Source organism: Mycobacterium sp. E1747 (assembly GCF_001667775.1).
Lineage (GTDB): Bacteria > Actinomycetota > Actinomycetes > Mycobacteriales > Mycobacteriaceae > Mycobacterium.
The window spans coordinates 55,590-113,260 of record NZ_LZJI01000197.1 but is presented as its reverse complement, the minus strand read 5'-3'; the positions used below and the strand labels follow the sequence as shown (position 1 = coordinate 113,260).

Sequence of the window (57,671 nt, the reverse complement as noted above, 5' to 3'; positions counted from 1 at the left end):
GCGCCGCGGCGGTCGGGGTGGGGGCGGTGGTCACGATCGCCGACGACCTGGCTTCGGCGGACTGGGTGACCCGCGCCGCCGACTGGGATCCGCGGGTGTACGCCGCGGTGGCGCTGCACCCCACCCGCGCCGACGCGCTGGACGATGCCGCCCGCGGCGAAATCGAGCGGCTGGTCGCACATTCCCGGGTCGTGGCCGTCGGCGAGACCGGCCTGGACCTGTACTGGCCCGGGCGCTTGGACGGGTGCGCGCAGCCGGACACCCAGCGGGAAGCCTTCGCCTGGCACATCGACCTGGCCAAGCGGTGCGGCAAGCCGTTGATGATCCACAACCGGGAGGCCGACGCCGAGGTGCTCGACGTGCTGGCGGCCGAAGGCGCACCGGACACGGTGATCTTCCACTGCTTCTCGTCGGATGCCGCGATGGCCCGTCGTTGCGTGGACGCCGGGTGGCTGCTCAGCCTGTCGGGCACGGCGAGCTTTCGTAACGCCCGCGAGCTGCGGGAAGCAGTCCCGCTGATCCCGCTGGAACAACTGCTGGTGGAAACCGATGCGCCTTTCTTGACGCCGCATCCGTACCGCGGGGCGCCGAACGAGCCGTATTGCCTTCCTTATACTGTCCGGGCGGTCGCCGAACTGGTGGGCCGTCCCGCCGAAGAGCTGGCGCAGGCCACGACGAGCAACGCTCGGCGGGTCTACGGGCTGGCTCCCGGTTAACTCGCCGCACGGGACGATTCCGTTAACGAATTCGCGCCGGAGTTGCTCAACTTTGGCCGGTTCGTTACCGTCTTGTGATCGAAAGGGTGGGGCCTACGGGCCCTTATTTGTCGCTTGGTGCTGATTAGGTCGTTGGAGTAATTGCTGTGGTCGGGATACACGCGCGTTGACAGTATTAACAAAACTTCATCAGACACCGTCGCCGATGTTGCGGCTCGTCGTCGGAGCCCTGCTCCTAGTTCTGGCGTTCGCAGGTGGATTCGCGGTCTCTGCGTGCAAGACGGTGACGCTGACCGTCGACGGCATCGCGATGCGGGTCACGACCATGAAGTCACGGGTCATCGACATCGTGCAGGAGAACGGCTTCGCCGTCGACGAGCGTGACGACCTGTACCCCACCGGGGACGTCAAGGTGCACGACGCCGCCAACATCGTGTTGCGCCGCAGCCGGCCGCTGCAGATCTCGCTGGACGGCCACGACACCAAGCAGGTGTGGACGACGGCGTCGACCGTCGACGAGGCCCTGGCCCAACTCGCCCTGACCGACACGGCCCCGGCCGCGGCCTCTCGTGGTAGCCGGGTTCCGCTGGCCGGGATGGCGCTGCCCGTCGTGAGCGCGAAGACGGTCCGCATCACCGATGGCGGGACGACCCGCACGGTGCACCTGCCGGCCCCCAACGTCGCGGGGCTGCTGAGCGCCGCAGGCACCCCACTCCTCGAGGGCGACCAGGCGATGCCGAGCGCGTCGTCCCCGATCGTCGACGGCATGGAGATCCAGGTGACCCGCAACCGGATCGAGCGGGTGACCGAGCGAATGCCGTTGCAGCCGAACGCCCGTCGGGTCGAGGACCCGGACATGAACATGAGCCGCCAGGTGGTGGAGGACCCGGGCAGCCCCGGCACCCAGGACGTCACGTTCGCGGTGGCCACCGTCAACGGTGTGGAGACCGGCCGGCTGCCGATCGCCAACACGGTGATCACCCCGGCCCGCGAGGCCGTGGTGCGGGTGGGCACCAAGCCCGGCACCGACGTGCCACCGGTCACCAACGGCTCCATCTGGGATGCCATCGCGGGCTGCGAGGCGGGCGGAAACTGGGCGATCAACTCCGGCAACGGCTACTACGGCGGTGTCCAGTTCGACCAGGGCACCTGGGAGCGCAACGGCGGGCTGCGGTTCGCCTCCCGCGCCGATCTGGCGACCCGCGAAGAGCAGATCGCAGTCGCCGAGGTGACGCGCGAGCGTCAGGGTTGGGGCGCGTGGCCCGTGTGCAGCGGAAGAGCTGGTGCGAGCTGACCATCCGGCTGCTCGGTCGCACCGAGATCAGGCGGCTTGCCAAAGAACTTGACCTTCGACCACGGAAATCCCTCGGTCAGAATTTCGTCCACGATGCCAATACGGTCCGCCGGATCGTCTCGACCTCCGGGGTCGGCCGGTCCGACCACGTCCTCGAAGTCGGACCCGGCCTGGGCTCGCTGACGCTGGCGTTGCTGGACCGCGGCGCCACCGTCACCGCCGTCGAAATCGACCCGCTGCTGGCCGACCGGTTGCCGCAGACCGTCGCCGAGCATTCGAACAGCGAAGTACAGCGGTGCGCCGTGCTCAACCGCGACATCTTGACCCTGCGCTCCGACGAGTTGGCCGCGCAGCCCAACGCGGTCGTGGCCAACCTGCCCTACAACGTCGCGGTGCCCGCGCTGCTGCATCTGCTCGCCGAATTCCCCTCGATTCAGACGGTTACCGTCATGGTGCAGGCGGAGGTGGCCGAACGCCTTGCCGCCGAGCCGGGCGGCAAGGACTACGGCGTGCCCAGCGTGAAGGTCCGCTACTTCGGGTCGGTTCGGCGGTGCGGCATGGTGTCACCGACGGTCTTCTGGCCGATTCCCCGCGTGTATTCCGGACTGGTGCGCATCGACCGCTACGCCACCCCGCAGTGGCCGATCGACGAGGCCTTCCGCCGCCAGGTGTTCGAGCTGGTGGACATCGCGTTCGCGCAGCGGCGCAAGACGGCGCGCAACGCGTTCGTCGCGTGGGCCGGCTCGGGCAACGAGTCGGCGAGTCGGCTGTTGGCCGCCAGCATCGATCCGGCGCGCCGCGGTGAGACGCTGTCCATCGACGATTTCGTCAGGCTGTTACGGCGATCGAGCGAGCCGGCCGACACCGCGACCCAACAGCAGGCGTCGCCGAGCTGACAGCGGCGCCGTCGGCGCCGCTGCGTGTGGGTTGGCCGTGGCAGCGATAGTCTGCTGCGGTGGCTGACAATGTCTGACGGCAATACCGCCGCGCAGTGGGTGCCCACCGGGTCGGTCACCGTTCGGGTGCCCGGGAAGGTCAACCTCTACCTGGAGGTGGGCGACCGGCGCGAGGACGGCTATCACGAGCTGACGACCGTCTTCCAGGCCGTCTCCCTGCTCGACGAGGTGACCGTCCGCAACGCCGACGTGCTGTCGCTCGAGCTGGTCGGCGAGGGCGCCGACAAACTGCCCACCGACGAACGCAACCTCGCCTGGCAGGCCGCCGAGCTGATGGCCGAACACGTCGGCCGGGCGCCCGACGTCTCGATCATGATTGACAAATCCATCCCCGTGGCCGGCGGCATGGCCGGCGGCAGCGCGGACGCCGCGGCGGTCCTGGTCGCCATGAACTCGCTGTGGGAACTCAACGTGCCGCGCCGCGACCTGCGCATGCTGGCCGCGCGATTGGGCAGCGACGTCCCCTTCGCGCTGCACGGCGGCACCGCGCTGGGCACCGGCCGCGGCGAGGAACTGGCCACCGTGTTGTCCCGCAACACCTTCCACTGGGTGCTGGCGTTCGCCGACGGCGAGTTGCTCACCCCGGCGGTGTTCGCCGAGCTCGACCGCCTTCGCGGGGTGGGCGACCCGCCCCGGCTCGCCGGGCCGGGCCCGGTGCTGGCGGCCTTGGCCGCGGGCGACCCGGAACAGCTGGCGTCGCTACTGGGTAACGAGATGCAGGCCGCCGCGGTGAGCCTGAACCCGAGGCTGCGTCGCACACTGCGCGCGGGTGTTCAGGCCGGTGCCCTGGCGGGCATCGTGTCCGGCTCGGGCCCCACGTGCGCCTTCCTGTGCTCCTCGGCGGCCTCGGCCGTCGATGTGGGCACCGAAGTGTCCGGAGCGGGTGTGTGCCGCACGGTGCGGGTCGCCAGCGGGCCGGTGGCCGGGGCGCGGGTGGTTCCGGCCCCGACCGAAGTGTGAAAATCGCCCCAAAACGCGCATTTGTTTGGCTGTTCCCTAAGAGGAGTTTAAGATAATCCGCGGTGACGGGTAGCGCTGAGCAAGATCACATATTTTCGTCGTCCGCCGGAGCCTCCGGCGGACGACTGATGAGTCGGGCCCACCAGCGATTTTCGGGCCCGGTCCGCGCGTATCGGGTGACCAGACGCGGGGTAGCCGGCTCATCGCCGATTCGAGACCTAACCGCTGCCCGACTGTGTTTGCGAGCCTGCTGCGAAGTCCTACCCGGTGGGCGGAATATGAAAACTCGGGCGTTGGGGCAAGCGCCGGAACCGAGGAGGTTTGTGTGAGCAGGTTTACCGAGAAGATGTACCGCAATGCCCGCACCGTGACGACGGGCATGGTCACCGGTGAACCCCACGAACCGGTCCGCCACACGTGGGGCGAGGTGCACGAACGCGCCCGCCGCATCGCGGGGGGTCTCGCGGCCGCCGGCATCGGCCTTGGCGACGCCGTCGGCGTCCTCGCCGGTTTCCCCGTGGAGATCGCCCCGACCGCGCAGGGCCTGTGGATGCGCGGGGCCAGCCTGACGATGCTGCACCAGCCCACCCCGCGCACCGACCTGGCCGTGTGGGCCGAAGACACAATGAACGTCATCGGGATGATCGAGGCCAAGGCCGTCATCGTCTCCGAGCCCTTCCTGGTGGCCACCCCCGTGCTCGAGGAGAAGGGCATCAAGGTCCTCGCCGTCGCCGACCTGCTCGCGTCGGATCCGATCGACCCCGTCGACGTCGGCGAGGACGACCTGGCGCTGATGCAGCTGACATCGGGGTCCACCGGTTCCCCCAAGGCCGTCCAGATCACCCATCGCAACATCTACTCCAACGCCGAGGCGATGTTCATCGGCGCTCAGTACGACGTCAACAAGGACGTCATGGTCAGCTGGCTGCCCTGCTTCCACGACATGGGCATGGTCGGCTTCCTGACCATCCCCATGTACTTCGGCGCCGAGCTCGTCAAGGTCACGCCGATGGACTTCCTGCGCGACACGCTGCTGTGGGCCAAGCTCATCGACAAGTACAAGGGCACCATGACCGCGGCGCCCAACTTCGCCTACGCACTGCTGGCCAAGCGGCTGCGCCGCAACGCCAAGCCGGGCGACTTCGACTTGTCGACCCTGCGGTTCGCGTTGTCCGGTGCCGAGCCGGTCGAACCCGCCGACGTGGAGGACCTGCTGGACGCGGGCAAACCGTTCGGCCTGCGCCCGTCGGCGATTCTGCCCGCCTATGGCATGGCCGAGACCACGCTGGCGGTGTCGTTCTCGGAGTGCAACGCCGGCCTGGTCGTCGACGAGGTCGACGCCGACCTGCTGGCCGCGCTGCGCCGCGCGGTGCCGGCCACCAAGGGCAACACCCGCCGGCTGGCCACGCTCGGTCCGCTGCTGCAGGACCTCGAGGCGCGCATCATCGACGAGAACGGTGACGTGATGCCCGCCCGCGGTGTCGGCGTCATTGAGCTGCGCGGCGAGTCGCTGACGCCGGGCTACCTGACGATGGGCGGTTTCATCCCGGCGCAGGACGAGAACGGTTGGTACGACACCGGTGACCTCGGCTACATCACCGAGGAGGGTCACATCGTGGTGTGCGGCCGCGTCAAGGACGTCATCATCATGGCGGGCCGCAACATCTATCCGACCGACATCGAGCGGGCCGCCTGCCGCGTCGAGGGGGTGCGGCCCGGTTGCGCCGTCGCGGTGCGCCTGGACGCCGGCCACTCCCGCGAGACGTTCGCCGTCGCCGTCGAGTCCAACGCCTGGCAGGACCCGGCCGAGGTGCGCCGCATCGAGCACCAGGTCGCCCGCGAGGTGGTGTCCGAGGTCGACATGCGGCCGCGCAACGTGGTGGTGCTCGGGCCGGGCACCATCCCGAAGACACCGTCGGGCAAGCTGCGCCGATCCCACTCCGCGACGCTCGTCACCTAGCGTTGCCCGCGCCGAGCGTGGGGATCAATACGTTTGCGCGCCAAAATCCGTTGCTGAGGTCCACATTCGCCGGCCTGGGCACCTACCAGGCGTGGACGCGGTTCTGCGCCGGCTCCAGCCCGAGTTCGACGAGCAACTCGGTGGCGTCCGCGGCCTGCTCGCAAATGGTGGGCACCTCGCCGCGCTCGGCGGCGGAGAAGTTCTCCAACACGAAGGCCGCCGGGTCTTTGCGTCCCGGCGGTCGGCCGATCCCGATGCGGACGCGCTGAAACTCCTTGGTGCCCAGCGCGGCCGCGACCGAGCGCAGCCCGTTGTGGCCGCCCTCGCCGCCGCCGATCTTCAGCCGGATGCGGCCGAAGTCCAAGTCGAGGTCGTCGTGCACGACGATGATGTCGGCCGGCGTCACCGAATAGAACTTCGCCAGCGGGCCGACCTGGCGGCCGGACTCGTTCATGTAGCAGCGCGGCTTGGCGATCAGGACCGAGTGCCCGGCCAACCGGCCGGTGACCACCTCGGCGCCGGAACGCTTGTGCACCTTGAACATTGAGCCCACTCGGCCGGCGAGTAGGTCGGCGACCATGAAGCCGACGTTGTGCCGGGTGCGGGCGTAGTTGTCTCCGGGGTTGCCCAGGCCGACCACCAGCAACGGCTCGGCCACCTTGCGACCCGCCTACTCGGACTCGTCCGCGGGAGCCTCGGCCGCGCCGGGGACTTCTTCGACGGGGGCTGCTCCGCCCTCGGTGACCTCGCCCGCGCCCTCTTCCTCGAGGTCCTCGGCGGTCGGCGCGACCACCACGTTGACCACCAGCATCTCCGGGTCGGAGATCAGGTTGACGCCCGGCGGCAGGGCGATCTGTCCGGCGGTGAATTGCGTGCCCGGTTCGGCGTCCTCCACCGACACGGTGACGTGCTCGGGAATCGAAAGGGCCTCGGCCTCGATTTCGATGGTGTTGGTGTCCTGGGTGACCAGGGTGCCCGGTACGGCGTCGCCCTCGATGAGGACGGTGACCTCCACGACGACCTTTTCGCCGCGGCGAACGACCAGCAGGTCGGCGTGCTGGATGGTGCGGCGGATCGGGTGGATGTCGAGCGCCTTGGTCAGCGCCAGCTGTTCCTTGCCGTCGATGTCCAGGCTCAGCACGGCGTTGGTGCCCGCGTGGCGCAGCACGGCCGCGAAGTCGTGGCCGGGCAGCTCCAGGTGCTGCGGGTCGGTGCCGTGGCCGTAGAGCACGGCGGGGATTTTGCCTTCGCGGCGGGCCCGGCGCGACGCGCCCTTCCCGGTCTCGGTTCGTACCGTGGCGGTGAGCTGGTTGCCTGCGGATTTGGCCATAGTGTCGCTCCTGTGTGCTCTTCAGTGTGAGGGCACGGCCAGGGTCGCGACAGTTCGTCGGTCTCCGTCGATAACGGTGCTGGCTGACCAGCCACCCTCGCCGTGACGCCCGGTCAGGTTAACGCATGCGCGCCTCAGAGCGGAAATTCGGTGCCGGTGAGCTGCGCGGACAGCTCCCAGAGCGCCCGGGCCATCGCGGGGTCCTGCGCCCGCCGGCTGCGCGCCACCGGTTGGGTGCGGCCCAGCTGCCCGAACCGCGGCCCGACGAACGTGTCGCCGGGCAGGTCCTGCGATGCCGCGTACAGCGTCTGCCGGGCGCCGAAGTCGGCGTCGGTGGCCACCACCCGGGTGACCGCCGACATCATGGTGTCGCCCAGCCTGCGGCCCGAGGCCCCCTGCAGGTTGGTGTGCGAATAGCCGGGGTGGGCGGCCAGCGCGCGCAGCGTCGAACCGGCCGAAGCCAGCCGCCGCTGCAGTTCGCTGGTGAACAGCAGGTTCGCGAGCTTGGATTGACTGTAGGCCAGCCAGGGCGAGTATCGCCGCTTCGTCCAATTCAGGTCGTCGAGGCTGATCCGGCCCGCCCAGTGCGCCATCGACGACACCGTGACGACCCGATCGGTGAGCTTGGGCAGCAACAGGTTGGTGAGCGCGAAATGCCCGAGGTGGTTGGTGCCGATCTGGCTCTCGAAGCCGTCGATGGTCTGGGCATAGGGGGCGGCCATGATGCCCGCGTTGTTGATCAGCACGTCGATCTTGTCGACGCCGTCGGCGAATTCGCGCACCGACGCCAGGTTCTGCAGGTCGAGTGGGCGCACCTCGACCGGACCGGTCTGGGTGCCCCTGATCTGCAGCGCGGCCTGCTCGCCCTTGCGAACGTCGCGGACCGCCATGACGAGCGTGGCGCCCCGGCGCGCCAGCTCGCGGGCCGTGACCGCGCCCAGTCCGCTGTTGGCGCCCGTGACGATGACGGTGCGCCCGGCGAAGGAGGGCAGGTCTGCGGCGGTCCAGTTCGTCATGGTTGACGAGCCTAGTGAACCGCCGCTACTTCGCGGCGACGACGAACCCTCGCATGATCGCCTCGATGTCGGTGGACTGCGCCACCGCCTCGTTGGCCAGCCCGGTGATGGTGAGCTGAACCAGGTATCGCTGCTTGGCGGGCGGCGACCCGGTGGCGATGACGATCCGGTTGAAGCTGTGTAACCGTGTGCCATCCAGGTCGTAGCTGCCCTGGATCATCGACGAGGGAAAACCGTTGTAGGGCGTCGTCGAGGCGTCGAGCTGCTTGAAGTTTTCGAACAGCTGGGCGTCGTCGTTGCCGTGCTGGATCACCTGCGCCGGATCGAAATCGCCGTTCAGCTTGAACACCACAAGCCTGGCGGTCGGATACTTGTTGCCCTTGGAGATCATCAGCGTCTCCGGCGCGATGTGCGGATTGCTCGCCACCGACCAGCCCGGGGGTGTGGGGATCGACACCGTCAGGTCGGGCAGGTTGCCCGGCGCCACCTGCTGGCCGGTGACGCCGATGTTCTGCAGGTATTGCGACAGGGGCACCGGCTTTTCGACCCGCGTGGTAGTAGTCGTCGTGGTCGGAGTCGTCGACCAGATCGATTGATAGTCAGGCGTTTTCGGGCCACACGCAACCGCGGACAGTGTCAGCGCAATGGCCGCGCCCGCGTACCCACGTCTCACAGAATTTCGCGCACCGCGTCGACCGGCCGGGCCAGCCGGGTGCCCTTCGGTGTGACGACGAACGGCCGCTCGATCAGGATCGGGTGTTCGACCATGGCGTCGAGCAACTGGTCGTCGGTCGCATCGGCGAGATTCAATTCGGCGTAAAGCGATTCACGCTTGCGCACCGCGCTTCGCACCTCGATCCCGGCATCGTCGATCATCTTCACCAGTTCGCCGCGCGACGGCGGGTTCTTCAGGTACTCGACTATTTTTGGCTCAATGCCGTTGTCGCGCAACAGGTCCAGCGTCTTTCGGGACGTGCTGCACCGGGGGTTGTGGTAGATGACGGTACCGGCCATCTAGGCGTCTCCGTCGAACAGCCCCGTGACGGAGCCGTTTTCGAAGACGGCGCGAATGGTGCTGGCCAACAGTGGTGCGATTGACAAGACCGTGAGCTGGGGGAAACGCTTCTCCTCGCCGATCGGCAGCGTGTTGGTGACGATCACCTCGCGGGCGCCGGAAGCCACCAACCGCTCGGCGGCCGGGTCGGACAGCACGCCGTGCGTGGCCGCGATGATCACGTCGCCGGCGCCCTCGTCACGCAGCAACTTGACCGCGCCGGCGATGGTGCCGCCGGTGTCGATCATGTCGTCGATCAGCACGCAGGTTCTGCCCTGCACCTCGCCGACGACACGGTTGGACACCACCTGGTTGGGCACCCGCGGGTCGCGGGTCTTGTGAATGAAAGCGAGGGGAACGCCACCCAATGCGTCGGCCCACTTCTCGGCGATCCGCACCCGACCCGAATCGGGGGAGACCACGACCATGTTTCCGTCCGGATAGTTGTCGCCGATGTAGCCCGTCAGCAGGTTCTGAGCGCGCATGTGATCGACCGGCCCGTCGAAGAACCCCTGGATCTGGTCGGTGTGCAGGTCGACCGTCACGATCCGGTCGGCGCCCGCGGTCTTGAGCAGGTCGGCGACCAGGCGCGCCGAGATCGGCTCGCGGCCGCGATGCTTCTTGTCCTGCCGCGCGTAGGGGTAGAACGGCATGACGGCGGTGATCCGCTTGGCGCTGCCCCGCTTGAGTGCGTCGATCATGATCAGCTGTTCCATCAGCCAGTCGTTCACCGGCGCCGGGGCTGACTGCAGGACGAATGCGTCGCACCCGCGGACCGACTCATGGAACCGGACGAAGATCTCACCGTTGGCGAACTCCCGCGCCGTCTGAGCGGTGACGTGGACGTCGAGTTCCTTTGCGACCTGCTCGGCCAACTCCGGGTGCGCACGGCCGGAGAAGAGCATCAGGTTTTTGCGGTTGTCGGTCCAGTCGTGGCTCAACGCACTGCCCTCGCCGTTCGGATCAAAAGTGGATGGCCAATCGTACGTAGCGAATGGTACGGAAATGTGGCCGGGTTACCAGATAGCAAAATCACGATGTCTATTCGGGCCCGGGCGTCTCGGGGTCGGTCTTCGCCGCCTTTTCGGCCGCTTCCGCCGCCGCGCTGCCGGGCCGTTTGCGCTGCACCCAGCCCTCGATGTTGCGTTGCGGGCCGGCGGACACCGCGAGCGCGCCGGGCGGAACGTCGTCGCGAATCACGGTCCCCGCGCCGGTGTACGCCCCGTCGCCGACCGTCACCGGGGCGACGAACATGGTGTCCGATCCGGTGCGCACGTGCGAGCCGATGGTGGTGCGGGCCTTGGACGTGCCGTCGTAGTTGACGAAGACGCTGGACGCTCCGATGTTGCTGTGTTCGCCGATGTCGGCGTCTCCGACGTAGGTCAGGTGCGGAACCTTGGTGCCGGTGCCGATCGTGGAGTTCTTGGTCTCGACGAACGCGCCGAGTTTGCCGTCGTCGCCGAGCACCGTGCCGGGCCGCAGGTAGGCGAAGGGCCCGACCGTGGCGCCGGCACCGATGGACGACGACGTGCCATGGGTCCGTACCACCGACGCGCCGTCACCGACGGTGACGTCGGTGAGTGTGGTGTCCGGGCCGACGATGCAGTGGCCGCCCAGTTGGGTGCGGCCAAGGAGCTGGGTGCCGGGGTGGATGACGGTGTCGCGACCGATCGCGACGTCGACGTCGATCCAGGTGGTCGCCGGGTCGACCACCGTCACCCCGGCCATCTGGTGGGCGGCGACGATCCGGCGGTTGAGTTCGGCGGCCAATTGCGCCAGCTGCACGCGGTTGTTCACGCCCGCCACCAGTGCGCTGTCGCCGACGTGCTGGGCGTGGATGGCCCGCCCGTCGCCGCGCAGGATGGAGATGACGTCGGTCAGGTACAGCTCCTGCTGGGCGTTGTTCGAGCTCAGCCGGCTCAGCGCCGAGCGCAACGCGGGAACGTCGAAGGCGTAGACGCCGGCGTTGACCTCCCGGATCTCGCGCTGGAAGGGCGTCGCGTCGGCGTGTTCAACGATCGCGGTGACCTCGTTGTCCTGGGTGCGCAGGATGCGGCCGTAGCCGGTGGGGTCGTCGAGCGTCGTAGTGAGCACGGTCGCGGCCGCCGATCCGGCGTTGTGCGTCGCGATCAGGTCGGCCAGCGTGTCGGAGTCGAGCAGCGGCGTGTCCCCGGAGGTGACCACGACGACGCCGGCGTAGTCCTCGGGCAGCGCGGACAGGCCGCACCCGACGGCGTGGCCGGTGCCCAGCGGGCGGTCCTGCAGGGCCACCTCGACCGCGCGCCCCAGGCCGTCGGCCCACTCGGCGACCAGCGGCGCGATCCGCTGGTGGTCGTGTCCGAGGACCACGACCAGGTGCTGGGGGGCGACCTTGGTGATCGCGTGCAAAAGGTGGGACAACATGGGGCGCCCGGCGATCGTGTGCAGCACCTTCGGGGTATCCGACCGCATCCGGGTGCCGGGCCCGGCCGCGAGCACCACGACCGCGGTATCACCACGAGACGCCATCAACTCTCCTCAACCCCGTCATCCGTGTTGGCACGACGACACGCCGTCAAGGGTGTCATTACACCTGGTGTCGACGCAAAGACTCGCTCGCCGACTGTGGGCGCTAAGTAGGGAAATGCCGCCGATTCGTGCACAGGCCCCACACTCGACGAGCCAAGCTCCGTCGCCAGGACTCGAACCTGAACTATCTGAACCAAAATCAGAGGTGCTGCCGATTACACCACGACGGATTGCAAGCCCCAGGGGCCCGCGCCATCAAGAGACTTTAGACGGTCCGCGGGCCGATCGCGGCGCCGAGGGAAAGACGGGCGGTTTGGCCCCGCCGAAGCTATACGCTGATTGACGTGGCTGTTCTCGACAAGGAGCCGGATAAGGAGGCACGCGCCCCGCGTGCCCGGATGACCGGTACCGAACGCCGACAACAACTCATCGGCATCGCGCGCTCGCTGTTCGCCGAACGCGGCTACGAGGGCACCTCGATTGAGGAGATCGCGTTGCGCGCCAACGTGTCCAAGCCGGTCGTCTACGAACACTTCGGCGGCAAGGAGGGGCTCTACGCGGTGGTCGTCGACCGTGAGATGTCGGCGCTGCTGGACGGGATCACCTCGTCGCTGACCAACAACCGGTCCCGGGTCCGGGTCGAGCGCGTCGCGCTGGCGTTGCTCACGTATGTCGAGGAGCGCACCGACGGCTTCCGCATCATGCTCCGCGACTCGCCCGCCGCGATCAGCTCGGGCACCTACTCCAGCCTGCTCAACGACGCCGTAAACCAGGTCAGCTCCATCCTGGCCGGCGACTTCGCCCGCCGCGGCCTGGATCCGGACCTGGCGCCGCTGTACGCGCAGGCGCTGGTGGGCTCGGTGTCGATGACGGCGCAGTGGTGGCTCGACATCCGGGAGCCCAAGAAGGAAGTGGTCGCCGCGCACCTGGTCAACCTGATGTGGAACGGGCTGACCCATCTGGAGGCCGACCCCCGGCTGCAAGACAGCTGATCCCGATGGTGGCGAGCTGCAGCGCCCCGCTTCGCGGCGCTCGCACTCGCACTGATCCCGATGGTGGCGAGCTGCAGCGCCCCGCTTCGCGGCGCTCGCACTCGCCACTAACCGCGGTCGCGGGCGAGCAGGTCAGCAACCGTCTCGCGGCGGACCAGCTCGCGGGCGCGACCGTCCCTGACGCCGACGACGGCCGGGCGGCCGACCATGTTGTAGTTCGACGCCATGCTGTGGTGATAGGCGCCGGTGCAGGCCACGGCCAGCAGGTCCCCGGGGCGCACGTCGGCCGGTAGCTCGATGTCGCGGGCGATTTCGTCGCCCGCTTCGCAGTGCCGGCCGGCAATGGTGACGAGCTGCTTGAGGCCCAGCGGTTGCCGGTTCGCCAGCGCAACGGTGTAGCGGGCGCCGTACAGCGACACCCGGGGGTTGTCGCTCATGCCGCCGTCGACGGCCACGAAGGTGCGGCCGCTCGCCTGCGTCTTGACCGAGCACACCCGGTACAGGGTGACGCCGGCGCGGCCGCTGATGGCCCGGCCGGGCTCTACCACCACGCTCGGGCGGGGAAAGTGCTCGGCGGCGCAGGCCTCGTCGAGCGCGTCCTCGATGACGCGGGCCAGCGCGTCGAGATCGAGTTCGCGGTCGCCGGGAACGTAGGGGATGGCGTGCCCCCCGCCGAGGTTGAGTTCGGTCAGGATGACGCCATGCCGGGCCCGGATGTCGGCCATCGCCGCGATCAGCCGGTGAATCGCTTCGCCGTAGAGCGCCGGGTCGGTGACCTGCGAACCGATGTGGCAGTGCAGGCCGACAAGGTCGAGAATCGGGTGCGCCAGCACTCGCTTGACGGCCTCGGCGGTGTGGTCATCGGCGAGGGTGAAGCCGAACTTCTGGTCGCTGACACCGGTCGTCACCGCGCGGTGTCCGTGAATGTCGATGTCCGGGGTCACCCGGATGAGGACCGGCTGGCGCCTGCGCGCCAGGCCGGCCAGGTAGGCGATGTCCATGCAGGAATCCAGCACGATCCGCCCGACCCCGGCGCGCACCGCCTCGCGTAACTCGTCGGGGGACTTGGCGTTGCCGTGCATGATGATCCGGGCCGGGTCCAGCCCACCGGCCAGGGCGACGGCCAGCTCACCGGCCGAACAGACGTCGATGCCGAGGCCCTCGTCGCGGGCCCAGCGGGCCACGGCGGTGGTCAGCAGCGATTTCCCGGCGTAGACGACCTGGACGCCGCGCAGCGACTTGCGGTAGCGGCGGGCGCGGCGCCGGAAGTCGGTCTCGTCGATGACGTAGGCCGGTGTTCCGAACTCGTCGGCGATCTCCGCCAGGGGCAAACCGCCGACGCACAGCCTTCCCTGCTCGTCGGGGTGCGCGGTGACGGGCCAGATCGCGGGATCGAACCGCGGCGGGGCCGCGTGACCAAGCGACGGCAAGATGTCCAGCAATGTCATGAATCCAACGTGCGCCCGCGCGGGGCCGAGGGCCGTCTTCCTTACGAACCCTTGACGGCGCCGGGCTCAATATTGACGAATCCTGGCGCCCCTAGAATGGATTCATCATGACCGCACCGGGGCCTGCTCGCCCAGAACCCCCGATCGCGGGGCTCGTTGAATTGGCGCTCACCGCGCCGACCTTCCAGCAACTGATTGAAAGCGCGGCCGAGCGACCGGCCGACCTTCGCCTGGTGGGTCCAGCCAGCGCACGGCTTTTCGTGGCCAGCGCGCTGGCGCGGTTGGGGCCTTTGCTCGTGGTCACCGCGACGGGGCGCGAAGCCGACGACCTGACCGCCGAATTACGCGGCGTCTTCGGCGATGCCGTCGCGGCTTTTCCGTCGTGGGAGACGCTGCCGCACGAGCGATTGTCGCCGGGCGTCGACACGGTCGGCGCCCGGTTGACGGTGTTGCGCAGGCTGGCGCATCCCGACGATGCGCGGCTGGGGCCGCCGCTACGGGTCGTGGTGACCGCGGTGCGCTCGCTGATGCAACCGATGACGCCGGAGCTGGGCCGCGTCGAGCCGGTCACGTTCAAAGTCGGCGAGGAGATCGCGTTCGAGGACGTGGTCGCCCGGCTGGTGGAGCTGGCCTACACGCGGGTCGACATGGTGGGCCGGCGCGGCGAGTTCGCGGTGCGCGGCGGGATCCTCGACGTCTTCCCGCCGACCGCCGAACACCCGGTGCGCATCGAATTCTGGGGTGACGAGGTCAGCGAGATGCGGATGTTCGCCGTCGCCGACCAGCGCTCGATACCCGAAATCGACGTCGAAACCGTAATCGCGGTGGCCTGCCGCGAGCTGCTGCTGACCGACGAGGTGCGGGAACGGGCCGCCGCGCTCGCCGCCCGGCACTCCGGGACCGAACCCGCCATCACCGGCAGTGTCACCGACATGCTGGCCAAGCTGGCCGAGGGCATCGCGGTCGACGGCATGGAGGCTCTGCTGCCGGTGCTGCGGCCCGGCGACCATGTGCTGCTGACCGACCAACTGGCCGAGGGCACGCCGGTGCTCGTGTGCGACCCCGAGAAGGTGCGCACCCGCGCCGCCGACCTGATCAAGACGGGCAGCGAATTCCTCGAGGCGTCCTGGTCAGTGGCGGCGCTGGGCACTGACGCACCCGTCGACGTGGCGCAATTCGGGGGATCGGGGTTCGCCGAGCTGGACGACGTGCATGCCGCGGCGGCGAAGTCCGGTCACCCATGGTGGACGCTGAGCCAGTTGTCCGACGAGTCGGCGGTGGAGCTGGACATCCGGGCGGCGCCGTCGGCTCGCGGGCACCAGCAGGACATCGACGGCATCTTCGCGATGCTGCGCGCGCACGTCTCGACCGGCGGCTACGCCGCCGTCGTGGCCCCCGGCGCCGGGACCGCCCACCGGGTCGTCGAGCGGCTCGCCGACTCCGACACGCCCGCCGCCATGCTGGAACGGGACGCGGCCGACACGACGCTCAAGCCCGGGATCGTCAGCGTGCTCAAGGGCCCGCTGCACGACGGGGTCGTCATCCCCGGCGCCAACCTGGTCGTCATCACCGAGACCGACCTGACCGGCAGCCGGGCCACCGCCGTCGAGGGCAAGCGGCTGGCGGCAAAGCGGCGCAACACCGTCGACCCGCTGGCGCTGACGGCCGGTGACCTGGTGGTGCACGACCAGCACGGCATCGGGCGGTTCGTCGAGATGACCGAGCGGACGGTCGGCGGCGCCCGGCGCGAGTACCTGGTGCTGGAGTACGCGTCCAGCAAGCGCGGCGGCGGGTCCGACAAGCTCTATGTCCCGATGGACTCGCTGGACCAGCTCTCCCGCTACGTCGGCGGGCAGGCGCCGGCGCTTTCCAAGCTGGGTGGCAGCGACTGGGCCAACACCAAGACCAAGGCCCGCCGCGCGGTGCGCGAGATCGCCGGCGAGCTCGTCGCGCTCTACGCCAAGCGGCAGGCCAGCCCCGGCCACGCGTTCTCACCCGACACGCCGTGGCAGGCCGAGATGGAGGACGCGTTCGGCTTCACCGAGACGGTCGACCAGCTCACCGCCATCACCGAGGTCAAGGCCGACATGGAAAAGCCGATCCCGATGGACCGGGTGATCTGCGGCGACGTCGGCTACGGCAAAACCGAGATCGCGGTGCGCGCGGCGTTCAAGGCGGTCCAGGACGGCAAGCAGGTAGCCGTGCTGGTGCCCACCACGCTGCTTGCCGACCAGCACCTGCAGACGTTCACCGACCGGATGGCCGGCTTCCCCGTGACCGTCAAGGGGCTGTCGCGGTTCACCGACAACACCGAGTCCCGCGCCGTGATCGAAGGTCTGGCCGACGGCTCGGTGGACGTCGTGATCGGCACGCACCGGCTGCTGCAGACCGGGGTGCGCTGGAAGGACCTGGGGTTGGTCATCGTCGACGAGGAGCAGCGGTTCGGCGTTGAGCACAAGGAGCACATCAAGTCGCTGCGCACCCACGTCGATGTGCTGACCATGAGCGCCACCCCCATCCCGCGCACGCTGGAGATGAGCCTGGCCGGGATCCGCGAGATGTCGACCATCCTGACGCCGCCCGAAGAGCGCTATCCGGTGCTGACCTATGTCGGCCCCCAGGACGACAAGCAGGTCGCCGCGGCGCTGCGGCGTGAGCTGCTGCGCGACGGGCAGGTCTTCTACGTGCACAACCGGGTCAGCTCGATCGACCGGACTGCGGCCCGGATTCGGGAGCTGGTGCCCGAGGCGCGTGTGGTCGTCGCGCACGGGCAGATGCCCGAGGAGCGGTTGGAGCGCACCGTGCAGGGGTTCTGGAATCGCGAGTACGACATCCTGGTCTGCACGACGATCGTGGAGACCGGGCTGGACATCTCCAACGCCAACACGCTGATCGTCGAGCGCGCCGACACCTTCGGGCTCTCCCAGCTGCACCAGCTGCGCGGCCGGGTAGGCCGCAGCCGCGAGCGCGGGTACGCCTACTTCCTGTATCCGCCGAATGCGCCGCTGACCGAGACGGCCTACGACCGGCTGGCGACCATCGCGCAGAACAACGAGCTGGGCGCGGGCATGGCGGTCGCGCTCAAGGACCTCGAGATCCGCGGCGCCGGCAACGTGTTGGGTGTCGAGCAGTCCGGACACGTCGCCGGGGTCGGATTCGACCTGTACGTCAGGTTGGTGGGCGAGGCCGTGGAGGCCTACCGGGCCGCGGCGGACGGCCAGACGGTTACCACCGCCGAGGAGCCCAAGGACGTGCGGATCGACCTCCCGGTGGACGCGCACCTGCCGCCGGACTACATCGCCAGCGATCGGTTGCGGCTGGAGGCCTACCGGCGGCTGGCGGCCGCCTCCGACGACGCGGCCGTCGACGCCGTCATCGACGAACTCGTGGACCGCTACGGCGCGCTGCCCGAACCGGCCCTGCGCCTGGTGGCGGTCGCGCGGTTGCGGCTGTTGTGCCGCGCCGCCGGCATCACCGAGGTGTCCGCGCCCTCGGCGGCCACCGTGCGCCTGTCGCCGATGACGCTGCCCGACTCGGCCCAGGTGCGGCTCAAGCGGATGTATCCCTCGGCGAGCTACCGCGCCACGACCTCGACCGTGCAGGTTCCCATCCCGCGGGCCGGCGGTGTGGGGGCGGCACGCATCCGCGATGTCGAGCTGGTGCAGATGGTGGCCAATCTGGTGACGGCGCTGCAAGGAAAACCCCAGACGGACATTGATATAACGAGTGCGTCACCTGCAGCGATGTCCGGCGAGGAGCGGAAGGCGAGATGATGATCGTCGTCTTGTTCGACCCGCGCCGCCCGTCGCTGGTCCCCGTGGAAGCGATCGAACATCTCAGCGGGCAGGTGCAGTACACCGAGGAGATGCCCGTCGCGGTGCCGTGGTCGCTGCCGGCGGCGCGTCCGGTCCATGCCGGGGACCCCGATGATCCAGCGCCGGTGCTTCTTTCGTCCGATCCCGACCATCCCGCCGTCACCGCGCGGCTGGCCGCGGGGGCCCGGTTGATCTCGGCGCCGGACACGCCGCGCGGGGAACGACTGGTCGACGCCGTGGCGATGATGGACAAACTCCGCACCGCCGGGCCATGGGAGAGCAAGCAAACTCACGACTCGTTGCGCCGCTTTCTGCTCGAGGAGACCTACGAACTGTTGGATGCCGTCCGCAGCGGCAGCGTCGACCAACTGCGCGAAGAACTCGGCGACGTGTTGCTGCAGGTGCTCTTTCACGCGCGCATCGCCGAGGATGCGCCGCAGCTTCCCTTCACCATCGACGATGTTGCCGTCACGTTGATGCGGAAGCTGGGCAATCGGGTGCCGGGTGTGCTTGCGGGCCAGACCATTTCGCTGGAAGAACAGCTGGCCCAATGGGAAGAACGCAAGGCCGCCGAAAAGCCGCGGAAATCGGTGATGGACGACGTGCATACCGGGCAGCCGGCATTGGCGTTGGCGCAGAAGGTGATTCAGCGTGCCGAGAAGGCAGGCCTGCCCGCCGACCTGGTTCCCGCGGAGATCACTTCTATCTCGGTGTCGGCCGATGGCGACGCGGAAGGCGCGCTGCGCTCGGCGGTTCTGGAGTTCGTAGACACGGTCCGGGCGGCCGAACGGGCGATCGCCGCGGCGCGCCGCGGCGTCGGTGTTCCGGAGGAGTTCGACGTGGCGCCCCTCGGGGAGGTCGCCGAGGAGGAGTGGCGGGAGCACTGGCCATCGGACGAGGTGCCCGATGCGGCCGCCGACGACGCGTAACCGCGAATGCTGCTTGGAGCTAACCGATAATTAATCGAAATCGTGCGCCGGGGGGCTCGACGCGGCCGGGCTACGCCGGAACACATGGGACGATGGTTGCGGAAGTCGGTGCAGGGCAGTTTGAGGGAGCTTTAACCAGCATGGTGTCGCCGAGGCGTTGGATGCGCGCGGCCGCCGTGATCGGCGCGACCGCGATGCTGATGGCCTCCAGCTGCACGTGGCAGCTCAGCCTCTTCATTCCGGAGGGCGTCCCGCCGCCCGCGGGGGCTCCGGTGCCGCCGGTGGACACCCACGCCAGCGGCCGCCCCGCGGACCAACTTCGGGCCTGGGCCGAACAGCGGTCGGCGACGCTCGAGATTCCCGTGATCGCGCTGGAGGCGTACGCGTACGCGGCCCGGGTCGCCGAGGTCGAAAACCCCAAATGCCATATCGCGTGGACCACCTTGGCGGGCATCGGGCAGGTCGAGAGCCATCACGGCACCTACCGCGGCGCCCGACTGGCGCCCAACGGGGATGTCAGCCCGCCGATCCGTGGCGTCCGCCTGGACGGCAGCGGCGGCACCCTGCGCATCGTCGATAGCGAGGAGCAGGTGACCGACGACGACGGGGTGGTGCGGGCCATGGGGCCGATGCAGTTCATCCCCGAGACTTGGCGGTTGTACGGCGTCGACGCCCACAACGACGGCCGCGTCAGCCCGGACAACATCGACGATGCGGCGCTCGCGGCGGCAGGTTACCTGTGTTGGCGGGGAAAAGATCTGGCGACCCCGCGCGGCTGGATCACCGCGCTGCGGGCCTACAACAACTCGGGCGTCTACGCGCGGGCGGTGCGCGACTGGGCGACCGCTTATGCATCGGGTCACCCGTTGTAGCAGGATGTATCGCTGACGGCGCCAGCTAGAAACACGCAAGGAGAAACCCAGTGCCGATTATCGAGCAGGTCGGGGCCCGCGAAATCCTCGATTCCCGCGGTAACCCGACGGTCGAGGTCGAGATCGCCCTGATCGACGGGACATTTGCCCGCGCGGCGGTGCCGTCCGGGGCATCGACCGGCGAGCACGAGGCCGTCGAGTTGCGCGACGGCGGTGAGCGGTACGGCGGCAAAGGTGTGCGCAAGGCCGTGGAGGCCGTCCTCGACGAGATCGGCCCGGCGGTGATCGGGCTCAACGCGGACGACCAGCGATTGGTGGACCAGGCGCTGGTCGACCTCGACGGCACCCCCGACAAGTCTCGGTTGGGCGGCAACGCGATCCTGGGTGTGTCGCTGGCGGTCGCCAAGGCCGCCGCCGATTCCGCCGAGCTGCCGCTGTTCCGCTACATCGGGGGACCCAACGCGCACATCCTGCCGGTGCCGATGATGAACATCCTCAACGGCGGCGCGCACGCCGACACCGCGGTCGACATCCAGGAATTCATGGTGGCCCCGATCGGCGCGCCCAGCTTCAGTGAGGCGCTGCGCTGGGGTGCCGAGGTGTATCACTCGCTCAAGTCGGTGCTCAAGAAGCAGGGCCTGAGCACGGGCCTGGGGGACGAGGGCGGTTTCGCGCCCGACGTGGCCGGCACCACAGCGGCGCTGGACCTGATCGGCAGCGCCATTGAGGCCGCCGGGTTCAAGTTGGGTGTCGATGTGGCGCTGGCCCTGGATGCGGCGGCCACCGAGTTCTACACCGACGGCACCGGATACGCCTTCGAGGGCAGCACCCGCACCGCCGAGCAGATGGCGGAGTTCTACGCCGGGCTGCTCGGCTCCTACCCGCTGGTGTCCATCGAAGACCCGCTCGCCGAGGACGACTGGGACGGTTGGGCGGCCCTGACGACGTCGATCGGTGACCGTGTGCAGATCGTGGGCGACGACATCTTCGTCACCAATCCCGAACGCCTCGAAGAAGGCATCGAGAAGGGCGTCGCAAACGCGTTGCTGGTCAAGGTGAATCAGATCGGCACGCTGACCGAGACGCTCGACGCCGTCGCGCTCGCCCACCACAGTGGGTACCGCACGATGATGAGCCACCGCAGCGGCGAGACGGAGGACACCACGATCGCCGACCTCGCGGTGGCCGTCGGCAGCGGGCAGATCAAGACCGGGGCTCCGGCCCGCAGCGAGCGTGTCGCCAAGTACAACCAGCTGCTGCGGATCGAGGAGGCGCTGGGCGATGCCGCCCGGTACGCCGGCGATCTGGCCTTCCCGCGCTACGCGCCGGAGGCCAAATAGCTTGCCCGCCAAGCCGGATCCGAAACGGCGCTCCCCGGCATCGCGTCCGGGGAAGGCCGGTGATCCGGTGCGGCGCCGCCGCACGGCCAAGCCGTCTTCCAAGCCGTCCGCCACCGCGAAGCAAGCCAGCCCCCGAACGGTTTTCGAGCATGTGGTCGAGCCCATCAAGCGGCAGGCCGCGGAATCGGTCGAACAGCGGTCCGAGCAACGGCTGGGTTTCACCGCGCGGCGCGCGGCGGTGCTGGCGGCGGTCGTCTGCGTGCTGACGCTGACCATCGCCGGTCCGGTACGCACCTACTTCGCGCAGCGCACCGAGATGAACCAGTTGACGGCAAGCGAAGCCGCGCTGCGCCGCCAGATCGCCGACCTCGAGCAGCGCAAGGCCAAGCTCGGCGACCCGGCTTACATTGCGGCGCAGGCCCGCGAGCGGCTGGGCTTCGTGAAGCCGGGCGACATCCCGTTCCAGGTTCAGCTTCCGGCGACGGCGGCTCCCAGCGAGCCGGGAGGCCAGGCGGCAAAACCCGTCAGCACCGATCCCTGGTACACGTCGCTGTGGCACACCATCGCCGATGCGCCGCACCTGCCGCCGGCCAACGTGGCACCGCCCGAACCGGGTCCGGCCACTCCCGTTTCGCCGCCGAGTCCTACGGCGCCCGGTGGTTGATCATGCCGACCTGGAGGCCGTGGCGCGTCAGCTCGGGCGTGAGCCGCGAGGCGTCCTCGAGATCGCGTACCGCTGCCCCAGCGGCGAGCCCGGTGTCGTGAAGACCGCGCCGAAACTTCCTGACGGAACACCGTTTCCGACGTTGTACTACCTGACGCATCCGGTGCTCACCGCGGCCGCGAGCAGGCTGGAGACGACGGGGTTGATGCGCGAGATGTCCGAGCGGTTGCGGCATGACCCCGAATTGGCGGCCGCGTATCGGCGGGCGCACGAATCGTACTTGGCCGAACGGGATACGATCGAGCCGCTGGGGACGACGTTTTCCGGGGGCGGGATGCCGGACCGGGTCAAGTGCCTGCACGTCCTGATCGCGCACTCGCTGGCCAAGGGGCCGGGGTGCAACCCCCTCGGCGACGAGGCGCTGGCGATCCTGGCCCCCGAGCCCGCGATGGCCGGCATTCTGGTGGCGGGGCAATGGTGAGCAGGCTCGCCGGGATCGACTGTGGGACAAATTCGATCCGGTTACTGATTGCCGACATGCGCGACGGCCGGCTGTGCGATGTACATCGCGAGACGCGAATCGTGCGGCTGGGCCAGGGTGTCGACGCGACGGGTGAGTTCGCGCCGGAGGCGATCGCCCGGACGCGGGAGGCGCTCGCCGATTATGCCGCGCTCTTGAAACGGCACCAGGTCGAACGGGTGCGGATGGTGGCCACGTCGGCGGCTCGCGACGTCGCCAACCGTGACGTCTTCTTTGCGATGACGGCCGAGGTGCTGGGTGCCGTGGTGCCCGGCGCGGTGGCCGAGGTGATCACCGGTGCCGAGGAGGCGGCGCTGTCGTTCCGCGGGGCGGTCGGCGAATTGGACCCTGTCTCAGGCCCTTTCGTCGTCGTCGATTTGGGCGGTGGCTCCACCGAGATCGTGTTCGGTGGAGACGCCGTGGTGGCGAGCTACTCGGCCGACATCGGCTGCGTGCGGCTGACCGAACGCTGCCTGCACTCGGATCCGCCGACACCCGACGAGGTGGCGGCGGCCCGGGCGGTGGTGCGCGAGCGGCTCGACGTCGCGTTGGGAGTGGTACCCGTCGAGGGGGCGCGAACCTGGGTGGGGCTGGCCGGAACGATGACGACGCTGTCCGCGCTGGCCCACAACATGACGACGTATGATTCTGCGGCCATTCATCTTTCGCGCGTTCCGGTCCGGGATCTCCTGGCGGTGTGCGAGCGGCTGATCGCCATGCCGCGATCCGAGCGCGCGGCACTCCCGCCGATGCACGAGGGGCGTGCCGACGTCATCGGCGGCGGTGCGATCGTGGTCGAGGAGCTGGCGCGCGAGCTGCGCGCCCGTGCCGGCATCGACGAGCTGATGGTCAGTGAGCACGACATCCTGGACGGTATCGTGCTGTCGATCGCCGGTTGAGTCACATCCGCCCCATTGGTCCCCGCGCGGAGGATGATGCACGTTTTGTCCACCTCATAGCGACAATTCGGTTGTCGTACCCCCGTGCCACGGTTGCCTGATGATCCCGCTTCATGGCATCGAGCTTCGGTACGTCCTGGCCCTCCACCTTTGGCAGCACGGGCCGGCGACCGTCTCTGAAATGGTCGACCTGCTTGGCCGCCAAGGGTTTCGTGTCCGCGGCAGGCCATCGAAAACCGTGTCGGACGCGCTGCGCTGGGAGATCGCGCGGGGCCGGGTACGACAACTGCGCCGGGGCCGGTACGGGCCGGAGCACATCCCCCACGCGACCGAGTACCGGATTATCCACCGTGTGCAGGCGTTACGCGAGGCCGCCAAGTTGTCGCTATGAGGTGAACAGAAAGTGCATCGTCGCCCGGGCCGGTACGCAAGTGGCGCCTGTGACTCACGCCTCGAAGCGATAACCCATGCCCGACTCGGTCAGCAAGTGCTTGGGGTGTGACGGATCGTCCTCGAGCTTGCGTCGCAGCTGCGCCAAATAGACTCGCAGGTAATGTGTTTCGGTGGCGTATGCGGGGCCCCACACCTCTTTGAGGAGCTCTTCGCGGCCGACCAGCTTGCCGCGGTTGCGGACCAGCACTTCCAGCATGCCCCATTCGGTTGGGGTGAGGTGAACCTCGGCGCCGTTCTTGGTGACCTTCTTGGCCGCTAGATCGACAGTGAAGGCCTTCGTCTCGATCACCGGCTGCTCCAGCTCGGATGCCGCGGTGTTGCGGCGGATCGCCGCCCGCAGCCGCGCCAAAAATTCGTCCATGCCAAAGGGTTTGGTGACGTAATCGTCGGCCCCGGCGTCGAGCGCCTCGACCTTGTCCGACGAGTCGGTGCGCGCCGACAACACGATCACCGGCGCGCTGAGCCACCCGCGCAGCCCGGCCAGCACGTCGATGCCGGAAATGTCGGGCAGGCCCAGGTCGAGGATCACCACGTCGGGTTTGTGCTCCGCGGCGGCGCGCAGCGCGCCCGCGCCGCTGGACGCGGTGATCACCTCGTAACCCCGCACCGACAGGTTGATGCGCAGCGCCCGCAGGATCTGCGGCTCGTCGTCGATTACCAACACCCGTGTCATCGCGGCCTAACCATGTCCGGCGCAGCCAATTCCACCACCACCGTGAGCCCGCCGCCCGGGGTGTCCCCGGCCGTGATGGTCCCGCCCATGGCTTCGACGAAGCCGCGCGCCACCGACATGCCCAGGCCCACCCCCGTGGTGTTGTCATGGTCGCCGAGGCGCTGAAACGCCTCGAAGATGTGCTCCTCGGTTCCGTGCGGGATGCCGGGCCCCTCGTCGATGACGTTGATCAGCACCCGATCACCGACGCACCCCGCGTTGACCCGAACCACACAGTTCGGCGCGTACCGCAGCGCATTGTCGATCAGGTTTGCCAGGACGCGTTCCAGCAGCCCGGCGTCGGCCAGCACCACGGCGTCGCCCACATCGACCTTCACGCGGTCGATGGCGGAGCGGTAGAAACCGGTGGCCCCCTTGCCGATACTGATCAGCGCCCGTTGCACCGTTTCCTCCAGATACACCCGGCGCAGGTCGGGGTGTACCACCCCAGCGGCCAGGCGCGACGAATCGAGCAGGTTTCCCACCAGCGCGGTCAGCTGGTCGATGGACTCCTCGATGGTCGCCAGCAGTTCCGCCGTGTCCGCGGGGGAGAAGGCGACGTCCTCGGCGCGCAGGCTGGACACCGCGACCTTGGCCGCCGCCAACGGCGTACGCAGGTCGTGGCTGACCGCCGACAGCAGGGAACGCCGCAACTCGTCGGCCCGCACGATCGCCTCGGCCCGGCTGGCTTCCTCGGCCAGTTCGCGCTGCCGGATCAGTCCCGCGGCCTGCTTGGCCACCGCGCCCAGCACCCGCCGGTCGCGGGCCGAAAGCTTTCGGCCCGCCAACAGCATCCAGAACTCGTCGTCGCCGACCTCGATCGCGGTGTCGGCGGAATCGACGGTGGCACAGGGGTCCCGGCCCACGCAGGCGACGACCTCGCCCCGCCTGCCGACGTGATCCTCCTCCCCGGGTTCGCGCAGCATGCTGACCGCGCGCTGCGAGTACGTCTCGCGCACCCGCTCGAGCAGCGTCTCGAGATCGGCGCCGCGCAGCACCGAGCCCGCGAACAGCGTCAGTAGCTCGGCCTCCTGCGCGGCACGCCGGGCCTCGCGGGTGCGCTTGGCCGCGCCGTCGACCAGCACCGCGACGGCGACGGCGATCAGCAGCAGCACGAGTTCGGTGACGGCCGCATCGGGTTCGGCGATGGTGAAGGTGTGCCGGGGTGCCGTCAGGAAATAGTTCAGCAGCAGGCTGGACAGCACCGCCGAGACCACCGCCGGGGCAACGCCTCCCAGCAGCCCGACCAGCAACACTCCGACGAAGAACAGAGCGCTGTCGCCGCTGGTGCCCAGATAGCTGTCGAGCGCTGTCACGATCACCGCGCAGATGACCGACGGCACGATGAGGGCCGCCAGCCACGACGCCACCCGCCGCTCGCCGGCCGCCAGCGATGCCGCGCGGAAGCCGCGCTTGGATTCCTCGTGCGTGACCAGGTGCACGTCGATCTTGCCCGACACCTCGACGATCCGCGCGCCGATGCCCTCTTCGAAGACCCGCGCCCATCGCGATCGCCGCGAGGTGCCGATCACCAGCTGCGTGGCGTTCATCTCGCGGGCGAAATCGAGTAGCGCGGTGGGCACGTCGTCACCGACCACGGTGTGCAGCGAGGCGTCCAGGCTGCTCGCCAGCTCGCGGATCTTGCCCATCCGCGCCTCCGAGAGGCCGGCCAGCCCGTCGCCGCGGATGACGTGCACCACCATCAGTTCGGCGCTGGACTTCGACGCGATCCGGGATGCCCGGCGCACCAGCGTCTCCGACTCGGGGCCGCCGGTGACCGCCACCACGACACGCTCGCGGGCCTCCCACGTTTCGGTGATCTTGTTTTCGGCGCGGTATTTGGCCAGCGCCGTGTCGACCTGGTCGGCCAGCCATAGCAGCGCGAGTTCCCTTAACGCGGTGAGGTTTCCGCGTCGGAAGTAGTTGGACAGCGCCGCGTCGATGCGCTCTGGTGCGTAGACGTTTCCATGGGAGAGCCTGCGGCGCAACGCTTCCGGTGTGATATCGATCAGCTCGACCTGCGAGGCCTGCCGGACGATGGAGTCCGGAATGGTCTCTTTCTGTTCGATGCCGGTGATTTGGGCGACGACATCGTTCAGGCTCTCCAGGTGCTGGACGTTGACGGTGGATATCACCGTGATCCCCGCGTCGAGCAATTCCTCCACGTCCTGCCAGCGCTTGGCGTTTTTGCTGCCCGGCGTGTTGGTGTGCGCGAGTTCGTCGACCAAGACGACTTGGGGCCGACGCGCGAGGACGGCCGGCACGTCGAGTTCGGGGAAGGTGCTGCCGCGGTATTCGATGTAGCGCGGCGGAACAAACTCGATGCCCTCAAGCAGCTCAGCGGTTTTCGCCCGGCCGTGGGTCTCGATCACGCCGGCCACCAGATCGGTGCCGCGTTCCAGCCGGCGATGCGCTTCGCCGAGCATCGCATACGTCTTGCCCACGCCCGGGGCCGAACCGAGGTAAATCCGCAGTTCGCCGCGTTTAGGACGGTGGTCAACGACGCTCACGTCAACCATCATCCCCCCATCGCGCTAGCTCGAGACTGGATATTTGTGATCGAGTTGCAGGTTGAGCTGCAACACGTTGACACACGGTTCGCCGAAAAATCCGAGGGTGCGGCCGCTTCGGTTCTGCGCCAACACCTGACGGATCTGGTCGGGGCTGACGTGCCGGGCCTTGGCTACGCGGGCGACTTGGAGGTCGGCGTAGGCCGGCGAGATGTTCGGGTCGAGGCCGCTGCCGCTCTCGGTGACGGCGTCGGCGGGCACGGCGGGATTCGCGGGTGCGGCTCCGCGGATCGGCACGATTTGCCCGATCGCGTAGTCCTCGCCGTACTTCGCGCATTCGACTCGCACGCCCTCGTAGAGCGTCACGAAGGGCGCCGGGGTCGTCTGGCACGGCTCGTTGACGCTGACCACCCGCGTCGGATGGGTGACGTTGCCGCGGGCGTCGCGGGGCCCGATCACCGACAGCACGGCGCCCACACCGCCACCGGTGCAGAACGGTCGCGATCCGTCCACGCCCTCGAGCTGCCCCACGGCCGCGCTGCGCGAACACACGGTGGTCAACAGGCTCGGCTTGAAGCCCGCATCCGTAGCGGACTTGCCGGACGCCAATTGAGCCGGATCGGCGGGGTTGTCGACGACGCTCTCCGGCCCCAGGTTGCTTGCGCCCGACGCCAGCGGGTCATAGCCGTTGCCGGCCGCCGACGGGCGGCTCTGAAAGTATTGGGGCAACGGGTTTCCGTCCTTATCGGTGAACAGCTGGCCGATCAGCCGGCTCCCGATCGGCTTGCCGTTCGCGGTCAGCATCGATCCCTCGGCCTTGTCATGCAGCCCCGGTAGCTGCGCCACCAGCCAGATGAAGACCGGGTAGGCGACGCCGGTGATCACGGTCAGTACCAGCAGCGCGCGAAGAGCCGCCCAGTGCAGGCGAACGAAATTCGAGAAACTCATGTCAGGACATCCCCGGGACGAATTGGACGATCAGGTCGATCAGTTTGATTCCGACGAAGGGGGCGACGATTCCGCCGAGGCCGTAGATGTAGAGGTTGCGGCTCAACAACTTTGACGCGCTGCTCGGTGTGTAACGCACCCCACGCAACGACAACGGGATCAGCGCGACGATGACGATCGCGTTGAAGATCACCGCCGACAGGATCGCCGACTGCGGGCTGTGCAACCGCATGATGTTGATCGCGTCCAGCCCGGGGAACAGCGCGACGAACATGGCCGGGATGATCGCGAAGTACTTTGCGATGTCGTTGGCGATCGAGAAGGTGGTCAGCGCGCCGCGGGTGATCAGCAGCTGCTTGCCGATCTCGACGATCTCGATCAGCTTGGTGGGATCGGAGTCGAGATCGACCATGTTGCCCGCCTCTTTGGCGGCCGACGTGCCGGTGTTCATCGCCACGCCGACGTCGGCCTGAGCCAGCGCCGGCGCGTCGTTGGTGCCGTCGCCGGTCATCGCGACCAGCTTGCCGCCCTCCTGCTCCCGCTTGATCAGCTCGAGCTTGTCCTCGGGCGTGGCCTCGGCGAGGAAGTCGTCGACGCCGGCCTCATCGGCAATCGCCCTGGCGGTCAACGGATTATCGCCGGTGATCATCACCGTGCGGATGCCCATCCGGCGCATCTCGTCGAATCGGTCACGCATGCCCTGCTTGACGACGTCCTTGAGGTGGATGACGCCCAGCACCGACGCCTCACCATCGCGGCTCTCCCCGACGACCAGCGGGGTGCCGCCGCCGGCGGAGATGCCGTCGACGAGCTCGCCGAGCTGCATCGGCACCTTACCGCCTTGGCCGCGAACCCATTCCGCGACCGAGCTGGCCGCGCCTTTGCGCAGCAGATGCCCGTCCAGGTCGACACCCGACATCCGTGTCGTTGCGGAGAACTCCACCCACTGGGCGTGTGCGAGTTCACCGGGCGTGCGCGCACGCAGGCCGAAATGCTGCTTGGCGTAGACGACGATCGAGCGTCCCTCCGGCGTCTCGTCGGCAAGGCTGGACAATTGCGCGGCGTCGGCGAGTTGTTCGTCGGTCACTCCGTCCAAGGGGACGAAGGCGCCCGCCTGCCGATTGCCCAGGGTGATCGTGCCGGTCTTGTCCAGCAGTAGCGTGTTGACGTCACCCGCGGCCTCCACCGCGCGGCCCGACATGGCGAGCACGTTGCGTTGCACCAGCCGGTCCATGCCCGCGATCCCGATCGCGGAGAGCAGCGCTCCGATGGTGGTGGGGATCAGGCACACCAGCAGCGACACCATCACGATGCCGGTGACGCCGTTTACGTTGAGCGCTTGGGTGTCTGGAACGCCGGGATTGTTCATCTTCGAATAGATCGCCAGCGGCTGCAGGGTGGCGACGGCGAAGACGAAGATGATGGTCAGCGCTGCCAGCAGGATGTTCAGTGCGATCTCGTTGGGCGTCTTCTGCCGGTTGGCACCCTCGACGAGCGCGATCATCCGGTCGATGAAGCTCTCGCCGGGCTTCTGGGTGATCCGCACGACGATTCGGTCGCTCAGCACGGTGGTGCCGCCGGTGACCGCCGAGCGGTCGCCGCCGGACTCGCGGATCACCGGCGCCGACTCCCCGGTGATGGCCGATTCATCCACGGAGGCAATGCCTTCGACCACATCGCCATCGCCCGGTATCACCTGCCCGGCCTCGACCACGACGACGTCACCCTGCTGCAGCAGCGGCGCGGCGACCTCCTCCTCGACGGCCGGCGCCCCGGGTTGCCAATTCCTCAGCCGCCGGGCCAGCGTCTGCGTCTTGGCCCGGCGCAGGGTCTCGGCCTGAGCCTTGCCGCGGCCTTCCGCCACGGCCTCTGCGAGGTTCGCGAAAAACACTGTCAGCCATAGCCAGATCACCGTCAACCAGGCGAACCAGGTCGGGTCGATGATCGCCAGCGCGGTGCTCCAGGTGGCGCCGATCTCGACGATGAACATCACCGGAGTGCGCCACAGGGTGCGCGGGTCGAGTTTGCGCAGCGCGTCAGGCGCGGAGCGCCACAGCATCTTCGGGTCCAGCAAGCCGCCTTGCACCCGTTTGTTGTTCATGGCAGAGCTGGGCTGCGACTGCTCAGCCGGGTCGACGGTGGGCGCGGTCATCAGTGGATTCCTTCAGCGAGGGGTCCGAGTGCCAGCATGGGCAGGAAGGTCAGGGCCACCAGGATCAGCGTCACCCCGGCGACCATGCCGACGAACTGTGGCCGGTGGGTCGGCAGCGTGCCCGCGGATTCCGGTGTCTGCCCCTGCCTGGACAGCGAACCGGCCAGGGCGAGCACGAGCACGATCGGCAGGAACCGACCGAAGACCATGGCGAGCCCCAGGGCGGTGTTGTACCAGTTGGTGTTGACGCTGATGCCGGCGAATGCGGACCCGTTGTTGTTGGCCGCGGAGGTGAATGCGTAGAGCACCTCCGACAGTCCATGCGGGCCGGCGTTGAGCATGCCCGCCCGTTCGCCGGGCAGCGCCATCGCGATCGCGGTACCGGTCAGCACGATCAGCGGCGTAACCAGGAAATAGCTTGCGGCAAGCTTGATTTCACGGGGAGTGATCTTCTTACCGAGGTATTCGGGGGTGCGCCCGACCATCAGCCCGGCGACGAACACGGTGATCACCGCCAGGATGAGTATGCCGTAGAGGCCAGAGCCGGTGCCGCCGGGCGCGACCTCGCCGAGCTGCATGTTGAACATGGTCATCATGCCGCCGAGGCTGGTGTAGCTGTCGTGGACGGAGTCGACGGCGCCCGTGGAGGTGAGCGTCGTCGAGGCGGCGAAGACCGCGGAGTTGGCGACGCCGAACCGCTGCTCTACCCCTTCCATTGCCGAGCCGACCGCGGTCGGCACCGTGCCGTGGTGCTGCAGCTGGAACCACATCATGAAGGTCACACTGATCGCGTACAACGAGGCCATCACGGATGCGATCGCGTAGCCCTGCTTCGTGCTGCCCACCATGCGCCCGAACGTGCGCGGCAACGAGAAGCTGATCACCAGCAGCAAAAAGATCTCCAGCCAGTTGGTCCACCTGGTCGGGTTCTCGAACGGGTGGGCGGAGTTGGCGTTGTAGAAGCCGCCCCCGTTGGTGCCCAGCTCTTTGATCGCTTCCTGGCTGGCCACCGGACCACCGGTGATCGTCTGCCGCGCCCCGTTGAGGGTGGTGACGACCTGATCGTTCAGATGGAAATTCTGAATCGCCCCGCCCGCGATCAGCACGACCGCGCCCAGGGCCGCGATGGGCAACAGGATGCGCATTGTCCCGCGCACCAGGTCGACCCAGAAGTTGCCCAGCGCGCCGGTGCGGGTACGGGCGAACCCGCGCACCAGCGCGATCGCGACCGCCATGCCTACGGCGGCGGAAACGAAGTTCTGCACCGCCAGCCCGGCCATCTGCACCAGGTGGCCCTGCGTGGACTCGCCGGAGTAAGCCTGCCAGTTGGTGTTGGTGACGAAGCTGACCGCGGTGTTCCACGCCAGCCCCGGGGTCATCTGGGTGGCCGGATCATGCAGGTGCAGCGGCAATTTGCCCTGCACCAGCTGGAACACGAACAGGACGAGGATGCTGGTCGACGAGAACGCCAAGACGCTGCGCGCGTAGGCGCCCCACGTCTGCTCCGAGCGTGCGTCGACGCCGATCAACCGATAGACGGCCCGCTCTACGGCATTGTCCTCCTCGGCGGTGTAGACCCGATACATGTAGTCGCCCAACGGCACGTGCACGGCGACCAGCGCCAGGGCGAGAACCGCGAGGAAGACCAGCCCGGCCGTCGTCGGGCTCATCAAAACCTCTCCGGGAAGAGCAGTGCGCAACCGAGGAACAGCGCGAGAAGGACGGAAAGCGCCAAACCGACGATGTTTTCGTAACTCACAGCCGCTCGACCAACTTCTGCACCAAGCCCAGCACGGCGAACACCGCCACCGTGAGCACGACGAAGGCCACTACGTCCATCTCGACGTCCATCTCGAGCCCATCTTCTCTCCATTCCGGCCGTGCATACAAAAGGGCCTCATCGAGTCAGCAACGGCGCGGTTCTCGGAGGCAAGATCAGCTTGAAATTAGCTGGCACCGCGGGGCAAGGGCCTTTGGTTGACATTTTTCTAACGGCACCGCGGGCCAACCTTTACGGTTTCTTAGCGCCCCGGCGCCGGCGTGCATACGCGCGTCATTCGTCGTCGGCGCCCGGACCGTCGATGATCGGCAGCCGGACCCGGAAAACCGTTCTCCCCTCGGTGGATTCGGCGGTGACGGAGCCGTGGTGGGCCTTGACGATCGAACTGACGATGGCCAGACCCAGCCCGGTGCCGGTCCCATTCAGCCTCGAGTTGTCGGCGCGGGCGAACCGTTCGAACAAGCGGGGGAGCAGCTCCGGGTCGATGCCCGGTCCGTCGTCGGTGACGGTCAGTTCCGCGCACGGCGCCTCGGGACCGTCGCGGCGGCAGGTAATCGCGGTCGTGACGGTGACCCCGGGCGGGTTGTGCACCCGAGCATTGTTGAGCAGGTTGCTGACCAGCTGGTGCAACCGCGCGTGGTCGCCGCGCACCCACACCGGTTCCTCGGGCAGCTCCTTCACCCAATGGTGTGTCGGCGCCGCGACCGCCGCGTCGTTGACGGCGTTACCGACGAGCTCGGCAAGGTCGACGTCCTCGCTTTGCAGGTCTTGCCCCTCGCCCAGGCGGGACAGCAGCAGCAGCTCGTCGACGAGCAGCGTCATGCGCCGCGCTTCTGACTCGATGCGGGCCAGCGCATACTCGGTGGTCGGCGGCAACTCCAAACTGTCCTGGCGGGTGAGTTCGGCGTAGCCCTGAATCGCCGCGAGCGGGGTTCGCAGCTCGTGGCTGGCGTCGGTGATGAATTGCCGTGTCCGTAGGTCGGATTCGGCGCGCTGCGCCAGCGCACTATCGACGTTGTCCAGCAACCGGTTCAAGGTGTGGCCGACGATGCCGACCTCGTTCTGTTGGTTGGTGTCACGCGGCCGCACCCGGACACTGATTCGGTGGTCGTCGTCGGCCAGCGGCATCGCGGCGACTTCCGCCGCGGTAGCGGCCAACCGGCGCAACGGCCGCAGGGTATAGCCGACGACCCACACCGTGAGCCCGGCGGTGACCGTCAGCGCCGCCGCGATGAGCAGCGTGGTGGTGATCTGTTTGCGGGTGATGATTTGGTCGGCGAGGTTCAGCGATACGCCGGCGATCAGCACGTCCGATCCGTCGACGTGGCTCTTGAGCCGGTAAAACCCAAGGCTGCCCAGGTTCTCGGTCCGCGGCGGCCCGTTTGTCCACGACTGCTCCTCGATGGCGCGGACGACGTCGGCGGGCGCGGGCCGCGCTTCGGCTTCTGAGAACACCGCCGACCCGATCACGGTGCCCTCGTGCAGCACGAGGATCAGGTTTCCCGGCGTCTGATCGGTGAACTGCAGCATCGCCTCCGGCAGCGGCTTGGCGCCACCGCCCGGATCGTGTTCTCCCCGAACGTATTTGTGGTAGGAGTGGCCCAACGCGTCCAAGGACTCGGCGACATCGGCGTCGCTCATCGCAGTGACGTAGCCGCGCAGGCTCAGCACGGAGACGATCCCTACCGTCATCAGCACCACACTTACGACCGCGAGGACGCCCAACAACAGCTGGCGGCGTAACGAACGGGGCAGCCACCGCGGAAGATCGCCGGACAGGGCGTCCCGCTCCCGCTCCCGGGTCATTCCGGGGACCGCAACATGTATCCAACTCCGCGCACCGTGTGAATCATCGGTTCCCGTCCGGAGTCGATCTTCTTCCTCAGGTAGGAGATGTAGAGGTCCACGATGCTGGTGCGCCCGGCGAAGTCGTAGTTCCACACGCGGTCGAGGATCTCGCTGCGGCTCAGCGCGCGACGGGGATTTCGCATCAGGAACCGCAACAATTCGAACTCGGTTGAGGAGAGCGATATCTGCGTGCCGCCCCGCGTCACCTCGCGACTGGCGGTGTCCAGCCGCAGGTCACCGACGTTGAGGGTTTCAGCCGCGGGCGGCGCCTGCTGACCGGAACGGCGCAGCAGCCCGCGCAGCCGTGCGACGAGCTCTTCCAGGCTGAACGGCTTGGTCATGTAGTCATCGGCGCCCGCCGTCAGTCCCGTGACCCGGTCCATCACCGAATCCCGCGCGGTAAGGAAGAGCGTCGGGGTGTAGGCGTCGGATTGGCGGACCCGTTCCAGGATCCGCAGCCCGTCGACGTCGGGCAGCATGATGTCGAGCACCAGCACGTCTGGACTGACCTTGTCGAACTTAGCCATGGCCTCGCGTCCGTTGTGGGCGATGTCGACAACCCAGCCCTCGTAGTGCAGCGCCATCTTGACCAGGTTGGTCAGCGCCGGCTCGTCGTCGACCAAAAGGACCCTGATCGGCGAGCCATCGGCACGATAAATCCTGGGCAGCTGCCCGAGGATGGCCTGGCGGGGCCGCTGGCCACCCGCGTAGTCCGACATTGCGGTCATGTTCCTCCATTCTGGCAAGATCCACACCCGACTGTCACGGAGTTCATAGAGTTCTCAAATGTGCGCGGGTGGCGGCGCCCGTGTAGGCCCGGCCCGAATGCGACTTCTCTATGTGTCCGGTGGGACCACTTGCGGCGCGCCGGTTCGTCAAAAGCGTTGAATCTCAATGCCGTTGGCTTATCCCCGCGCGTCGGTTCCAGGCGACATATCCCGAAACCGAGGCATCCGAGCGGATTTGGTCCACTTGCGATGCGCCGAATGGCCGCGGTTGGGGTCGCGGCCGAAATACGTACGCTCGGCCGCGGCGGACAACGAAGTCCGGCTCGCGCGATCGATCACCAAAGTCGGCCTCTTTGGCCATGTTTCGCGGCGGGCGCGGCTCGGGAGAGAGCCCGCCCTCCACGAGTCCGCTGCCCACCGCCCTCGATACCAAGGCCATGCCGGGCGGGTGGGGCGGGGGCGCCGTCGCCTGCGGCGGCCAGTGACGTCTGCGAGTTGCCGCTGGGCGGCATGGTCGACCGCGAGTCCGACCGCGCGGTGCACCGGGTCGGGTTCCGCCCCTCACTCATCCCGCGTTCGCCAGTGGCCGGATAAGCGAAAATCGAAAGGGCCCGCACACCGTGGTGTGCGGGCCCTTCGAGTGAAGAAGCGGTGTCAGGCCCAGCTGGACCCAACGGCGCTGTCGGTGCTGGCCATGTTGTTGCCGGCGCTTTGCACCTTCTGCCCGTGGGCGTTGGCCTGCTCGTAGATCACCTGGAAGTTGCGACCCAACTGGGTGATGAACTCCTGGCAGGCCACCGAACCCGCGCCGCCCCAGAAGTCACCCGCAGCAAGCACATCACGAACGATGGCCTGGTGCTCAGCCTCCAAAGACGCGGCCTGGGCGCGGATCAGGGCACCGTGGGCGTCGACATCGCCGAACTGGTAGTTAATGGTCATTGCTTAGCTCCTTAAAAGTGTTGGAAGACAGCGGCTTCGGCTACTAGCTGCCCAAGATCTGCTGCGAGGCCTGCTCTTGCTGTTCGTAGTTGTTCGCGTCGCGGATCAGCCCGTCGCGCACCCCGTGGAGCATGTTGACGATGTTGCGGAAGGCCTGGTTGACCTGACCCATGGTGTCGTACGAGGTCGCCTGCGCCTGGCCGCTCCAGCCCGAGCCGGCGATGTTCATCGAGGACGCCCACATCTTGCGGGCCTCGTCCTCAACGGTCTGGGCGTGCACCTCGAAGCGGCCCGCCATCGCCCGCATCTCGTGCGGGTCAGTCATAAAACGAGTTGCCATGTTTCTTTCTCCTTGTCTTTCAAGCCTTCAAACTCGAAGTCTTAACAGTTCCAATTGATGCGGTGGTGGCCGCGTTGTGGACAGATTACGGCCTACCGGTTAACTCATCGCCTCAAACGGGTGACATGTACCCCCTTATTTCCCGTACCGGTATTCCGACATCAGACGACAACCTGCTTGGGCATGACGATCGGCTTGAAGCCGTATCGCGGCCCGGCGCCGTAGGCACCGGCGCCCTTGGCCGCGCCCGCCATGCCGGGCATGCCGGGCATCGCGGCGACGGGCTCCGCTTCCGCCGCGGCCGTCCAGCCCGAGCCTTCGAGCGGGGCGGTGGAGGAAGCCAGCGACGTCGCCGGGGCGGCCGCATTCCAGCCAGCCGGCACCGAGAGCCCGCCGACCGCGGAGGCCTCGCCCAGGGCGGCCGACGCTCCCGCGCCGGACACCGAGCCGACCATGGTGCCCTGCACCATCCCACCGGCGAGCGGCGTGACCGAGTCGGTGAGCGCGAACGGGATCGACGGCACGGAGCCGAGGGTGTGGCCCAGCGACACGGCCGTGGGGATGGTGTTGCAGACCCACCAGGCTGCGGTGTTGACGGCGCCGTTGATGCCGTTGAGCACCGACGGTGTCCCGAGGAAGTTGTCGACCGAGGACAAGATTCCCGTGGTCTGGAAGGGCAGGGTCGGGGCGGTTATGGCCGCATTGGAGATGGGGGCCGCCAGTGCCTGGACCGTGCCGCCGGACGAGTCCGCGGCGAGCGCGGCGCTGTCGGCGGCCGCGGCTGCCCCGGGGTTGGTGGTCGACGTCAGCGGTGTCACGGGAGTCAGCACCCCCGCCGCCGCCGACGCCGCCTGGTAGGCGGCCATCATCGCGGCGTCCTGAGCCCACATCGCGGCGTACTGCGCTTCGGTCGCGGCGATCGCGGCCGAATTGACGCCGAGGACGTTGGTCGCGACGAGTGTCGCGAGCAACGACCGGTTGGCCGCGATCACCGGCGGGGGAACCGTCGCCGCAAAGGCGGCCTCGTACGCGGCCGCCGACGCCGTGGCTTGCGCGCTGGCCTGCTCGAGCGTGGTTGCCGTCTCGGTGAGATATGTGATGATCGGCTGGGCCGCGGCCGCGGCCGCCACCGACCCGCCGCCGGTCCAGTTTTCGGTGGTGAGCAGCGAGATGATCGACTCCCACTGGCTTGCGGTGGCGCTCACCTCGGCGGCCAGGTTGGCGTATGAGGCCGCGGCGGCCATGAGCGGGCCGGCGCCCGCGCCCGAGTACAAAAGCGCGGAGGTGATCTCCGGCGGAACTGCTGCAAAGTCAAGAACCATTTGTGTTTCCCGCTCCTTTGTCTTTAGAAATTTGAGGTTTTCGAGGGCACGAGGACTAGACGGTCGCCGGTTTCGGCATGACGATCGGCTTGACGCCGTAGCGCGGGGCGCCGAAGCCGGCGCTGTTGCGCGCCGCTCCGCCCATGCCCGGCATGCCCGGGATGATGGTCCCCGCGCCGGCCTGCGGTGCGGCGGCGGTCCAGCCCACGGTCTGCAGCGGTGCGGCGCTGGTACCAACCACCGGGGTGGCGGGAGCGGCCCACGTCGGCGGCACCGACAGTTTGCTGACCATCGTGGCCGAGCCCATCGAGGCCATCGGCGCCGCGCCCATGCCGGCCATGCCGCCGCCGGCCATCGGGGCGGTCGTGTCGGCGAGGCCCGCCGCCCCGGCGGCCGAGCCCGCGGCGTCGGCGGCGGAGGTGTCGAGCAGACCGCCACCGGCCAGGCCGATCAGGTCCGAACCGGCGGAAGCCCAGTTGCCGAAGCCGATGTTGCCGATGTTGGCGCCGTTGCTCGACAGGCCGAAGATCCCGCCCAGCATGTTCGGGTTGGTGCCGTTGCCCGTGCTACCCAGCAGCCATGCCAGGTAGTCGAGTGGAGTGTTCGACGGCGTCGTAGCGGCGGCGGCGAGCGGGGAAGCGGCGCTCGACAGCGCGGCCTGGCTCGCGTTGATGGCCTCGGTGTCGCCGTAGCTGCCGGAGCTGATGCCGAGGGTCTGCGCGTAGTTGTCCAGCAACGCCTGCGCCTCGGTGGCGATCGCCTGGTATTGGGTGCCGTACGTCGAGAAGATCGCCGCCTGCTGGGCCGACACCGGATCGGCGGCGGCGGGAGCGATGACCGTGGTCGCCGCCGCGGCGCCCGCGTTCTGCGCCGCCAGGTTGGTGTTGATCCCCGACAGCAGCTGCTCGGCAGCGAGCATCTCTTCGGTCTGTGTTGTCAGAAATGCCATCGATTGCTCCTATATGTTGGAACGAGCCGACCCCCATGCGGTGGATCGACCTGTGTGTTCGCGTAACGGCCCCTGTGCGCTGGCGTAACACTAACGACCCACGACTCCACGGTCTCGGCCGAAAGCGTCAGCGTGACAGCCGTTTACGGCGTTTTAACGATGAGGTCGGCAGTTTTAACACGGTCTTGCGGGATGACATAGCCGTGTCATCTGTCATCTGCCGGAAAGCCGTGGTTAATGCGCGCGGGCGCGGATCCTAGCCAATCGCCGGTCGCGCCGCATGTGGGAAATTTCGCTTCTTTGGACGGGATGCGATGTCCCGGCTTCGGCGTTCGCAAGCTAGATTCGCGGCCGGGCCCCCATAGCCCAATTGGCAGAGGCAGCGGACTTAAAATCCGCCCAGTGTCGGTTCGAGTCCGACTGGGGGCACCAGCACCACGCGTCTATGGGCACCGTCGGTCGGCCTGTTGCCGCCGGCATTGGTTCGGGCGCGGACCCCCCGGCACAGTAGGTTGGTCGCACCGTCCGATCTTCGAAGGAGCCGTGCCGACGTGACCGAGGATCCGCGGACTGACGCCGTCTCCCGGCAGTACGACCGATGGGAGTATCCGCCTCCGGTCCAAGACCTCGAGGCGTGGGCGGCCAACGGGCATTGGGATTGGTTCGACCCCTCCTGGAGCCATCGGATCTTCTGGCCGGACCGGGAGTACAGATCGGGCCTCGACATCCTGATCGCCGGATGCGGCACGTCCCAAGCGGCGGCCTGTGCCTTCATGAACCAAGGCGCGAGGGTCGTGGCTATCGACGTCAGCCGCTCGGCGCTGAAGCACGAGCAGTATCTGAAAGGCAAGCACGGGCTCGACAACCTCGAGCTGCACTTTCTTCCGATCGAAGAGGTGCGCGCGCTTGGGCAGGATTTTGACCTCATCGTTTGCAGTGGCGTCTTGCACCACATGGCCGATCCGCTGACCGGACTGACAGCTCTCGGCGAGTGTCTGCGATCGGACGGCGTGCTGGCCGCGATGCTCTACGCGAAGTATGGGCGAATAGGGGTGGAAATCCTCGAATCCGTGTTTCATGACCTGGGACTGTCACAGGACGAAGTGTCGGTCCAATTGGTCAAAGACGCGATCGCGGTGCTACCGGCGGACCACCCCGCCAACAGCTATGTGAGGGTCGCGCGCGACCTGCTCTCGGACGGCGGCCTTGTCGACACGTTCCTGCACGCCCGCCAACGAAGCTATACCGTCGGGGAATGCCTGGACCTCGTCGATGCGGCCGGGTTGGCTTTTCAGGGGTGGTTCCATAAGACGCCTTATTACCCGCACGACCTGTTCCCGCCGGGAAGCGGACTTCCGTCGGTGTTGAGCGAACTGCCTGACGCAAAACTCTGGTCAGTGATGGAGCGCCTGCAAACGACGAATGCCACCCACTATTTCCTAGCCTGCCGCCCCGAGCGGCCCAAGGAGCAGTACACCGTTGATTTCTCGGACCCGGGAGCGCTCGATTACGTTCCGCTGGTGCGAACCGCGTGCCGGCTGTCCGGCGACGAGATATTTCTGCGCGGCGTGCAATTGAAGCTCAACCCGGCCCAACTGCCCTTCGTCCAGCGCGTCGACGGCCGCCGGACCATTCGTGAGATTTGTGAATCCGTGGCACAGCTCAACGACTTTGCCCGGCGCGACGATGCGCAGATTCAGCAATTCGGGCACAAGCTGTTCGAGGCGCTGTGGCGGTTGGACTTTCTGGCGATGGCGTTGAAGACGCAATCCGCCGATTAACCGAGCTGGACCCACGATCGGCACGGCGGCGGACTCGATCCTTCCCAGTATCGGTTCGAGACCGACGATTCAGCGACCGAATTCGGGCCGTCTTGCTATTAGAGGTAGAGCCTTTATGCCCTGTCTGGCGGATAGGGCCGGCGCGCAGGATCACCGTTCAGGGGGTTCTGAGGAGGACAGCGGTGATCAAGCAAGCCATGGTGTGCGCGGCGGCAGTTCTTACCATCGCCGGCTGCTCAACTCGCACATCCACCGGCGGCGCAGGCCCCACCACCACAACGTCGCACGCGCAGGCTGTGCGCGGATGGGTCGAACAGACCAAGGACCACATGCAAGACCTTGGGATCGCCATGGGCAAGGCGACCTTCGCCATCGGGGAGCATGACTACGCCGCACTCGGGGCTGCCTGCCACGAGGGCCATGACGCGGCGAGCTTCCTCCAAGGCCACTTGCCGTCCCCTGACAAAGAACTCACCGACGCGCTGCAAGCCAGCCTCGACGACTTCGATGCCGCGTCCCACTTTTGCGTCGCCGCGGTCGAGGACAAGGACGCCAACGAGGCGCGCCACGCGGGCGAATTCATGAACTCCGCCGAAGCGCACCTCACCACGGCGACCGGCATCCGGGATCGCATCGTCAACGGGCCGGCCTAGGTCGGAATAGCGACCAAGGGTCCGATCCGCGAGGACCTTGGCCCCTAACGGCATTCGGCGGCGGGGTTGACAGTGAAAGATCAGACGAATTCGTAGACGACCGAGAGAGGCATATCACCGGTATGAACGTCCGTGCGGGCAAGTGGCCGACGGTCTGTGCCGTCCTACTGTCGGTTGTCGCGCTCCTTCCCGCAGCGTCGGCATCGGCGTCGGCCGATCCTGCCGACGACGCGTTCATCGCGTCGCTCGCGAACTACGGCATCGAAGTCCGCGACAGCGACACCGCGATCGCGATGGCCCACCGGGTGTGCACCGGATTCGACAACAATGCGAACGCAAGCGTGCTGGCGTTGAAGGTGAAGCGCGACACCGATCTCTCGATGAAGGAAGCCAGCTACTTCGTCGGCCTGTCCGTGGCCGCCTACTGCCCGCAATACCGGGGGCTTATCGACAGTTCGCTGATCTGGCTGATCCCCGGGCCCCCGCTGATGTGAGCGCGGACGTCAGGCGAGCCGAAAGGCGGCGGGCACAGTAAGTTGGTCGCGACCGCCACCGCGAAGGAGCCGCGCTGAAGTGACCGACGATCCGCGGGGCGACGGCGTCTCCCGCCAATACGATCGGTGGGAGTATCCGCCCCCGGTAACCGATCTGGCGGCGTGGACCAAGACCCACTGGGATTGGTTCGACCCGTTCTGGGCGCACCGGGTGTTGTGGCCGAACCGCGAGTACAAACCGGACTCCGACATTCTCATCGCGGGCTGCGGAACGTTCCAGGCCGCCCTTTTCGCGTTCATGAACCGCACCGCCAAGATCGTCGCGATCGACGTCAGCCGGTCGGCGTTGAAGCACGAGCAGTATCTGATCGACAAACACGGCCTGGACAACTTGGAATTGCACCTGCTGCCCATTGAAGAGGTGGCGACTCTTTCGCGCGACTTCGATCTCATCGTGTCCACCGGCGTCCTGCACCACATGGCTGATCCGTTGACCGGGCTCAAGGCGCTTGGCGGTTGCCTGCGCGCGGACGGAGCGCTGGGCGTCATGCTGTACGCGAAGTACGGCCGGATCGGCGTCGAGATGCTCGAATCGGCCTTCCGCGACCTCGGACTGGGGCAGGATGACGCGTCGGTCCAAATGGTCAAAGAGGCGGTCGCGGTGCTGCCCGCGGATCATCCCGTCCGCTCGTACCTCAAGGGTGCGCGCGATCTGGTGTCCGACGGCGCCTTGGTCGACACGTTCCTGCACAGTCGGCAGCGCAGCTACACCGTTGCCGAATGCCTGGACCTGGTCGGCGCCGCGGGACTGGCCTTTCAGGGCTGGTTTCACAAGACGCCGTACTACCCGCACGACATCGTCGCGCCGGCGAGCGGGTTCCAGGCGCTGCTGAACCAGCTGCCCGAGGTCGAGTTGTGGTCGGTGATGGAACGCCTGCAGCCGGCGAACGCCACCCACTTCTTCATGGCCTGCCGCCCCGAACGCCCGAAAGAGCACTACGCGATCGATTTTTCGACGCCCCAGGCGCTCGACTATGTTCCGCTGTTGCGGACGGCCTGCCTGCTGTCCGGGGACGACATTCACCTGCCCGGTTCCAAGCTGAAGCTCAACCCCGCCCAGCTGCCGTTCGTCCAGCAGGTCGACGGCCGGCAGACGATTCGGGAGATCATCGACCACGTCGCCCGGCGCGGTGACATCGGCCCCGAAAACGCTGGCCTGGTACGGGAATTCGGACGAAAGCTGTTCGAGTCGCTGTGGCGCCTCGACTTTCTGGCGATGGGGCTGAACACCTCTTAGCGGCCTTCGCCGTCAGAAGGCCTGACGCAACGCGGCATTGGCTTGCGGGGGTCGGCGACCGAAGAAGCCCATGTGGGATGGCCCTCGGCCGCGGACCAAATTTTCGACCCGGCCACCAGGGCCCGCGGAAATCGTCACTCCTACACTGACCCTCGTGGGCATGCTGTTTGGTCTTGCGCCGTGGATCGTCTATTGGGTGCTCGTCGGTAACGTCCCGTTGCCGGCCGCCGCGCTGGTCGGGCTGGCGGTCGCGGCCGCCGCACTGGCGATCGGAATTCTCACCGGCAAGCCGGAGCGGACGCTCGAAATCGGTTGCGCCGCAGTATTTATGGTGTTGACGGGACTGACTTTCGCGCTCGGCGACTGGTTCTCCCAGCGGTGGATACTGCCGCTGAGCATCGCCGGATTTTCGGTGGTCGCACTGGTCGCCACGCTGACGGGTAAGCCGTTCGTGCGCGCGTTCCTCGCCGCGGAGCAGCCCGCGGACGTGCGCACGACCGAGCTGTTCGGGCGGGCCGTCAGCGTCCTGAGCTGGATCTGGGTGGGGAGCCTGGCCGTTATGACGGTGTCGTCGGCGATTCCACCGATCGTGCGGGGTGACGCCACCATCCTGGACACCAGGACTCCGTTGTCGTACGTCTGCTACTGGCTCATTCCCTTCACGGTGTTGGGCCTGGCGGCGCTGGCATCGCGGGTGCTGCCCGAGCGGTTGCTCGCCGGCATCGACGACGTGGCGCGGGAAACCTCGTTCGTCGCCTACGACGAGGCCACGATCGACGAGCTGTACTTCCTTGCCCAGGAGCACGCGAATCGAGAGGTCGGCCCGGGCAAGGAGGCCTACAACGTGAAGGTCGGGGGGATGGGCACCCCGTTGACCGGAGACGAGTCCCGCAAGTCGTGGCCGTCGACGTACAAGGTGCGCGACAAGCGGCGCTGACCGGGCGCAAAGGTGTTCCGATACGTTGGGTTCCGGCGCAGTGGGCCCGGACCGGCCCCATGCGCTCCGCGCCCGGTTGCGGCCAACGAGGGACAACCCAAGAGGAGTCGCGAATGAAGGCGATCAGCCCAGACGCCATTCGTGCGGAAACCATCACCATCACCGGCCTCGGCGGCGACGAGATCGAGGCATACCGCGCCTCGCCCCTTGCCGAAGGGACGCGCGGGGGAGTCGTGTGGATTCATCACATGCCCGGCTATGACCGCGAGACCAAAGAGTTCGTCCGGCGGCTCGCCGTCAGCGGCTACCACGCCGTGGCTCCGAACCTCTATTCGCGCGAGGCGCCGGGCGCCTCGCCGGACGACGCGGCGGCGGCGGCGCGTGCGGCGGGCGGCGTGCCCGACGAACGTCTGGTCGGTGACGTCGCGGGAGCGGTCGAGCACCTGCGCTCATTGCCAGGTGCCAACGGCAGGTTCGGCGTCATCGGGCACTGCTCGGGCGGGCGGCACGCGTACCTGGCGGCGTGTTCGCTGCCGTTCGATGCGGCAGTGGACTGCTACGGCGCCTTCATCGTCGAGGATCCGCCGGAGGGGATGCCCAAGGCTATGAAACCGATCCTGCAGCTGGCGCCGAATCTGAGTTGCCCGCTGCTGGGCCTGTTCGGGATCGAGGACCGATTCCCGGCGCCGGCCGCGGTCGCTGCGCTCGACGACGAACTGACGAGGCTGGACAAGCCGCACGAGTTCCACTCCTACGAGGGCGCGGGCCACTCGTTCTTCTCCGTCGATCGACCCGCCTACCGGCCCGAGGCGGCGGTCGACGGTTGGCGGCGCATCGACGACTTCTTCGCCACCCACCTGAAAGGCTAGGTCTCGCCGGTCATGTGCACTTATCTCACCGAACACGTCAGAATCGACGGCAGCGGCAAGGGCGCCACGGGGTGGTTCGGCGCCAGCCGCGCGACCGTGTACCTCGATCACCCGGTCCACGCCCCCTACGGCCACACGGTCAACATCGACGTGATCAATCCCGAGCTCGGCCCGTCGGCGCGGGTGGCGCTGGAGCTCACCGAGGAGAGCGCGCTGGCGCTGGCCGACGCCATCCGCAAAGCGATCGCCCACGCGCCGGCCGGGCTGGCAGCCAAGGATCAGAGATGACCGTCGAGCGTGATTACCCCGAGATGGCCGCCGCGCGCGGCAGGGTCGAGCCCGCACCGCGCCGGGTGCGGGGCTACCTCGGCGACGCGCTGGTCTTCGACACCACCTCCGCGCTTTACGTGTGGGAGGTCCCGTACTACCCGCAGTACTACATCCCGTTGTCCGATGTCCGCCCGGAGTTTCTGCGTGACGAGAACCATTCGCAGAAGGTGCAATTCGGCGCCTCACGGCTGTACTCCCTGCAGCGCTCCGGTCAGACCTATCCGTCCGCCGCGCGAGTGTTCGACGCTGACGGTGATGGCCCGGTGGCCGGCACGGTGCGATTCGAATGGAATCCGTTGCGCTGGTTCGAGGAAGACGAGCCGATCTACGGCCATCCGCGCAACCCGTATTCGCGGGTGGACGCCCTGCGGTCACACCGGCAAGTCCGGGTCGAGCTGGACGGAATTGTGCTGGCCGACACCAGGTCTCCCGTACTGCTATTCGAAACCGGTTTACCGACAAGGTATTACATTGACCCAACCGACGTTTACTTCGAGCATCTGCAGCCCAGCTCGACGCAGACGCTGTGTCCGTACAAAGGAGTGACGTCGGGATATTGGTCCGTGCGCTCCGGCGGTGCGCTGCATCCGGACCTGGCCTGGACCTATCACTACCCGTTGCCCGCGGTCGGCCAGATCGCCGGTTTGGTGGCGTTTTACAATGAAAAACTGGACATCGTCGTCGACGGTGCGGCGCTGCCCCGGCCGAAAACCCAATTCAGCTAACCAGCAAGGTGTGATCTTTACCTCTTCGCGGTGCAGACCCTGAGAATCTCTTAACCTGGACACCGCCACGGCGCTGACCGGGGACGTTAGCGGCGAAAGCGAAATCCGCCGGATGCGCGTTTGCATCGCTTTCGCTGGGGGTAAGCGACTGCCGTACAGCGTTATTGAAAGCCTGAGCAGAACCTGAGCGCGGGGAGTGACGTAGCTAACGTCGGGGGAATTCGACCCGCTTCGACGTGAATTTTGGCCGGTAGGATCGCAAAAACCAGTCGCGTCAGCGCCTTTCGGTGCTGAGATCTCCTGGATCCGGAGGCCGATCTGTCGCGCAAGTTCCGGCGATATTGCCTCCGCGCCGACAATGAGCAAAAGGCGGTGCAATGTGAGCGGTGTGAACGGCGGCAAGGCCTTCCCGGACTACGGAGAAGAGCGAAACCTTCGATTGGACGAGAGCTCGTTGGTCCGGATTCCGGTGCGAAACGGTCCGATCAGCGACGCCGGCGTAAGCCCCGACGGCAGCCGGCTGATAGTCGCCAACCACGGCGGCGACACGGTCTCGATCATCGACACCGATGGGCGGCGGGTGATGCAGACCGTCACCGGCCTCGACGAGGCCTTCACGATCGCACTCAGCGGTGGGAACGCCCCCCGCGCCTACATCAGCACCGCGTCGGCGGCATACGACTCCGTCGACGTCGTCGACCTCGCCACGATGGCCCGTGTCGCGACTTATCCGCTGGCCAACAGCGTGAGCGACCTCGCCGTCAGCGCCGACGGCAGGTTCGTCTACGCCGGGCGCAACGGCGCGCGGGGCGCCGACATCACCGTCCTGGACACCACCACGGATGACTTCGGGGTGATCGACCTGGCCACCGCCCCGGGGACCAACGTGGATTGTGTCCGCATCGGCCCCGACGGGGGTCAGCTCTACGCCGCCACCAACGGCCCGGCGGGCGGCCAACTGGTCGAAGTGGACACTCGGCTCTCGCGCATCACCGGAGGCTACGAGCTAGGGTTGCCCATCCGCGACGTCGCGCTGAGCGACGACGGCGGTGTGGCGTACGTGGCCAGTTGCGGCCCCGTGGTGGGCGCGGTTTTCGACGTCATCGACACCAAGTCCCGCAAGATCACGGGCACGCGCAAGCTCAGCGAGGTCGCCGGTCCGCTCACCCGCATGGCGCTCAGCCGTGACGGCCGCCGCGCTTATCTGGTCAGCGACGACCACGTGGCGGTGGTCTGCACGCGCACCCACGACGTCATCGGGGACTTCACGGCGGTGAAGCATCCCTCCTGCGTGGTGGAGAGCCCGGACGGCAGGTACCTCTACATCGGCGACCACTCCGGCGTGGTCACCGTGGCGCCGGTCGCCGCGGGACCGGCGGACGAGTCGACCACCCGGCTGCCGGCGCTGGCGCAGCGGGAACCCGTACTCGCCTAGGGTGTTTGCCGACGCCGGCGCCGAACGCGGGCTTAGGGTGGAGGCTGCCGGCGGCCCCTCGCCCCCGGCGCGGGATGCGGCCACCCCGTGTCTCGAGGGTTGACATCAGGCGATGCTGCGCCGAGATCCAAAGGCGGTACCTCAATGCACAGCACGATGCAGGACTTTCCGTTGACGATCACCGCGATCATGCGCCACGGGTGCGGCGTGCACGGCGCCCGCACGGTCACCACCGCCACCGATGACGGCTACCGGCGAATGACCTACCGCGAACTCGGTCGCGACGCCGCTCGGCTGGCGAACGGGTTGCGCCGCCTCGGCGTCAGCGGGGATCAGCGGGTGGCGACGTTCATGTGGAACAACGCCGAACACCTGACCACCTACCTGGCGGTGCCGTCGATGGGTGCCGTGCTGCACACCCTCAACATCCGCCTCTTCGCCGAGCAGATCTCCTACGTCGCCAACGAGGCGGAAGACCAGGTGGTGCTCGTCGACGCGTCGCTGACCAAGCTGCTCGCCCCGGTGCTGGGTGACCTCAAGACCGTGCACACCGTGATCGTCGTGGGGGAGGGCGACACCGCCCCGTTCGAGGGATCGGGCAAGACCGTGCTGCGGTATGCCGATGTGCTCGACGGTGAATCCCCCGACTTCGACTGGCCGGACCTCGACGAGAAGTCCGCGGCCGCAATGTGCTACACCAGCGGCACCACCGGCAACCCGAAAGGCGTGGTCTACAGCCATCGTTCGAGCTACCTGCACACGATGGCGGCCTGCACCACCAACGGCATCGGCGTCGGCGCCGTCGACAGCGTGCTGCCGATCGTGCCGATGTTCCACGCCAACGCGTGGGGCCTGCCTTACGCGGCCCTGATGGCCGGCTCCGATCTGGTGCTGCCCGACCGTCACCTCGATGCCCGGTCGCTGATCCGCATGGTCGAGGACCAGCGACCGACCGTGGCGGGCGCGGTGCCCACCATCTGGAACGACGTGTTGCATCGCCTGGAGGACGAGCCCGGCCACGACATGTCGTCGCTGCGGCTGGTGGTCTGCGGCGGATCGGCCGTTCCGCTGTCGCTGATGCGCACCTTCGAGGAGAATCACGGCGTTCAGATCCGGCAACTGTGGGGCATGACGGAGACGTCACCGATGGCCACCATGGCGTGGCCGCCCCCGGGCACTCCGCAGGATCAACACTGGGCGATCCGCGCAACGCAGGGGCAGCCGGTCTGCGGTGTCCAGATGCGGATCGTCGACGATGAGGGCAAGGTGCTGCCCAACGACGGCGAGGCCGTCGGCGAGGTGGAGGTCCGCGGCCCATGGATCGCCGGCTCCTACTACCTGACGCCCGACGACTCGAAGTTCGACTCCGGCTGGTTGCGCACCGGTGACGTGGGGCGAATCGACGAGCGCGGTTTCGTCACCCTGACCGACCGGGCCAAAGACGTCATCAAGTCCGGCGGCGAGTGGATCTCCTCCGTCGAGCTGGAGAACAGCTTGATCGGGCACCCGCACGTCGTCGAGGCCGCGGTGGTCGGCGTGCCCGACGAGCGCTGGCAGGAACGGCCGCTGGCCGTCGTGGTGGCCAAGGAAGGCACCACGGTCAGCGCCGAAGACCTGCGAAAGTTCCTCGCCGAGAGGGTGGTTCGCTGGTGGCTGCCCGAACGGTGGGCGTTCGTCGAGGAGATTCCGCGCACCAGCGTGGGCAAGTACGACAAGAAGGCCATCCGGGCGCGCTACGCCGAGCACGGCTACTGGGTGGTCGAGGCCCGCGACTGAGCGCGCGGGCTGACCCTGGGTACCGTCGAGGCCATGTGTCGACTATTCGGGTTGCACGCCGGGACGGACGTTTGCACCGCGACGTTTTGGTTGTTGGACGCCCCGGACAGTCTCGCCGAGCAGAGCAGGAGGAACCCGGACGGCACGGGCGTCGGCGTCTTCGACGAGCACGGCCGGCCGCAGCTGGACAAGCAACCCATGGCGGCCTGGGAGGACGCCGCGTTCGCCACCGAGGCCCATGACCTGACGGGCACGACGTTCGTCGCGCACGTGCGTTACGCGACGACCGGTTCGCTCGACGTCTGCAACACCCACCCGTTCCTGCAGGACGGCCGGATCTTCGCGCACAACGGAGTGCTCGAGGGGCTGGATGTCCTGGGCGACCGGCTGCGCGAGGTCGGCACCGACGACTTGGTTCTGGGCGACACCGATTCCGAGCGGGTGTTCGCGTTGATCACCGCCTCGATCCGGGCGCGCGACGGCGACGTCACCGCGGGCCTCACCGATGCCATGACATGGCTCGCGGCCAACGTGCCGATCTATGCGGTCAACGTGCTGCTGAGCACGGGCACCGACATGTGGGCGCTGCGCTACCCCGAAACCCACGAGCTCTACATCCTGGACCGGTCCGACGACGCCCCCGCCCAGGCCCCGACATTCGACCTGCGCACCAACCGGATTCACGCGCGGTCGGAACATCTGTGCACCCGACCGTCAGTGGTGTTCGCCACCGAACGCATGGACGACGACCCCCGCTGGCGCCTGCTGGAGCCGGGTGAGCTGGTGCACGTCGGGGCCGCGTTGCGCGTCGAGCGCCGGCTGATCCTGCCCGACCCGCCCGCACACCTGCTGCGCCGGACGGAGTTGAGCGCACGGGTCCAGGAGGCGCAACACGCCCTGCCGGGCGCGCGGCGCTAGCCGATGCCGGCCTGGCAGAGTGGGTGGGCGTGACAACCAGACGAGCGCTAGTGCTGGCCGGTGGCGGGATAGCGGGAATCGCCTGGGAGACAGGTGTTTTGCGTGGCATCGCCGATGAGTCATCGGCGGCGGCTGGGCTGTTACTGGATTCCGACGTGCTGGTGGGCACCTCCGCGGGTTCGACGGTCGCCGCGCAGATCGGGAGCGGCGCCCCGCTGGCTGAGCTGTTCGACCGGCAGGTCGCCGAGGCGTCGGCCGAGATCGACTCCGGCGTCGATGTCGAAACGATCACCGGAATGTTCCTGAGGGTCTTGGCGGAGCCTTACGCCGACCCGTCGGACCGGACCCGGCAGCAGATGCGGCGGATCGGTGCCGTGGCGCTTGCCACCGACACCGTTCCGCCGCCGGTACGCAGGCGGGTCATCGCGCAGCGTTTGCCATCCCACGACTGGCCCGACCGGGCGCTGCGGATCACCGCAATCGACGTTGCCACAGGTGAATTGGCCGTTTTCGATCGCCGGTCCGGTGTCGACCTCGTCGACGCGGTGGCGGCCAGTTGCGCGGTACCCGGGGCCTGGCCGCCCGTTGCCATCGCCGGCCGCCGGTATATGGACGGTGGGGTGGCCGGCTCGGTCAACATCGGTGTGGCCGCCGATTGCGACGCGGCGGTGGTGCTGGTGCCCTCGGGCGCGGACAGGCCGTCGCCGTTCGGCGCCGGCCCGGCCGCCGAGATCGCCGCCTTCACCGGTGCGACGTTCGCGGTGTTCGCCGACTCCGACTCGCTGGCGGCCTTCGGGCCCAATCCGCTGGATCCCGCCTGCCGCGTCGCGTCGGCGCTGGCCGGACGCGAGCAGGGCCGCCGCGAGGCCGCGGCCGTAGCGCGTTTCCTCGGGGTATAAACCGTTGCGGCAGAGCGGGTTTCAACCCTCGATCGTGGGCGGCGCGGCACGGTCGTTCTCGAAGGCGTCCAACGCCTCGTCCGCCAGCGCACGGCCGACGGCGATCACCTCCGCCGCCCGGTGAAAATCCAGGCCCCGGCAGATCGAGCGCGGCACTTCGATCAACAAGTCGGGCGGGTAGACGGCCAGCGTATGGCGCGCCAGCGCGGCCTGGGCGATGTCGATGGTCCGGTTCATTACCTCGAAGCTGCCCAGTTTCGGGACTTCCGCTGCGGCGTCGACCAATTCAGCGGCCACCTCGTCTTCGGTCGCGCTCTGCTCGACGTCGGGATCGTCCGGCCAGCTGTCCGCCTCGGCGGTGGATCCGCCGAACCTGCCAAGGACGGCCCGCGCCGTCGGCCGATCGAGCAGCGAGCGGGCGGCCGTGGTGTCGAGCAGCGCCGAGGTGCTGCGCACCATGCGGTTCAGCCACTCGGCCGTGACCCCCGAATCCGCGTCGCGGTTGGCGATCGCCTCGCTGCCGCTCAGGCTCACCGCGATGGTCACGTCGGCGTTGACCGCCGAAAGGGGCGCCATCGGCAGCGGGTCCAGGATGCCGCCGTCGGCCAGCAGACGACCGTTGACCTCGTGGGGGGCGATCACGCCGGGGATGGCGATGGAGGCGCGGATCGCGGTGTCGACCGGGCCGCGCTGAAACCACACCGACTTACCTGCCACCAGGTCGGTCGCCACCGCCGTAAAGGGGATGGGCAGCTGCTCGATGGCGACCGGGCCGAGGATGTCGCGCACCGCATCGAGGATCTTCTCCGCGCGCATCACCCCGGCCGCGCTGATCGAGAAGTCCAGCAGCCGCAGAATGGTGCGCTGCGTCAAGGACTTCGCCCAGTCGGCGAACTCGTCGCGGCGTCCGGCCGCTTCCAGGCCGCCGACCAGCGCGCCCATCGACGAGCCCGCGATCCCCGCGATCTCGTACTCCCGGGCGCGCAGCGCCTCGATCACCCCGATGTGGGCGTACCCGCGGGCCCCGCCGCTGCCTAGCGCCAACGCCACCCGGGTTGGTGACGATCGGCGTCCAACCGCTGTGGCGGGTCCGTCCGGCATCCCTTCATTTTGCGCGGCGCCGCCGGCCCGCACCCGCGGAGTCGGGGGTTTTTCCTTCCCGTGAATTCAATTGAACCGGGGTCCGGACGCGTCAGCCGCATTCGTCGTTGGCGGCGGCACGCGCGGCGGTGAGCACGGCCGCCTGCCGCGCCGGCGTCAGATCCGCCCAGCGGGCGTTCCAGCTCCCCGGTGTTCCCGTCGGCGCGGCTTGGAGCATCGCCAAGTAGGGCTCGAACAGCGACTGACCGGTCCTGGGCTGGGCATCCATCCAGACTTTCGCGGCGTGACAGGCCTGGTAATACTCTTCCTCGGTCGAATCCGCGGGCACGTCGATCCTGGTCGTCACGCCCGCCGGCGAGCGCCCGACGGCGCCCGGGGGAGCCCCGGCGGGGCCGGTGGGGATGCCCGCCGGGCGGGTCGACGAGGACGCGGGCCTGCCGCTCGGGTGGTCGGCGGAGCATCCCGCGGCCGCGAACAAACTGGCCGCCACGGCGAGCGTGCCGCACAGCAGGGGTCGATGAGTGCACCGGCGCACGCTGACAATCTATGCAACACTGGCGGCCGTGATGGAGCGCTTCGGATTTTGCGAGTGTTGTCGGCCGTAACACGCCGCCGCCCGCCCGATCCGTTTCCTCTGGAGCTCCCCGATGTCAGTGCCCCTCGCTGCCCCCGCTGCGTTGCGCCCCCGCCACGTCCCGTCCCCGTCCTCGGGACCGACCCGCCTGCGGGTGCCCGACCTCATGCACGCCACCGACCAGGCCGCCGACGACGTGCTGAGCGGGCGTTGCGACCACCTGCTGCCCCCGGGGGGGATACCCGAGACGCGGCGCTGGTTCACGCGCATCCACGGCGACGAGGAACTGGACGTCTGGCTGATCAGCTGGGTGCCCGGTCACCACACCGAACTGCACGATCACGGTGGATCGCTGGGCGCGCTGACGGTGGTGTCCGGCTCGCTCAACGAATTCCGTTGGGACGGCCGCGAACTGCGCCAGCGTCGGCTGGACGCCGGCGATCAGGCCGGGTTCCCGCTGGGCTGGGTGCACGACGTGGTGTGGGCGCCCCGGCCGGTGGCCGTGCCGGTCACGGGCCTGGCGGGCGCCAACCGCGCGCCGGTGCGTCCCTCGCTCAGCGTGCACGCCTATTCACCGCCGCTGACCGCGATGTCCTACTACGAGGTCACCGGCCGAAACCGGTTGCGCCGCCAACGCACCGAGCTGACCGATCAACCGGAAGGACCGTGATGAGCCGCATCGACGTCGTGTTGAGATCCGCCCGGCGCCGCTTCCGTCGTCTTCCCGCCGCCGAAGTGCCCGATGCGCTGCGGCGCGGGGCGGTGCTCGTCGACATCAGACCGCAGGCCCAACGGTTCCGTGAGGGCGAGATCCCCGGCGCGCTGGTGATCGAACGCAACGTCTTGGAGTGGCGCTGCGACCCGACCAGCGACGCCAAGCTGCCCGAGGCCGTCGGCGATGACGTCGAATGGGTGATCGTGTGCTCGGAGGGGTACACCTCGAGCCTCGCGGCCGCCGCGCTGCTCGACATCGGCCTGCACCGCGCCACCGACGTCATCGGCGGGTACCACGCCCTCGCGGGTTCGGGTGTGCTGGACCAGCTTTCCGCGGCCGGCGCGGTTGACGCCGGGCCGGGACGGTTCGCCGACTCCGGGCGCCGCTGGCTGTAGCTAGCCGGTGGAGGTGGCGTCCGAATGGAGCAGCGGCCGCAGCTTGTCGGTCTTCTCCTGCGACCAGCCGGGCGGTGACAGCACGGCGGCCCAGCCGTCGGCCGCGTCGGCGACGTAGTGGTGCCCATGCCCCTCGGGAACATCGACCGCCACCGCCATGTCCGCCGTAACCTGCAGGAACGTCACCACCGGGATCCAGCGGGTATCGGACAGCACGTCGTAGCCCCGCCGCTCCCGCAGCCAGTCCGGTTCGCTGAACAGCAGGTCGGGCGACCACCAGGCGATCGGGTCCGAGGCGTGTTGCAGGTAGACCACCCGCGGGTGGTCCCACGCCGAGTTCGGGCGGCCCAAATTGCTTGGGCGAGCGACGAATCGGACGTTCTTGCCGGCATCATAGATCGGCAGCCACTCCGGGGAACCGGCGTCGCGGGTCGACGTCAGGTCCGTCCAGATGGTGTTCTGGAACGTCGGTCCACTGAACAGGGCGCCGTCGGTGCGGGCGAGGACGTTGTTGAGGCTCATGAACGGCGCCTCGCCGCCGAACGATCCCAGGCTTTCGCCGAACACGACGAGCTTGGGACGTTGCGCTTCGGGCATCTGGCGGATGAGTCGGTCGACGGCCTCGAACAACGCCTGCCCGGCGTGGCGGGCGTTCTCCTTGTCCACCAGGAAGGACAGCCAGCTCGGCAGGAAGGAGTACTGCATGCTGACGATCGCGGTGTTGCCGTTGTACATGTACTCGAGCGCGTCGGCTTCGGCCTCGTTGATCCAGCCGGTGCCGGTGGTCGTCGCGACCGCGACGACGGCACGTTGCAGCCCGCCGGTGCGCTGCAGCTCGCGGGCCGCGAGCTCGGCGGTCGCCGTGATGCCGTCCGCGGAGTTCAGCCCGGCGTAGGCCCGGATCGGTTCGGTCGCCGGGGCGCCGTTGAAGGCGGTGAGTTGGTCGGCTCTCGGCCCCGCTTCGACGAAGATGCGGCCTTGGTGCCCAAGGGATTCCCACGACACCAGCGATTCGGGTCCGCCGGATCGCAGCGGCGTCTTGGGCGGCGCGGTGTCGGGGTTCATCTCGTTGTTCGCCGACGCGAAGGTGTTGTTCATGGTGCGCATGGCAAACTTGAGCACCACGCCGTTGAGCAGGGTGATGGTGAGCGCCACGAGCAGCGCGACCACGATGGTCGCCGACAGCCGGAACGGCGCGATGCGGTCGACCTGACCGACCAGGAAGCGGACCAGCCACCGGATGAACTGCCCGATTTCGACCAGGGTGAATAGCACCACGAGCGACAGGCCCGCGGCCACCGGGTAGTCGTACCACTGCAGGTGCGAGACACCCATCAGGTCGCGCACGTTGTCTTGCCAGACGTGAAACCAGATGGCCATCAACACCATTCCGAGGGCGCCGATCGGGATCAGCACCATCCACGCCCATCGCGGCGGCGGCGGACTGTGATCCTTGGCGCGCATGTAGCGGACCAGCCACACGGCGAATACGCCTAGCCCGTAACCGCTGGCTCCGGAGATCCCGCTGACCAGGCCCTGAAACAACGCGCCGCGCGGCAGCAGCGACGGCGTCATGGAGAACCAGATGAAGATCAGGCCAACGGCGCTGCCGGTGAACGTGTAATGGCGCACCCACCAAGGGTTTTGCCGCCATCGGGGCTGACGAGTCGCCGGACCGGATTCCGGTTTGGCTGCCGGCTCGGCCTCGTCTTCCGGCGCCGTCGTCGCAGAACCCGGCTCGATCATCGCAGGCTTACCGGTGCGTGAAGTTCGGAGCGCGCTTCTCGATGAACGCCGTCATGCCCTCGGACTGGTCGTCGGTCGCGAAGGTCGAGTGGAAGAGCCGACGTTCGTAGAGAAGTCCTTCGGACAAGGTCGATTCGAACGCGCGGTTGACGGCCTCCTTGGCCATCCGGGCCGCCGAGCGTGACATTTGCGAAATGGTGGTGGCGACGGCCTTGGCCTCGGTGAGCAGGTCGTCGGCGGGCACCACGCGCGAAACGAGGCCGCTGCGTTCGGCTTCGGCGGCGTCGATGGTGCGCCCGGTCAGGATGAGGTCCATGGCCTTGGCCTTGCCGATGGCGCGGGTCAGGCGCTGCGAACCGCCCATGCCCGGCAGCACACCGAGTTTGATTTCGGGCTGGCCGAATTTCGCCGTGTCGGCGGCGATCAACACGTCGCACATCATGGCGAGCTCGCAGCCACCGCCGAGCGCATGCCCGGCCACCGCGGCGATGGTCGGGGTGCGGACGGCGGCCAGTTTTGCCCAGGGGCCGAAGAAGTCGGCGTCGAACGCGTCGGCGAACGTCAGGCCGGCCATCTCCTTGATGTCGGCGCCGGCGGCGAACGCCTTGGCCGACCCGGTGATGATGATCGCCCCGATGCCGGGGTCGTTGTCCAGCTCCGTTGCAGCGCTGGTGACTTCGGTCATCACCTGAGTGTTCAGCGCGTTGAGCGCCTTGGGCCGGTTCAGGGTGATGGTGCCGACGCGCCCGTCGCGTTCGACCAAAATGGTTTCGTAGTTGTTGGCAGTGGGGTCTGTCATCCAAATCGCCTTTCTAAAAACTCAAGTCGTCATCCACCGGGGCGAAATACGCCTCGACGTCGGCGGCGGTCACCGCGTCCAGCGTGGCCGGCGACCACTTCGGGTCGCGATCCTTGTCGATCAGCTGCGCCCGGATGCCCTCCACCAGGTCGTGCGATCTCAGCGACGCCGACGACACCCGGTAGTCCTGAATCAGAACGTCTTTCACCGTCTCTAATTTGGCGGCGCGCCGGACGGCCGCCAGCGTCACCGACAACGAGATCGGCGAGCGGGTGGAGATCAGGTCGGCCGCCGCGGTGGCCGGGCCGGCGGCGTGCCCGCGAAGCGCGGCGACGATGTCATCGACCGTGTCACCCGCGTAGCAATCGTCGATCCAAAAGCGTTGTGCTGCAAGCTCGCTTGGTGGCGGCTCGACGGCGTGCTTGGCGAGGGCGCTCTGCACGCCGTCGGCGACGATCGCCCGGGTGAACGCCTCGAGATCCTGGTGCGGCACGTAGTGGTCGGCGAATCCCATGGCGATGGCGTCGGCCCCGGAAAACGGCGCCCCGGTCAGCGCGGCGTGCAAACCCAGCCCACCGGGCGCGCGCGACAGCAGGAACACCCCACCCACGTCGGGAACGAAGCCGATGCCGACCTCGGGCATCGCGATCTTGGACGTGTCCGTCACCACGCGGATGTTTGCGTGCGCGCTGACGCCGACCCCGCCGCCCATCACGATGCCGTCCATCAGCGCCACGTATGGCTTGCAGAAATCGGCGATCTGGGCGTTGAGGAGATACTCGTCGTGCCAGAACCGTCGCGCCTCGACGCCGTCCTTGCGCGCGCTGTGGTAGATGGAGACCACGTCGCCGCCGGCGCACAACCCGCGCTCCCCGGCGCCGGAGAGCACCACGGCCCGCACCGCGTCGTCGTCCGCCCAGTCGGAGAGGATGACGCGCAGCGCGTCCACCATCGGCTGATTCAGCGAGTTGATCGCCTTGGGGCGGTTGAGCGTGATCAGACCGACGTCGCCGTCGATGCGGGTGAGAACCTCGTCGAATTCTTCCGTCACGCCTTAGCCTCCTATCGCCGGGTCACCCTCGACGAAAAATCTAGATTGTGACGACCGGCGCCATACCCGCGGGTAAGGGTTATCTTTAAGCCGACGCCAGCAGCAAAGGCTCGAGGCGCCGGAAAATGCCCAGCTCCGCTGGGAACTCGGACGGAACGCTGCTCGTTGAGATTGTGTTCGCGGAGCTCGAAGCCAATAGAGAGGATCCGACGGTGCGGGAGACAAGCAACCCGGTATTTCGTTCGCTGCCCAAGCAGCAGGGTGGGTACGCGCAGTTCGGCACGGGCGCGCCCCCGATGCAGGGCTATGGCTACGGAGCCGACCCCTACGCGGCGCCCTACCAAGCTCCGTACCAGGAAGCCAGGGCGTCGCGCCCGCTGACCATCGATGACGTCGTCACCAAGACCGGCATCACGCTGGCCGTGCTGGCGGTGTCCGCCGTGGTCTCCTACTTCCTGGTGGCGTCCAACCTGGCGCTGGCGATGCCGCTGACCATGATCGGCGCGCTGGGCGGCCTGGGGCTGGTGCTGGTCGCCACCTTCGGCCGCAAGCAGGACAGCCCGGCCATCGTGCTCAGCTACGCGGTGCTCGAGGGGCTCTTCCTGGGCGCCATCTCGTTCGTCTTCGCCAATTTCTCCGTCTCGCATGCCAACGCCGGCGCGCTGATCGGGGAGGCCGTCCTGGGCACCTTCGGGGTGTTCTTCGGCATGCTTGTCGTCTACAAGACGGGGGCCATCCGGGTGACGCCCAAGTTCACTCGGATGCTGGTCGCCGCGATGTTCGGCGTGCTGTTCCTGATGCTGGGCAATTTTGTGCTCGCAATGTTCCACGTCGGCGGCGGCACCGGCCTGGGCCTGCGCAGCGGCGGACCGATCGCCATCATCTTCTCGCTGGTGTGCATCGCGATCGCGGCGTTCAGCTTCCTGATCGACTTCGACGCGGCCGACCAGATGGTGCGCGCCGGGGCGCCGGACAGGGCGGCCTGGGGCATCGCGCTGGGCCTGACCGTGACGCTGGTCTGGCTGTACATCGAGATCCTGCGCCTGCTCAGTTACCTGCAGAACGACTAGCTCTCGTCAACGAAAAGACCGGCACGCCATCGGCGTGCCGGTCCTTTCGTGCCGGTCCTTTCGTGCTGGCCGTTTCGTGCGGGGCGTCGAGGGTGCGCTCACGGCTGCGGGTGTGCGCTGGTGGCGTCGGGTGTGCGCTGGTGGCGGGATTT

Annotated in this window: 55 protein-coding genes and 2 tRNA genes (1 of these 57 only partly in view); 30 read left to right on the top strand and 27 right to left on the bottom strand. The window is 68.0% G+C overall.

Annotated features, from left to right (window positions below):
• From A5695_RS20210 to A5695_RS20190, 5 genes are all read left to right on the top strand, one after another.
• Positions 1-716, top strand: partial view of a TatD family hydrolase gene (locus tag A5695_RS20210; protein ID WP_068086168.1) — the 3' portion only. It extends 145 nt beyond the left edge of the window; 716 of the gene's 861 nt are visible here — the last part of the coding sequence; its start codon lies off the left edge, out of view; the stop codon is at positions 714-716.
• Between the two features lie 166 nt (positions 717-882).
• Positions 883-2,010 carry a resuscitation-promoting factor gene (locus A5695_RS20205; protein WP_197515562.1) on the top strand — a complete coding sequence of 376 codons (1,128 nt, stop codon included), beginning with the start codon at positions 883-885 and terminating at the stop codon, positions 2,008-2,010.
• Positions 1,974-2,906, top strand: coding sequence for a 16S rRNA (adenine(1518)-N(6)/adenine(1519)-N(6))-dimethyltransferase RsmA (rsmA, locus tag A5695_RS20200; protein WP_068086157.1), 933 nt, complete (start codon positions 1,974-1,976; stop codon positions 2,904-2,906). The genes A5695_RS20205 and rsmA overlap by 37 nt, the downstream gene beginning before the upstream one ends.
• Before the next feature lie 63 nt (positions 2,907-2,969).
• Positions 2,970-3,926, top strand: coding sequence for a 4-(cytidine 5'-diphospho)-2-C-methyl-D-erythritol kinase (locus tag A5695_RS20195; protein WP_197515564.1), 957 nt, complete (start codon positions 2,970-2,972; stop codon positions 3,924-3,926).
• A gap of 325 nt (positions 3,927-4,251) precedes the next feature.
• Complete coding sequence (locus tag A5695_RS20190; protein ID WP_068086150.1) at positions 4,252-5,886, top strand: fatty acyl-AMP ligase; 1,635 nt, start codon at positions 4,252-4,254, stop codon at positions 5,884-5,886.
• Positions 5,887-5,968: 82 nt separating this feature from the next.
• Here the strand turns inward: A5695_RS20190 and pth are convergent, their stop codons facing one another.
• The 8 genes from pth to A5695_RS20150 form a co-directional block, all read right to left on the bottom strand.
• Positions 5,969-6,544: an aminoacyl-tRNA hydrolase gene (gene pth / locus A5695_RS20185; protein WP_068086147.1), complete on the bottom strand. Its 576-nt coding sequence runs from the start codon at positions 6,542-6,544 to the stop codon at positions 5,969-5,971.
• Between the two features lie 12 nt (positions 6,545-6,556).
• Complete coding sequence (locus A5695_RS20180) at positions 6,557-7,216, bottom strand: 50S ribosomal protein L25/general stress protein Ctc (protein WP_068086145.1); 660 nt, start codon at positions 7,214-7,216, stop codon at positions 6,557-6,559.
• 134 nt (positions 7,217-7,350) lie between these two features.
• Positions 7,351-8,232 (bottom strand): oxidoreductase, encoded by an 882-nt coding sequence (locus tag A5695_RS20175; RefSeq protein ID WP_068086142.1) that lies wholly within the window; start codon positions 8,230-8,232, stop codon positions 7,351-7,353.
• Between the two features lie 25 nt (positions 8,233-8,257).
• The gene (locus A5695_RS20170; protein WP_068086139.1) at positions 8,258-8,905 is read right to left on the bottom strand and encodes an LpqN/LpqT family lipoprotein; all 648 of its coding nucleotides are present in this window, start codon (positions 8,903-8,905) and stop codon (positions 8,258-8,260) included.
• Positions 8,902-9,246 (bottom strand): arsenate reductase (glutaredoxin), encoded by a 345-nt coding sequence (arsC, locus tag A5695_RS20165; protein WP_068086136.1) that lies wholly within the window; start codon positions 9,244-9,246, stop codon positions 8,902-8,904. Before arsC ends, A5695_RS20170 begins: the two co-directional genes overlap by 4 nt.
• Positions 9,247-10,227, bottom strand: a complete 981-nt coding sequence (locus A5695_RS20160) for a ribose-phosphate diphosphokinase (RefSeq protein ID WP_068086134.1) — start codon at positions 10,225-10,227, stop codon at positions 9,247-9,249.
• Positions 10,228-10,327: 100 nt separating this feature from the next.
• A complete protein-coding gene (glmU, locus tag A5695_RS20155; RefSeq protein ID WP_068086131.1) occupies positions 10,328-11,794 on the bottom strand; it encodes a bifunctional UDP-N-acetylglucosamine diphosphorylase/glucosamine-1-phosphate N-acetyltransferase GlmU in 1,467 nt (488 codons plus the stop codon).
• 158 nt (positions 11,795-11,952) lie between these two features.
• Positions 11,953-12,024, bottom strand: a tRNA-Gln gene (locus A5695_RS20150).
• Between the two features lie 168 nt (positions 12,025-12,192).
• Between A5695_RS20150 and A5695_RS20145 the strand changes: the two genes are divergently transcribed.
• Positions 12,193-12,786 (top strand): TetR/AcrR family transcriptional regulator, encoded by a 594-nt coding sequence (locus A5695_RS20145; protein WP_156749768.1) that lies wholly within the window; start codon positions 12,193-12,195, stop codon positions 12,784-12,786.
• Between the two features lie 107 nt (positions 12,787-12,893).
• Here A5695_RS20145 and lysA read toward each other — a convergent pair whose 3' ends face one another.
• Positions 12,894-14,234, bottom strand: coding sequence for a diaminopimelate decarboxylase (gene lysA / locus A5695_RS20140; RefSeq protein WP_068086126.1), 1,341 nt, complete (start codon positions 14,232-14,234; stop codon positions 12,894-12,896).
• Between the two features lie 107 nt (positions 14,235-14,341).
• Between lysA and mfd the strand changes: the two genes are divergently transcribed.
• The 8 genes from mfd to A5695_RS20100 all read left to right on the top strand — a co-directional run bounded on the left by mfd (position 14,342) and on the right by A5695_RS20100 (position 23,664).
• Positions 14,342-18,007 carry a transcription-repair coupling factor gene (mfd, locus tag A5695_RS20135; RefSeq protein ID WP_068086124.1) on the top strand — a complete coding sequence of 1,222 codons (3,666 nt, stop codon included), beginning with the start codon at positions 14,342-14,344 and terminating at the stop codon, positions 18,005-18,007.
• Positions 18,007-18,978, top strand: a complete 972-nt coding sequence (locus A5695_RS20130; protein ID WP_068086244.1) for a nucleoside triphosphate pyrophosphohydrolase — start codon at positions 18,007-18,009, stop codon at positions 18,976-18,978. The genes mfd and A5695_RS20130 overlap by 1 nt, the downstream gene beginning before the upstream one ends.
• Before the next feature lie 143 nt (positions 18,979-19,121).
• Positions 19,122-19,850, top strand: coding sequence for a lytic transglycosylase domain-containing protein (locus A5695_RS20125; RefSeq protein ID WP_156749767.1), 729 nt, complete (start codon positions 19,122-19,124; stop codon positions 19,848-19,850).
• A 50-nt stretch (positions 19,851-19,900) separates the two neighbouring features.
• Entirely contained in the window at positions 19,901-21,190 is a 1,290-nt protein-coding gene (eno, locus tag A5695_RS20120) for a phosphopyruvate hydratase (RefSeq protein ID WP_068086119.1), read from the top strand.
• Position 21,191: 1 nt separating this feature from the next.
• Positions 21,192-21,854 carry a septum formation initiator family protein gene (locus A5695_RS20115; RefSeq protein WP_068086115.1) on the top strand — a complete coding sequence of 221 codons (663 nt, stop codon included), beginning with the start codon at positions 21,192-21,194 and terminating at the stop codon, positions 21,852-21,854.
• Positions 21,847-22,335 carry a DUF501 domain-containing protein gene (locus tag A5695_RS20110; RefSeq protein ID WP_068086114.1) on the top strand — a complete coding sequence of 163 codons (489 nt, stop codon included), beginning with the start codon at positions 21,847-21,849 and terminating at the stop codon, positions 22,333-22,335. The genes A5695_RS20115 and A5695_RS20110 overlap by 8 nt, the downstream gene beginning before the upstream one ends.
• Complete coding sequence (locus A5695_RS20105; protein WP_068086113.1) at positions 22,329-23,273, top strand: Ppx/GppA phosphatase family protein; 945 nt, start codon at positions 22,329-22,331, stop codon at positions 23,271-23,273. The genes A5695_RS20110 and A5695_RS20105 overlap by 7 nt, the downstream gene beginning before the upstream one ends.
• Before the next feature lie 100 nt (positions 23,274-23,373).
• Positions 23,374-23,664, top strand: coding sequence for a hypothetical protein (locus A5695_RS20100; RefSeq protein WP_068086111.1), 291 nt, complete (start codon positions 23,374-23,376; stop codon positions 23,662-23,664).
• A gap of 54 nt (positions 23,665-23,718) precedes the next feature.
• Here A5695_RS20100 and A5695_RS20095 read toward each other — a convergent pair whose 3' ends face one another.
• The 13 genes from A5695_RS20095 to A5695_RS20040 all read right to left on the bottom strand — a co-directional run bounded on the left by A5695_RS20095 (position 23,719) and on the right by A5695_RS20040 (position 37,954).
• A complete protein-coding gene (locus tag A5695_RS20095) occupies positions 23,719-24,399 on the bottom strand; it encodes a response regulator (RefSeq protein WP_068086109.1) in 681 nt (226 codons plus the stop codon).
• On the bottom strand, positions 24,396-26,960 hold the full coding sequence (locus A5695_RS20090; RefSeq protein ID WP_068086106.1) for a sensor histidine kinase KdpD: 2,565 nt from the start codon (positions 26,958-26,960) through the stop codon (positions 24,396-24,398). Before A5695_RS20090 ends, A5695_RS20095 begins: the two co-directional genes overlap by 4 nt.
• A gap of 12 nt (positions 26,961-26,972) precedes the next feature.
• On the bottom strand, positions 26,973-27,896 hold the full coding sequence (locus tag A5695_RS20085) for a potassium-transporting ATPase subunit C (RefSeq protein ID WP_068086104.1): 924 nt from the start codon (positions 27,894-27,896) through the stop codon (positions 26,973-26,975).
• A gap of 1 nt (position 27,897) precedes the next feature.
• Positions 27,898-30,048: a potassium-transporting ATPase subunit KdpB gene (gene kdpB, locus A5695_RS20080; protein ID WP_068086099.1), complete on the bottom strand. Its 2,151-nt coding sequence runs from the start codon at positions 30,046-30,048 to the stop codon at positions 27,898-27,900.
• Positions 30,048-31,718, bottom strand: coding sequence for a potassium-transporting ATPase subunit KdpA (gene kdpA / locus A5695_RS20075; protein WP_068086096.1), 1,671 nt, complete (start codon positions 31,716-31,718; stop codon positions 30,048-30,050). The genes kdpB and kdpA overlap by 1 nt, the downstream gene beginning before the upstream one ends.
• A complete protein-coding gene (gene kdpF, locus A5695_RS30360; RefSeq protein ID WP_082972872.1) occupies positions 31,718-31,807 on the bottom strand; it encodes a K(+)-transporting ATPase subunit F in 90 nt (29 codons plus the stop codon). The genes kdpA and kdpF overlap by 1 nt, the downstream gene beginning before the upstream one ends.
• Positions 31,804-31,899 (bottom strand): potassium-transporting ATPase, encoded by a 96-nt coding sequence (locus A5695_RS28730; RefSeq protein ID WP_197515561.1) that lies wholly within the window; start codon positions 31,897-31,899, stop codon positions 31,804-31,806. The genes kdpF and A5695_RS28730 overlap by 4 nt, the downstream gene beginning before the upstream one ends.
• Before the next feature lie 202 nt (positions 31,900-32,101).
• Positions 32,102-33,634, bottom strand: coding sequence for a cell wall metabolism sensor histidine kinase WalK (locus A5695_RS20065; RefSeq protein WP_068086089.1), 1,533 nt, complete (start codon positions 33,632-33,634; stop codon positions 32,102-32,104).
• A complete protein-coding gene (locus A5695_RS20060) occupies positions 33,631-34,404 on the bottom strand; it encodes a response regulator transcription factor (RefSeq protein ID WP_068086086.1) in 774 nt (257 codons plus the stop codon). The genes A5695_RS20065 and A5695_RS20060 overlap by 4 nt, the downstream gene beginning before the upstream one ends.
• A 654-nt stretch (positions 34,405-35,058) precedes the next feature.
• Positions 35,059-35,343: a WXG100 family type VII secretion target gene (locus A5695_RS20055; protein WP_046184805.1), complete on the bottom strand. Its 285-nt coding sequence runs from the start codon at positions 35,341-35,343 to the stop codon at positions 35,059-35,061.
• A gap of 43 nt (positions 35,344-35,386) precedes the next feature.
• Positions 35,387-35,683: a WXG100 family type VII secretion target gene (locus tag A5695_RS20050; RefSeq protein ID WP_007771418.1), complete on the bottom strand. Its 297-nt coding sequence runs from the start codon at positions 35,681-35,683 to the stop codon at positions 35,387-35,389.
• A gap of 161 nt (positions 35,684-35,844) precedes the next feature.
• Positions 35,845-37,005 (bottom strand): PPE family protein, encoded by a 1,161-nt coding sequence (locus tag A5695_RS20045; RefSeq protein ID WP_068086084.1) that lies wholly within the window; start codon positions 37,003-37,005, stop codon positions 35,845-35,847.
• Positions 37,006-37,060: 55 nt separating this feature from the next.
• A complete protein-coding gene (locus tag A5695_RS20040; protein ID WP_068086082.1) occupies positions 37,061-37,954 on the bottom strand; it encodes a PE domain-containing protein in 894 nt (297 codons plus the stop codon).
• A gap of 355 nt (positions 37,955-38,309) precedes the next feature.
• Between A5695_RS20040 and A5695_RS20035 the strand changes: the two genes are divergently transcribed.
• The 13 genes from A5695_RS20035 (at position 38,310) to A5695_RS19975 (ending at position 50,068) form a co-directional block, all read left to right on the top strand.
• Positions 38,310-38,386, top strand: a tRNA-Leu gene (locus A5695_RS20035).
• 119 nt (positions 38,387-38,505) lie between these two features.
• Positions 38,506-39,735, top strand: a complete 1,230-nt coding sequence (locus A5695_RS20030) for a bifunctional 2-polyprenyl-6-hydroxyphenol methylase/3-demethylubiquinol 3-O-methyltransferase UbiG (protein WP_068086079.1) — start codon at positions 38,506-38,508, stop codon at positions 39,733-39,735.
• Between the two features lie 182 nt (positions 39,736-39,917).
• Positions 39,918-40,388 (top strand): hypothetical protein, encoded by a 471-nt coding sequence (locus tag A5695_RS20025; RefSeq protein WP_156749757.1) that lies wholly within the window; start codon positions 39,918-39,920, stop codon positions 40,386-40,388.
• Positions 40,389-40,510: 122 nt separating this feature from the next.
• Positions 40,511-40,882: a DUF732 domain-containing protein gene (locus A5695_RS20020; RefSeq protein ID WP_068086073.1), complete on the top strand. Its 372-nt coding sequence runs from the start codon at positions 40,511-40,513 to the stop codon at positions 40,880-40,882.
• A gap of 79 nt (positions 40,883-40,961) precedes the next feature.
• Complete coding sequence (locus A5695_RS20015; RefSeq protein WP_068086070.1) at positions 40,962-42,179, top strand: bifunctional 2-polyprenyl-6-hydroxyphenol methylase/3-demethylubiquinol 3-O-methyltransferase UbiG; 1,218 nt, start codon at positions 40,962-40,964, stop codon at positions 42,177-42,179.
• A gap of 154 nt (positions 42,180-42,333) precedes the next feature.
• Entirely contained in the window at positions 42,334-43,116 is a 783-nt protein-coding gene (locus A5695_RS20010; protein WP_068086068.1) for a hypothetical protein, read from the top strand.
• A gap of 113 nt (positions 43,117-43,229) precedes the next feature.
• On the top strand, positions 43,230-43,985 hold the full coding sequence (locus tag A5695_RS20005) for a dienelactone hydrolase family protein (RefSeq protein WP_068086066.1): 756 nt from the start codon (positions 43,230-43,232) through the stop codon (positions 43,983-43,985).
• A 12-nt stretch (positions 43,986-43,997) separates the two neighbouring features.
• Entirely contained in the window at positions 43,998-44,273 is a 276-nt protein-coding gene (locus A5695_RS20000; RefSeq protein WP_068086063.1) for a DUF6295 family protein, read from the top strand.
• Positions 44,270-45,040, top strand: a complete 771-nt coding sequence (locus A5695_RS19995; protein WP_068086061.1) for a DUF427 domain-containing protein — start codon at positions 44,270-44,272, stop codon at positions 45,038-45,040. The genes A5695_RS20000 and A5695_RS19995 overlap by 4 nt, the downstream gene beginning before the upstream one ends.
• A gap of 379 nt (positions 45,041-45,419) precedes the next feature.
• On the top strand, positions 45,420-46,475 hold the full coding sequence (locus tag A5695_RS19990; RefSeq protein ID WP_156749756.1) for a WD40 repeat domain-containing protein: 1,056 nt from the start codon (positions 45,420-45,422) through the stop codon (positions 46,473-46,475).
• Between the two features lie 144 nt (positions 46,476-46,619).
• The gene (locus tag A5695_RS19985) at positions 46,620-48,251 is read left to right on the top strand and encodes a long-chain fatty acid--CoA ligase (RefSeq protein WP_068086058.1); all 1,632 of its coding nucleotides are present in this window, start codon (positions 46,620-46,622) and stop codon (positions 48,249-48,251) included.
• 33 nt (positions 48,252-48,284) lie between these two features.
• Complete coding sequence (locus A5695_RS19980) at positions 48,285-49,169, top strand: class II glutamine amidotransferase (RefSeq protein ID WP_068086056.1); 885 nt, start codon at positions 48,285-48,287, stop codon at positions 49,167-49,169.
• 29 nt (positions 49,170-49,198) lie between these two features.
• Entirely contained in the window at positions 49,199-50,068 is an 870-nt protein-coding gene (locus tag A5695_RS19975) for a patatin-like phospholipase family protein (protein WP_068086240.1), read from the top strand.
• Between the two features lie 21 nt (positions 50,069-50,089).
• Here the strand turns inward: A5695_RS19975 and A5695_RS19970 are convergent, their stop codons facing one another.
• Positions 50,090-51,169: a patatin-like phospholipase family protein gene (locus A5695_RS19970; protein ID WP_156749755.1), complete on the bottom strand. Its 1,080-nt coding sequence runs from the start codon at positions 51,167-51,169 to the stop codon at positions 50,090-50,092.
• A 91-nt stretch (positions 51,170-51,260) separates the two neighbouring features.
• Entirely contained in the window at positions 51,261-51,704 is a 444-nt protein-coding gene (locus A5695_RS19965; RefSeq protein ID WP_156749754.1) for a lipoprotein LpqV, read from the bottom strand.
• Positions 51,705-51,816: 112 nt separating this feature from the next.
• On the opposite strand from A5695_RS19965, the gene A5695_RS19960 reads away from it, so the two are divergent.
• Positions 51,817-52,413: a cysteine dioxygenase family protein gene (locus A5695_RS19960; protein ID WP_156749753.1), complete on the top strand. Its 597-nt coding sequence runs from the start codon at positions 51,817-51,819 to the stop codon at positions 52,411-52,413.
• Complete coding sequence (locus A5695_RS19955; RefSeq protein ID WP_068086050.1) at positions 52,413-52,853, top strand: rhodanese-like domain-containing protein; 441 nt, start codon at positions 52,413-52,415, stop codon at positions 52,851-52,853. Before A5695_RS19960 ends, A5695_RS19955 begins: the two co-directional genes overlap by 1 nt.
• Here the strand turns inward: A5695_RS19955 and A5695_RS19950 are convergent, their stop codons facing one another.
• The 3 genes from A5695_RS19950 to A5695_RS19940 are packed head-to-tail and all read right to left on the bottom strand — an operon-like array spanning position 52,854 to position 56,449.
• Positions 52,854-54,599, bottom strand: coding sequence for an alpha/beta-hydrolase family protein (locus A5695_RS19950; RefSeq protein ID WP_068086047.1), 1,746 nt, complete (start codon positions 54,597-54,599; stop codon positions 52,854-52,856).
• A 7-nt stretch (positions 54,600-54,606) separates the two neighbouring features.
• Entirely contained in the window at positions 54,607-55,398 is a 792-nt protein-coding gene (locus A5695_RS19945; protein WP_068086044.1) for an enoyl-CoA hydratase, read from the bottom strand.
• Positions 55,399-55,411: 13 nt separating this feature from the next.
• On the bottom strand, positions 55,412-56,449 hold the full coding sequence (locus A5695_RS19940; protein WP_068086039.1) for an enoyl-CoA hydratase/isomerase family protein: 1,038 nt from the start codon (positions 56,447-56,449) through the stop codon (positions 55,412-55,414).
• A gap of 212 nt (positions 56,450-56,661) precedes the next feature.
• Between A5695_RS19940 and A5695_RS19935 the strand changes: the two genes are divergently transcribed.
• Positions 56,662-57,519, top strand: coding sequence for a Bax inhibitor-1/YccA family protein (locus tag A5695_RS19935; RefSeq protein ID WP_068086234.1), 858 nt, complete (start codon positions 56,662-56,664; stop codon positions 57,517-57,519).
• Positions 57,520-57,671 lie beyond the last annotated feature (152 nt).

What these genes read in the sequence shown, in the direction of transcription:
- A5695_RS20180 (WP_068086145.1), bottom strand. Translation starts at nt 7,216, where the DNA reads ATGGCCAAATCCGCAGGCAACCAGCTCACCGCCACGGTACGAACCGAG.
- A5695_RS20175 (WP_068086142.1), bottom strand. Translation starts at nt 8,232, where the DNA reads ATGACGAACTGGACCGCCGCAGACCTGCCCTCCTTCGCCGGGCGCACC.
- arsC (WP_068086136.1), bottom strand. Translation starts at nt 9,246, where the DNA reads ATGGCCGGTACCGTCATCTACCACAACCCCCGGTGCAGCACGTCCCGA.
- glmU (WP_068086131.1), bottom strand. Translation starts at nt 11,794, where the DNA reads ATGGCGTCTCGTGGTGATACCGCGGTCGTGGTGCTCGCGGCCGGGCCC.
- A5695_RS20145 (WP_156749768.1), top strand. Translation starts at nt 12,193, where the DNA reads ATGACCGGTACCGAACGCCGACAACAACTCATCGGCATCGCGCGCTCG.
- lysA (WP_068086126.1), bottom strand. Translation starts at nt 14,234, where the DNA reads ATGACATTGCTGGACATCTTGCCGTCGCTTGGTCACGCGGCCCCGCCG.
- mfd (WP_068086124.1), top strand. Translation starts at nt 14,342, where the DNA reads ATGACCGCACCGGGGCCTGCTCGCCCAGAACCCCCGATCGCGGGGCTC.
- A5695_RS20130 (WP_068086244.1), top strand. Translation starts at nt 18,007, where the DNA reads ATGATCGTCGTCTTGTTCGACCCGCGCCGCCCGTCGCTGGTCCCCGTG.
- A5695_RS20105 (WP_068086113.1), top strand. Translation starts at nt 22,329, where the DNA reads ATGGTGAGCAGGCTCGCCGGGATCGACTGTGGGACAAATTCGATCCGG.
- A5695_RS20100 (WP_068086111.1), top strand. Translation starts at nt 23,374, where the DNA reads ATGATCCCGCTTCATGGCATCGAGCTTCGGTACGTCCTGGCCCTCCAC.
- A5695_RS20095 (WP_068086109.1), bottom strand. Translation starts at nt 24,399, where the DNA reads ATGACACGGGTGTTGGTAATCGACGACGAGCCGCAGATCCTGCGGGCG.
- A5695_RS20090 (WP_068086106.1), bottom strand. Translation starts at nt 26,960, where the DNA reads ATGATGGTTGACGTGAGCGTCGTTGACCACCGTCCTAAACGCGGCGAA.
- A5695_RS20085 (WP_068086104.1), bottom strand. Translation starts at nt 27,896, where the DNA reads ATGAGTTTCTCGAATTTCGTTCGCCTGCACTGGGCGGCTCTTCGCGCG.
- kdpB (WP_068086099.1), bottom strand. Translation starts at nt 30,048, where the DNA reads ATGACCGCGCCCACCGTCGACCCGGCTGAGCAGTCGCAGCCCAGCTCT.
- kdpA (WP_068086096.1), bottom strand. Translation starts at nt 31,718, where the DNA reads ATGAGCCCGACGACGGCCGGGCTGGTCTTCCTCGCGGTTCTCGCCCTG.
- A5695_RS28730 (WP_197515561.1), bottom strand. Translation starts at nt 31,899, where the DNA reads ATGGACGTCGAGATGGACGTAGTGGCCTTCGTCGTGCTCACGGTGGCG.
- A5695_RS20065 (WP_068086089.1), bottom strand. Translation starts at nt 33,634, where the DNA reads ATGACCCGGGAGCGGGAGCGGGACGCCCTGTCCGGCGATCTTCCGCGG.
- A5695_RS20060 (WP_068086086.1), bottom strand. Translation starts at nt 34,404, where the DNA reads ATGACCGCAATGTCGGACTACGCGGGTGGCCAGCGGCCCCGCCAGGCC.
- A5695_RS20055 (WP_046184805.1), bottom strand. Translation starts at nt 35,343, where the DNA reads ATGACCATTAACTACCAGTTCGGCGATGTCGACGCCCACGGTGCCCTG.
- A5695_RS20050 (WP_007771418.1), bottom strand. Translation starts at nt 35,683, where the DNA reads ATGGCAACTCGTTTTATGACTGACCCGCACGAGATGCGGGCGATGGCG.
- A5695_RS20045 (WP_068086084.1), bottom strand. Translation starts at nt 37,005, where the DNA reads ATGGTTCTTGACTTTGCAGCAGTTCCGCCGGAGATCACCTCCGCGCTT.
- A5695_RS20040 (WP_068086082.1), bottom strand. Translation starts at nt 37,954, where the DNA reads ATGGCATTTCTGACAACACAGACCGAAGAGATGCTCGCTGCCGAGCAG.
- A5695_RS20020 (WP_068086073.1), top strand. Translation starts at nt 40,511, where the DNA reads ATGAACGTCCGTGCGGGCAAGTGGCCGACGGTCTGTGCCGTCCTACTG.
- A5695_RS20005 (WP_068086066.1), top strand. Translation starts at nt 43,230, where the DNA reads ATGAAGGCGATCAGCCCAGACGCCATTCGTGCGGAAACCATCACCATC.
- A5695_RS20000 (WP_068086063.1), top strand. Translation starts at nt 43,998, where the DNA reads ATGTGCACTTATCTCACCGAACACGTCAGAATCGACGGCAGCGGCAAG.
- A5695_RS19995 (WP_068086061.1), top strand. Translation starts at nt 44,270, where the DNA reads ATGACCGTCGAGCGTGATTACCCCGAGATGGCCGCCGCGCGCGGCAGG.
- A5695_RS19985 (WP_068086058.1), top strand. Translation starts at nt 46,620, where the DNA reads ATGCACAGCACGATGCAGGACTTTCCGTTGACGATCACCGCGATCATG.
- A5695_RS19980 (WP_068086056.1), top strand. Translation starts at nt 48,285, where the DNA reads ATGTGTCGACTATTCGGGTTGCACGCCGGGACGGACGTTTGCACCGCG.
- A5695_RS19970 (WP_156749755.1), bottom strand. Translation starts at nt 51,169, where the DNA reads ATGCCGGACGGACCCGCCACAGCGGTTGGACGCCGATCGTCACCAACC.
- A5695_RS19960 (WP_156749753.1), top strand. Translation starts at nt 51,817, where the DNA reads ATGTCAGTGCCCCTCGCTGCCCCCGCTGCGTTGCGCCCCCGCCACGTC.
- A5695_RS19955 (WP_068086050.1), top strand. Translation starts at nt 52,413, where the DNA reads ATGAGCCGCATCGACGTCGTGTTGAGATCCGCCCGGCGCCGCTTCCGT.
- A5695_RS19950 (WP_068086047.1), bottom strand. Translation starts at nt 54,599, where the DNA reads ATGATCGAGCCGGGTTCTGCGACGACGGCGCCGGAAGACGAGGCCGAG.
- A5695_RS19945 (WP_068086044.1), bottom strand. Translation starts at nt 55,398, where the DNA reads ATGACAGACCCCACTGCCAACAACTACGAAACCATTTTGGTCGAACGC.